At 63.9% G+C, this 57,671-nt stretch carries 41 protein-coding genes, 8 tRNA genes and 1 other RNA gene (1 of these 50 running past the window's edge); 34 read left to right on the top strand and 16 right to left on the bottom strand.

Annotated elements, in window-relative coordinates; all coding sequences use genetic code 11:
- The 10 genes from ftsH to phoR form a co-directional block, all read left to right on the top strand.
- On the top strand, positions 1–617 hold the final stretch of the coding sequence (gene ftsH, locus F7R19_RS14475) for an ATP-dependent zinc metalloprotease FtsH (protein ID WP_150981073.1). 1,285 nt of this gene lie to the left of the window's left edge; 617 of the gene's 1,902 nt are visible here — the last part of the coding sequence; its start codon lies beyond the left edge, outside the window; the stop codon is at positions 615–617.
- A gap of 118 nt (positions 618–735) precedes the next feature.
- Positions 736–1,605: a dihydropteroate synthase gene (gene folP / locus F7R19_RS14470; protein ID WP_150981072.1), complete on the top strand. Its 870-nt coding sequence runs from the start codon at positions 736–738 to the stop codon at positions 1,603–1,605.
- A 1-nt stretch (position 1,606) separates the two neighbouring features.
- Positions 1,607–2,953, top strand: a complete 1,347-nt coding sequence (gene glmM, locus F7R19_RS14465; protein WP_150981071.1) for a phosphoglucosamine mutase — start codon at positions 1,607–1,609, stop codon at positions 2,951–2,953.
- Positions 2,954–3,265: 312 nt separating this feature from the next.
- On the top strand, positions 3,266–4,297 hold the full coding sequence (gene pstS / locus F7R19_RS14460) for a phosphate ABC transporter substrate-binding protein PstS (protein WP_061959256.1): 1,032 nt from the start codon (positions 3,266–3,268) through the stop codon (positions 4,295–4,297).
- 116 nt (positions 4,298–4,413) lie between these two features.
- On the top strand, positions 4,414–5,379 hold the full coding sequence (pstC, locus tag F7R19_RS14455) for a phosphate ABC transporter permease PstC (protein ID WP_061959257.1): 966 nt from the start codon (positions 4,414–4,416) through the stop codon (positions 5,377–5,379).
- Positions 5,376–6,275, top strand: coding sequence for a phosphate ABC transporter permease PstA (gene pstA, locus F7R19_RS14450; RefSeq protein ID WP_061959258.1), 900 nt, complete (start codon positions 5,376–5,378; stop codon positions 6,273–6,275). Before pstC ends, pstA begins: the two co-directional genes overlap by 4 nt.
- A 55-nt stretch (positions 6,276–6,330) precedes the next feature.
- On the top strand, positions 6,331–7,119 hold the full coding sequence (gene pstB, locus F7R19_RS14445; RefSeq protein ID WP_061959259.1) for a phosphate ABC transporter ATP-binding protein PstB: 789 nt from the start codon (positions 6,331–6,333) through the stop codon (positions 7,117–7,119).
- Between the two features lie 65 nt (positions 7,120–7,184).
- Positions 7,185–7,889, top strand: a complete 705-nt coding sequence (phoU, locus tag F7R19_RS14440) for a phosphate signaling complex protein PhoU (RefSeq protein WP_061959260.1) — start codon at positions 7,185–7,187, stop codon at positions 7,887–7,889.
- A 34-nt stretch (positions 7,890–7,923) separates the two neighbouring features.
- Positions 7,924–8,631: a phosphate regulon transcriptional regulator PhoB gene (gene phoB / locus F7R19_RS14435; protein WP_061959261.1), complete on the top strand. Its 708-nt coding sequence runs from the start codon at positions 7,924–7,926 to the stop codon at positions 8,629–8,631.
- Between the two features lie 131 nt (positions 8,632–8,762).
- Positions 8,763–10,118 carry a phosphate regulon sensor histidine kinase PhoR gene (gene phoR, locus F7R19_RS14430; RefSeq protein ID WP_150981070.1) on the top strand — a complete coding sequence of 452 codons (1,356 nt, stop codon included), beginning with the start codon at positions 8,763–8,765 and terminating at the stop codon, positions 10,116–10,118.
- Positions 10,119–10,261: 143 nt separating this feature from the next.
- Here phoR and ppk1 read toward each other — a convergent pair whose 3' ends face one another.
- Positions 10,262–12,382: a polyphosphate kinase 1 gene (ppk1, locus tag F7R19_RS14425; RefSeq protein ID WP_084004201.1), complete on the bottom strand. Its 2,121-nt coding sequence runs from the start codon at positions 12,380–12,382 to the stop codon at positions 10,262–10,264.
- Between the two features lie 112 nt (positions 12,383–12,494).
- On the opposite strand from ppk1, the gene ppx reads away from it, so the two are divergent.
- Positions 12,495–14,027, top strand: coding sequence for an exopolyphosphatase (ppx, locus tag F7R19_RS14420; RefSeq protein ID WP_150981069.1), 1,533 nt, complete (start codon positions 12,495–12,497; stop codon positions 14,025–14,027).
- Positions 14,028–14,114: 87 nt separating this feature from the next.
- Here ppx and F7R19_RS14415 read toward each other — a convergent pair whose 3' ends face one another.
- The 3 genes from F7R19_RS14415 to infA form a co-directional block, all read right to left on the bottom strand.
- Complete coding sequence (locus tag F7R19_RS14415; RefSeq protein ID WP_150981068.1) at positions 14,115–14,957, bottom strand: GNAT family N-acetyltransferase; 843 nt, start codon at positions 14,955–14,957, stop codon at positions 14,115–14,117.
- 241 nt (positions 14,958–15,198) lie between these two features.
- Entirely contained in the window at positions 15,199–15,675 is a 477-nt protein-coding gene (locus F7R19_RS14410) for a SixA phosphatase family protein (protein ID WP_150981067.1), read from the bottom strand.
- A gap of 178 nt (positions 15,676–15,853) precedes the next feature.
- Entirely contained in the window at positions 15,854–16,075 is a 222-nt protein-coding gene (gene infA / locus F7R19_RS14405; protein ID WP_008641674.1) for a translation initiation factor IF-1, read from the bottom strand.
- A gap of 315 nt (positions 16,076–16,390) precedes the next feature.
- Between infA and F7R19_RS14400 the strand changes: the two genes are divergently transcribed.
- Positions 16,391–16,768 carry a hypothetical protein gene (locus F7R19_RS14400; protein WP_150981066.1) on the top strand — a complete coding sequence of 126 codons (378 nt, stop codon included), beginning with the start codon at positions 16,391–16,393 and terminating at the stop codon, positions 16,766–16,768.
- A gap of 106 nt (positions 16,769–16,874) precedes the next feature.
- Here the strand turns inward: F7R19_RS14400 and F7R19_RS14395 are convergent.
- Positions 16,875–16,951: transfer RNA gene (locus F7R19_RS14395), tRNA-Pro, on the bottom strand.
- 425 nt (positions 16,952–17,376) lie between these two features.
- Here F7R19_RS14395 and F7R19_RS14390 point away from each other — a divergent pair.
- Both F7R19_RS14390 and F7R19_RS14385 read left to right on the top strand, forming a co-directional pair.
- Positions 17,377–18,624, top strand: a complete 1,248-nt coding sequence (locus tag F7R19_RS14390) for a GGDEF domain-containing protein (protein WP_150981065.1) — start codon at positions 17,377–17,379, stop codon at positions 18,622–18,624.
- A gap of 79 nt (positions 18,625–18,703) precedes the next feature.
- Positions 18,704–18,780: transfer RNA gene (locus F7R19_RS14385), tRNA-Arg, on the top strand.
- Positions 18,781–18,842: 62 nt separating this feature from the next.
- On the opposite strand, the gene F7R19_RS14380 is transcribed toward F7R19_RS14385, so the two are convergent.
- Both F7R19_RS14380 and F7R19_RS14375 read right to left on the bottom strand, forming a co-directional pair.
- Positions 18,843–20,492 (bottom strand): GMC family oxidoreductase, encoded by a 1,650-nt coding sequence (locus tag F7R19_RS14380; RefSeq protein ID WP_061959266.1) that lies wholly within the window; start codon positions 20,490–20,492, stop codon positions 18,843–18,845.
- Between the two features lie 25 nt (positions 20,493–20,517).
- Positions 20,518–22,491: an alkyl/aryl-sulfatase gene (locus tag F7R19_RS14375; protein ID WP_150981064.1), complete on the bottom strand. Its 1,974-nt coding sequence runs from the start codon at positions 22,489–22,491 to the stop codon at positions 20,518–20,520.
- 101 nt (positions 22,492–22,592) lie between these two features.
- Here F7R19_RS14375 and F7R19_RS14370 point away from each other — a divergent pair, with 101 nt between their 5' ends.
- On the top strand, positions 22,593–23,489 hold the full coding sequence (locus F7R19_RS14370) for a LysR family transcriptional regulator (protein WP_150981063.1): 897 nt from the start codon (positions 22,593–22,595) through the stop codon (positions 23,487–23,489).
- 70 nt (positions 23,490–23,559) lie between these two features.
- On the opposite strand, the gene fabI is transcribed toward F7R19_RS14370, so the two are convergent.
- Positions 23,560–24,342, bottom strand: a complete 783-nt coding sequence (gene fabI / locus F7R19_RS14365; RefSeq protein WP_061959268.1) for an enoyl-ACP reductase FabI — start codon at positions 24,340–24,342, stop codon at positions 23,560–23,562.
- Between the two features lie 211 nt (positions 24,343–24,553).
- Here fabI and F7R19_RS14360 point away from each other — a divergent pair, with 211 nt between their 5' ends.
- The 5 genes from F7R19_RS14360 to F7R19_RS14340 all read left to right on the top strand — a co-directional run bounded on the left by F7R19_RS14360 (position 24,554) and on the right by F7R19_RS14340 (position 31,325).
- On the top strand, positions 24,554–26,440 hold the full coding sequence (locus F7R19_RS14360) for an extracellular solute-binding protein (RefSeq protein ID WP_061959269.1): 1,887 nt from the start codon (positions 24,554–24,556) through the stop codon (positions 26,438–26,440).
- A 27-nt stretch (positions 26,441–26,467) separates the two neighbouring features.
- Positions 26,468–27,517, top strand: coding sequence for a microcin C ABC transporter permease YejB (locus F7R19_RS14355; protein WP_150981062.1), 1,050 nt, complete (start codon positions 26,468–26,470; stop codon positions 27,515–27,517).
- Entirely contained in the window at positions 27,514–28,644 is a 1,131-nt protein-coding gene (locus F7R19_RS14350) for an ABC transporter permease (protein ID WP_150981061.1), read from the top strand. The genes F7R19_RS14355 and F7R19_RS14350 overlap by 4 nt, the downstream gene beginning before the upstream one ends.
- Complete coding sequence (locus F7R19_RS14345; RefSeq protein ID WP_150981060.1) at positions 28,641–30,308, top strand: ABC transporter ATP-binding protein; 1,668 nt, start codon at positions 28,641–28,643, stop codon at positions 30,306–30,308. The genes F7R19_RS14350 and F7R19_RS14345 overlap by 4 nt, the downstream gene beginning before the upstream one ends.
- 336 nt (positions 30,309–30,644) lie before the next feature.
- Positions 30,645–31,325: a C40 family peptidase gene (locus tag F7R19_RS14340; protein ID WP_061959273.1), complete on the top strand. Its 681-nt coding sequence runs from the start codon at positions 30,645–30,647 to the stop codon at positions 31,323–31,325.
- 197 nt (positions 31,326–31,522) lie between these two features.
- On the opposite strand, the gene F7R19_RS14335 is transcribed toward F7R19_RS14340, so the two are convergent.
- A complete protein-coding gene (locus F7R19_RS14335) occupies positions 31,523–32,473 on the bottom strand; it encodes a patatin-like phospholipase family protein (RefSeq protein WP_150981059.1) in 951 nt (316 codons plus the stop codon).
- 210 nt (positions 32,474–32,683) lie between these two features.
- On the opposite strand from F7R19_RS14335, the gene gltX reads away from it, so the two are divergent.
- The 7 genes from gltX to F7R19_RS14300 all read left to right on the top strand — a co-directional run bounded on the left by gltX (position 32,684) and on the right by F7R19_RS14300 (position 35,164).
- Positions 32,684–34,081, top strand: coding sequence for a glutamate--tRNA ligase (gene gltX / locus F7R19_RS14330; RefSeq protein ID WP_061959275.1), 1,398 nt, complete (start codon positions 32,684–32,686; stop codon positions 34,079–34,081).
- Positions 34,082–34,287: 206 nt separating this feature from the next.
- Positions 34,288–34,363 (top strand) — tRNA-Ala (locus tag F7R19_RS14325).
- A gap of 8 nt (positions 34,364–34,371) precedes the next feature.
- A tRNA-Glu gene (locus F7R19_RS14320) sits at positions 34,372–34,447 on the top strand.
- A 66-nt stretch (positions 34,448–34,513) separates the two neighbouring features.
- Positions 34,514–34,590: transfer RNA gene (locus F7R19_RS14315), tRNA-Asp, on the top strand.
- A 168-nt stretch (positions 34,591–34,758) separates the two neighbouring features.
- Positions 34,759–34,834 (top strand) — tRNA-Ala (locus tag F7R19_RS14310).
- A 110-nt stretch (positions 34,835–34,944) separates the two neighbouring features.
- Positions 34,945–35,020, top strand: a tRNA-Glu gene (locus F7R19_RS14305).
- 67 nt (positions 35,021–35,087) lie between these two features.
- Positions 35,088–35,164, top strand: a tRNA-Asp gene (locus tag F7R19_RS14300).
- A 271-nt stretch (positions 35,165–35,435) separates the two neighbouring features.
- Here the strand turns inward: F7R19_RS14300 and F7R19_RS14295 are convergent.
- From F7R19_RS14295 to trxA, 6 genes are all read right to left on the bottom strand, one after another.
- The gene (locus tag F7R19_RS14295) at positions 35,436–36,794 is read right to left on the bottom strand and encodes an MATE family efflux transporter (RefSeq protein WP_150981058.1); all 1,359 of its coding nucleotides are present in this window, start codon (positions 36,792–36,794) and stop codon (positions 35,436–35,438) included.
- An 88-nt stretch (positions 36,795–36,882) separates the two neighbouring features.
- Positions 36,883–38,670, bottom strand: coding sequence for an ArnT family glycosyltransferase (locus tag F7R19_RS14290; protein ID WP_150981057.1), 1,788 nt, complete (start codon positions 38,668–38,670; stop codon positions 36,883–36,885).
- 152 nt (positions 38,671–38,822) lie between these two features.
- Positions 38,823–39,080 (bottom strand): type B 50S ribosomal protein L31, encoded by a 258-nt coding sequence (locus tag F7R19_RS14285; protein ID WP_061959698.1) that lies wholly within the window; start codon positions 39,078–39,080, stop codon positions 38,823–38,825.
- Positions 39,081–39,251: 171 nt separating this feature from the next.
- Entirely contained in the window at positions 39,252–40,118 is an 867-nt protein-coding gene (locus F7R19_RS14280) for a M90 family metallopeptidase (RefSeq protein WP_150981056.1), read from the bottom strand.
- A gap of 77 nt (positions 40,119–40,195) precedes the next feature.
- The gene (gene rho, locus F7R19_RS14275; RefSeq protein WP_061959700.1) at positions 40,196–41,458 is read right to left on the bottom strand and encodes a transcription termination factor Rho; all 1,263 of its coding nucleotides are present in this window, start codon (positions 41,456–41,458) and stop codon (positions 40,196–40,198) included.
- 182 nt (positions 41,459–41,640) lie between these two features.
- Complete coding sequence (gene trxA / locus F7R19_RS14270; RefSeq protein ID WP_061959701.1) at positions 41,641–41,967, bottom strand: thioredoxin TrxA; 327 nt, start codon at positions 41,965–41,967, stop codon at positions 41,641–41,643.
- A 461-nt stretch (positions 41,968–42,428) separates the two neighbouring features.
- Here trxA and F7R19_RS14265 point away from each other — a divergent pair, with 461 nt between their 5' ends.
- From F7R19_RS14265 to F7R19_RS14255, 3 genes are read left to right on the top strand one after another with little or no spacing between them, the layout of a single operon-like run.
- Positions 42,429–42,728 (top strand): hypothetical protein, encoded by a 300-nt coding sequence (locus F7R19_RS14265; protein ID WP_061959702.1) that lies wholly within the window; start codon positions 42,429–42,431, stop codon positions 42,726–42,728.
- A gap of 60 nt (positions 42,729–42,788) precedes the next feature.
- Positions 42,789–45,701, top strand: coding sequence for a PD-(D/E)XK nuclease family protein (locus tag F7R19_RS14260; RefSeq protein WP_150981055.1), 2,913 nt, complete (start codon positions 42,789–42,791; stop codon positions 45,699–45,701).
- Entirely contained in the window at positions 45,698–49,270 is a 3,573-nt protein-coding gene (locus F7R19_RS14255) for a UvrD-helicase domain-containing protein (RefSeq protein WP_150981054.1), read from the top strand. Before F7R19_RS14260 ends, F7R19_RS14255 begins: the two co-directional genes overlap by 4 nt.
- 193 nt (positions 49,271–49,463) lie before the next feature.
- On the opposite strand, the gene ffs is transcribed toward F7R19_RS14255, so the two are convergent.
- Positions 49,464–49,562: signal recognition particle sRNA small type (gene ffs, locus F7R19_RS14250), an RNA gene on the bottom strand.
- A gap of 162 nt (positions 49,563–49,724) precedes the next feature.
- On the opposite strand from ffs, the gene F7R19_RS14245 reads away from it, so the two are divergent.
- From F7R19_RS14245 to F7R19_RS14230, 4 genes are all read left to right on the top strand, one after another.
- Positions 49,725–52,202: an adenosylcobalamin-dependent ribonucleoside-diphosphate reductase gene (locus tag F7R19_RS14245; RefSeq protein ID WP_150981053.1), complete on the top strand. Its 2,478-nt coding sequence runs from the start codon at positions 49,725–49,727 to the stop codon at positions 52,200–52,202.
- 296 nt (positions 52,203–52,498) lie between these two features.
- Positions 52,499–54,175 (top strand): L-lactate permease, encoded by a 1,677-nt coding sequence (locus F7R19_RS14240; RefSeq protein ID WP_061959706.1) that lies wholly within the window; start codon positions 52,499–52,501, stop codon positions 54,173–54,175.
- Between the two features lie 111 nt (positions 54,176–54,286).
- Positions 54,287–56,119 (top strand): ABC transporter ATP-binding protein, encoded by a 1,833-nt coding sequence (locus F7R19_RS14235; protein ID WP_150981052.1) that lies wholly within the window; start codon positions 54,287–54,289, stop codon positions 56,117–56,119.
- Between the two features lie 60 nt (positions 56,120–56,179).
- Positions 56,180–57,671 (top strand): DNA polymerase III subunit gamma/tau (locus F7R19_RS14230; RefSeq protein WP_150981051.1); only part of this gene is annotated, 1,492 nt, incomplete at its 3' end.

The raw sequence follows: 57,671 nt of genomic DNA, 5'->3' as shown, positions 1-57,671 counted from the left end.
AGGCCGATCCGGTCCACAAGGTCACGATCATGCCGCGCGGCTGGGCGCTGGGCGTGACCTGGCAGTTGCCCGAGCATGACAAGTACTCGAAATACAAGGACAACATGCTCGAGGAAATCGCGATCCTGTTCGGTGGCCGCGCTGCGGAAGAGGTGTTCCTCAACGCCATGAGCACCGGCGCGTCGAACGATTTCGAGCGCGCCACCAAGATTGCCCGCGACATGGTCACGCGCTTCGGCATGAGCGATTCGCTGGGCGCGATGGTCTACGTCGATACAGAGCAGGACGGCATGTTCGGCAAGCTCTCGTCGAAGACCGTGTCCGAAGCCACGCAGCAAAAGGTCGACGCCGAGATCCGTCGCATCATCGACGAGCAATACGCGCTGGCCAAGCGCCTGCTCGAAGAGAATCGCGACAAGGTCGAAGCGATGACCAACGCGCTGATGGAATGGGAAACGATCGACGCCGAGCAGATCAACGACATCATGGCCGGCAAGCCGCCGCGCCCGCCGCGTGGCCTGCAGGGCCCGAGCGGTGGCGGCAGCACGCCGTCGGGCGGGTCCCCGGTGGCGCCGACCAACGCGCCGGCCACGGCGCGGATCGACGACACGGTGTAATCGCTCGGGGTCCGCGACGTAACAGACCGTTTGTAACGGTTTCAAGCGCGGCGGATTCTGATAGCCTCCAAAGCCGGTGCCCGAGTGCACCGGCTTTTTGTTTTTCAGGACATCGAACTTGCCAACCGAGTTTTTTCAATGCGGACGTTTCCGGTTCGCCCGCAATCGACGCCCGCTGGTGATGGGCATCCTCAACGTGACGCCCGATTCTTTTTCGGATGGCGGCCAGCATGCTTCGCGCGACGCGGCGTTGCGCCATGCCGAGCAGATGATCGCCGAAGGCGTCGACATCATCGACATCGGCGGCGAGTCGAGCCGGCCGGGTTCCGCGGCGTTGCCGCTCGATCAGGAACTCGATCGCGTGATGCCGATCGTCGAGGCGTTGGCAGGCTGCGGCAGACCGTTGTCGATCGACACCTACAAGCCCGAGGTCATGCGGGCTGCGCTGGCGGGCGGAGCGGATCTGATCAACGATATCTGGGGTTTGCGCATGCCGGGGGCGGTCGAGGCCGTCGCGGCGGGGCAGGCTGGGCTGTGCGTCATGCACATGCAGCGCGACCCGCAAACCATGCAGGAAGACCCCAAATACGCCGACGTCGTGGCCGAAGTCGCGTCATTTCTGGGCGAGCGCGTGTCAACCCTGCGTGCGGCGGGCGTGGACGAATCGCGCATCCTGCTTGATCCGGGCTTTGGGTTTGGCAAGACTCCGGATCATAATCTGCGCCTGCTCGGGCAAATGCCCAGGCTCGCTGTCGATGGGCTGCCGATCCTTGCCGGCCTGTCGCGCAAATCGACGCTTGGCGCCATCGTGGGCGGCAAGCCGCCGCAGGCGCGCGTGGCGGCAAGCGTCGCGGCGGCAGTCTGCGCCGCAGAACGTGGCGCATTTGTCGTGCGCGTGCACGACGTAGAACAAACCGTGGACGCCCTCAAGGTCTGGTGGGCGATTCGCCATGAATCGGTTGCCTCGTCGGGGCAACAGGGAGAATGAAATGACACGCAAGTATTTTGGGACGGACGGCGTGCGAGGTCGGGTTGGCGAAGTACCGATCACGCCGGACTTTGTGATGCGCCTGGGCTATGCCGCGGGCAAGGTGCTCGCGCTGGGACAGAAAACCGCGCAGGGCAAGCCGACCGTGCTGATCGGCAAGGACACGCGAATTTCCGGCTACATGCTGGAAGCGGCGCTGGAAGCCGGCTTCACGGCGGCGGGTGTCAACGTGCGGATGACCGGCCCGTTGCCAACGCCCGCCATCGCCTATCTGACACGCGCGCTGCGCCTGGCGGCCGGCGTGGTGATTTCGGCCAGCCACAATCCGTATTACGACAACGGCATCAAGTTCTTCTCGGCGTCGGGCGACAAGCTGCCCGACGAAGTCGAAGCCCGGATCGAGGCGTTGGTCGAGGAGCCGATGACCTGCGTGCGTTCCGAGGATCTGGGCCGTGCCAAGCGTATGGAGGATGCGGCCGGGCGATATATCGAATTCTGCAAGAGCACGTTCCCGTACGAGCAGGACCTGCATGCCCTGCGCATCGTGGTCGATTGCGCGCATGGCGCGGCGTACCACATCGCGCCGCACGTATTCCACGAGCTGGGCGCCGAGGTGATCCCAATCGGCAACCAGCCGGACGGCCGCAATATTAACGCCGGCTACGGTGCAACGGCGCCGGAAAAACTGGTGGAAGCGGTGCGCGCGCATCGCGCCGATCTGGGCCTGGCGTTCGACGGCGACGCGGATCGCCTGCAGGTGGTGGACGCCAGTGGCCGGCTCTACAACGGTGACGAGCTGCTGTACCTGATCGTGCGCGACCGCCTGGCCGCCGGCCAGAAGGTGGAGGGCGCGGTCGGCACGCTGATGACCAACATGGCCGTGGAGCTGGCGCTCAAGCGCCAAGGCGTGGAATTCGTGCGCGCCAAGGTCGGCGATCGCTACGTGCTTGAAGAACTCAACAAGCGCGGCTGGCAACTGGGCGGCGAGGGTTCGGGCCATCTGCTCTGCCTGGACCGCCACACCACCGGCGACGGCATTGTGTCGGCGCTGCAGGTGCTGGCGGCCTTGCGCCGTAGCGGCAAGACGCTGGCGCAACTGCTTGAAGGCGTCAGCCTGTTCCCGCAAACGCTGATCAACGTGCGCGTGGAGAAGGGGTTTGAGTGGGAAAGCCATGCCGGCCTGAAAGCCGCGCGCGAGAAGATCGAGCCGGAACTGGAAGGCCGTGGCCGCGTGCTGATCCGCGCCTCGGGTACTGAGCCGGTCGTGCGCGTGATGGTAGAAGCCGAGCAGGTGGAAACCGCCGAGCGCGCCGCCCAGACGTTGGCGAACGCCTTGCGCGCAGCCTGACGCAGGCGCCGCGCGCATCAAAGGGCCACGGCAAGGAGCCGTGGCCTTTTTTCTTCGATTTGGCAATTAACCGCCATATTTCACCGTCACGCGAATAGCAATTGGGGCGTGGCGCAACAGTCTCGGCATAGCGCATTGGGGTGGCTAATAAAGCACGGCAGCAAGTCGACTTTGTGACGGGGCCGCGAATAGCGGTGTTTTCAAATCACGCCGGAAGAAGATTTGGCGATGTCATGGAACTGTCATATAGGGAGCATAAAGTTCGCCTTGTCAAAAATTTGTCATTCCCAACCAATGTTCTCTGGAGGACATATGAAGCTGGTCAAGACTGCCGTTGCAGGCATCGTATCGATTGTTGTGGCGAGTACTGCGTTCGCGGCGGAAATTACCGGTGCTGGCGCCTCTTTCCCGGCGCCCGTGTATTCCAAATGGGCGGACGCCTACCAAAAAGCAACGGGTAACAAGGTCAACTATCAATCCATCGGTTCGTCGGGCGGCATCAAGCAGATCGGCGCCAAGACCGTTGATTTCGGTGCGTCCGACGCCCCGCTGAAGGACGACGAACTGGCCAAGGGTAACCTGGTCCAGTTCCCGACCGTGATCGGCGGCGTGGTGCCCGTGATCAACCTGCAAGGTGTCAAGCCGGGCGAGCTGACCATCACTGGCGAAGTGCTGGCCAACATCTACCTCGGCAAGATCAAGAAGTGGGACGACCCCGCGATCAAGGCCCTGAACCCGAAGGCCCACCTGCCGAACCAGGACATCCTGCCGGTGCGTCGCGCCGATGGCTCGGGCACCACGTTCATCTTCACGAACTACCTGTCGAAGGTCAGCCCTGACTGGAAGAGCTCGGTAGGCGAGGGCACCACCGTCAACTGGCCGGGCGGCGGCACGGGCGGCAAGGGCAACGAAGGCGTGGCCGCTTTCGTGCAGCGTCTGAATGGCGCGATCGGCTACGTCGAGTACGCCTACGCCAAGCAGAACAAGATGACGTACCTGACGATGAAGAACGCGGCAGGTGAAGTGGTGCAGCCCAGCGACGACGCCTTCAAGGCCGCCGCAGCCGGCGCCGACTGGAACAAGTCGTTCTACCAGATCCTGACCAACCAGCCGGGCAAGTCGGCATGGCCGATCGCCGGCGCCACCTTCATCCTGCTGCACAAGACGCAGGACAAGGCAGCGCAGGGCCAGGAAGTCATGAAGTTCTTCGACTGGGCCTACAAGAGCGGTGGCGCGATGGCTTCGGACCTGGACTATGTGCCGCTGCCGGAAGCGGTCGTGAACCAGATCCGCGCTACGTGGAAGAGCAGCATCAAGGACGCTTCGGGCAAGGCGCTGTACTGATCCCAGAAGCGTGCTTTGTCACCGCGCCCGGGGGTGTCCCCGGGTGACAGCGTGACAGGCAGCCGCGGCGGCGGGTTTGCCGCCGCGGCATCGATTCACCCACCGGTTGATCCATCATGGCGACTTCGTCCGATCTTCCCGCCGTCCGGCCTCCCAGCCGCCTTGGCGACATCCTGTTCGGCGGCCTGACCCGCGGCGCCGCCATCGTGACGTTGCTGTTGCTGGGCGGCATCATCGTCTCCCTGGCCATCAGCGCGTGGCCATCGATCAAGCAGTTTGGCTTCTCGTTCCTGTGGACTTCGGAATGGGATCCCCCCGCCGACGTGTATGGCGCGCTGGTGCCGATCTACGGCACGCTCGTCACCTCGCTGATTGCGCTCATCATTGCCGTGCCGGTCAGTTTCGGCATCGCCCTGTTTCTTACCGAGCTGTCGCCGGCCTGGCTGCGCCGACCGCTCGGCACCGCCATCGAGCTGCTCGCCGCAGTGCCGTCGATCGTCTACGGCATGTGGGGCCTGCTCGTGTTCTCGCCGATCTTCGGCGAATATTTCCAGAAGCCGCTGGCCAATACGGTCGGACAAGTGCCGGTGATCGGCAAGCTGTTCCAGGGCGCGCCGCTCGGCATCGGCCTGCTGTGCGCAGGCGTGATCCTGGCGATCATGATCATTCCGTACATCGCTTCGGTGATGCGCGACGTATTCGAAGTCACGCCCGTGTTGCTCAAGGAATCGGCCTACGGCATCGGCTGCACGACGTGGGAAGTGATGTGGCGCGTGGTGCTGCCGTACACGCGTGCCGGTGTGATCGGTGGCGTCATGCTCGGCCTGGGTCGCGCGCTCGGCGAAACCATGGCGGTCACGTTCGTGATCGGCAACACCAACCTGCTCGATAACGCGTCGCTGTTTTCGCCGGGCAACAGCATCACCTCCGCGCTGGCCAACGAATTCGCCGAAGCCGGCGCAGGCCTGCACACCGCCGCGCTGATGGAACTGGGCCTGATCCTGTTCTTCATCACCTTCGTCGTGCTGGCGTTGTCCAAGGTGCTGCTGATGCGTCTGGCAAAGAATGAAGGTGGCAAATGAACCAAGCTCAAGCCGTGTCTACCTCGTCGATTCCCGCCGTCCGTCCCGATTCCGATGCAGTGCGCGAGCGCCTGCAGGGTTCGCGGCGCCGCATGAACCTGATCGCGCTGACCGCCTCGCTCGGTGCGATGGCGTTCGGCCTGTTCTGGCTGGCGTGGATTCTCTGGACCACCATTTCGCTGGGCGTGGGCGGGCTGTCCATCGACCTGTTCACGCAGATGACGCCGGCGCCCAACACGGCCGGCGGCGGCCTGGCCAATGCCATCTTCGGCAGCTTCGTGCTGGTGGGCGTGGCCACGCTGGTCGGCACGCCGCTGGGCATCCTCGCCGGCATCTATCTGGCCGAATATGGCAAGACGTCGCCGCTGGCCAGCTTCATCCGCTTCATCAACGACATCCTGCTGTCGGCCCCGTCGATCGTGATCGGCCTGTTCGTCTATGCGCTGGTTGTCACGCGCATGGGCCACTTCTCGGGCTGGGCCGGCGTCTGCGCGCTGGCGCTGCTGCAGATTCCAATCGTGGTGCGTACTACCGAGAACATGCTGAACCTGGTGCCCAACGCACTGCGCGAAGCGGCCGTGGCGCTGGGCACGCCCAAGTGGAAGATGGTGATGTCGATCACGGTGAAGTCGTCGTACGCGGGCATCGTGACCGGCGTGCTGCTGGCCGTGGCGCGTATCGCCGGCGAAACCGCGCCGCTGCTGTTCACCGCGCTGTCGAACCAGTTCTGGAGCGCCGATCTGAACAAGCCGATGGCCAACCTGCCGGTGACGATTTTCCGCTTCGCCATGAGCCCGTTCACGGAGTGGCAGCAATTGGCCTGGGCGGGCGTGTTCCTGATTACTGTCGGTGTGCTTGCGCTGAATATCGTCGCGCGCATGCTGTTCAAGAAATAACCGGCGCCGCGCGCTACGCCTGCAGCCAACCAACGAATTCAAGCGAGACATCAGCATGACCTCTACCGTCATCGATATTCCCGACACCGTGCGCGCCAAGATCGACGTGCGCAACCTGAACTTCTACTACAACCAGTTCCACGCGCTGAAGAACATCAACATGTCGATCCCGGACCGCAAGGTCACGGCGTTCATCGGCCCGTCGGGTTGCGGCAAGTCGACGCTGCTGCGCACCTTCAACAAGATGTTTGCGCTGTACCCGGAGCAACGCGCCGAGGGCGAAATCAACATGGATGGCGAGAACCTGCTGACCAGCAAGCAGGACATTTCTCTGCTGCGCGCGAAGGTTGGCATGGTGTTCCAGAAGCCGACGCCGTTCCCGATGTCGATCTACGACAATATCGCCTTCGGCGTGCGCCTGTTCGAGAAGCTGTCGCGCTCGGAGATGGACGATCGTGTGGAGTGGGCGCTGTCCAAGGCGGCGCTGTGGAACGAAGCCAAGGACAAGCTGCATCAGTCCGGCTACGGCCTGTCCGGCGGACAGCAGCAGCGGCTGTGCATCGCGCGCGGCATCGCCATTCGCCCCGAAGTGCTGCTGCTGGACGAACCCTGCTCGGCGCTGGACCCGATTTCGACGGGCCGCATCGAGGAACTGATCGCCGAACTCAAGGACGAGTACACGGTGGTGATCGTGACGCATAACATGCAGCAGGCGGCGCGCTGCTCGGACTACACCGCCTACATGTACCTGGGCGAGCTGATCGAGTTCGGCGAGACCGAGAAAATCTTCATCAAGCCGCATCGCAAGGAAACCGAAGACTACATCACCGGCCGTTTCGGTTGAGCGCAGTTGTATTGCAGGACTTCACCATCCACGCCTAGCATACGGAAAGCGGCCAGGAGAAACCCATGACTGACAAGCACCTGTCGACCCAGTTCGACGCCGACCTCAACGCGATCAACACCAAGCTGCTGCAGATGGGCGGCCTGGTGGAATCGCAGATCGAACTGGCCATGCGCGCGCTGGCGGACTTCGATGCCGATCTGGCCGATCAGGTCATCACGCGCGAGCAGCAGCTCAACGCGCTGGAAGTGGAGATCGATGCGGACTGCGGCAACATCATCGCGCGCCGCCAGCCCACCGCGCGCGATCTGCGCCTGGTGATGGCGATCTCGAAGACGATCACGAACCTCGAACGCGCCGGCGACGAAGCGGAAAAGGTTGCCAAGCGGACCAAGCACATCATGGAAGACGCGGCCGCCCACAACATCAATTACGCCGAAGTAAAGCTGTCCGGCGAAATGGCCATCACGCTGCTGCGCCAGGCGCTGGACGCGTTCGCACGGCTCGATACCGTGGCCGCGGCGCGCATCGTCAAGGACGACAAGGCGATTGACGATGAATTCCGCGCGTTCGTGCGCAAGCTGATCACGTACATGATGGAAGATCCGCGTACGATCTCGGTCGCGCTGGATTTCCTGTTCATTGCCAAGGCCGTCGAACGGATCGGCGATCACGCGAAGAATATTGCAGAATTCATCATTTACATCGTGAAGGGCACCGACGTCCGTCATGCCTCACGCGAAGACATGGAGCGCGAAGCGTTGAGCTGATAACGCGCCGGACTGAATAGCGGAGAACCAATACATGCCAAGCAGTATTCTCGTTGTCGAAGACGAACCGGCGATTGCCGAACTCATTGCCGTCAATCTACAGCACGCGGGACACTATCCGATTCGCGCCTACAACGCCGAGCAGGCGCTGTCGCTGATGAGCGATGTTTTGCCCGACCTGGTGCTGCTGGACTGGATGCTCCCGGGCAAATCGGGCGCGACCTTCGCCAAGGAACTGCGTACCAACGATCGCACCAAGCAGATCCCGATCATCATGCTGACCGCGCGCAGCGAAGAACAGGACAAGGTGATGGGGCTGGAGGCTGGCGCCGACGATTACGTCACCAAGCCGTTTTCGCCCAAGGAACTGCTCGCGCGTATCAAGGCCGTGCTGCGCCGCCGCGCGCCGCAACTGACCGACGACGTGGTGGCGATCAACGGCCTGCGGCTGGATCCGGCCACGCATCGCGTGACCGGCCAGGACGAGGGCGGGCCGATCAAGCTCGATCTCGGCCCGACCGAGTTCCGTCTGCTGCATTTCCTGATGACCCATCCGGAGCGCGTGCATAGCCGGTCACAATTGCTGGACCAGGTATGGGGCGATCACGTCTTCGTGGAAGAGCGCACGGTCGACGTCCATATCAAGCGCCTGCGCGCCGCACTGACGCCTGGCGGTTATAGCAACATGATCGAAACGGTTCGCGGCAGCGGCTATCGCCTGGCGCGCGCACCGAGCCACTGATCGGCGCGGCCGGCAGCGGTGCCGCGAGGGTCGCGCCGGCCGATGATGGAATCGTGCCGGGGCCGCGTTATGCCCGTTTTCGTGGCAAACTTCGTCGCACTGCGACCGTCGTCTGAACTTTTTCCCCTCGCATGAACGTCATCTGGGCCCGCTCCGCGGCCATCCTTGTCAGTCTGGTGGTGATCGCCGCTGGACTGTACGCCGTTGCCGGCCCGGTCACCGGCCTGCTGTTCCTTTGTATTTCGCTGTTCCTGCTGCTTGGCTATTACCTGTTCCAGATTAACCGGCTGTGGCACGTGCTGGACGCGCCGGCATATGGAGAAATTCCCAGCGCGCTGGGCCTGTGGGGCGAGGTGTATTACCGGCTGCACCGGCTGGTCAAGCGCTGGCGCACCCAGGTGCTGCAGGTGGAGCAGCAGCACACGCGCTTCATCCAGGCGATCCAGGCGTCGCCCTATGGCGTGCTGATGCTCGACGACGCCGACCAGATCGAATGGTGCAACGGCGTGGCCGAGCAGCATTTCGGGCTGAACGCGCGGCGCGATGTGCGCCAGCGCATCACGCATCTGATCCGCCGGCCGGAATTCGTGCACTACCTGACGCGCGAGCGCTACGACGAACCACTGATCATGCGCGACATGGGCGAGCACAAGCGCAACATCACGTCGGTGCAAATCCTGCCCTACGGCGAAAACCGCAAGCTCGTGCTCACGCAGGACATCACCAAGCTCGAGAACACCGAAGCGATGCGCCGCGATTTCGTCGCCAATGTGTCGCACGAATTGAAGACGCCGCTGACCGTGCTGACGGGCTTTCTCGAAACCGTGCGCGACCTGCCGGTCTCGGAGGAAGATCGTCTGCGTTATCTGGACATGATGTTGGTGCAATCGATGCGCATGCAGCATATCGTCGAAGACCTGCTGGCGCTCGCCAAGCTCGAAAGCGATGCGCAACCGCCGTCGCACGAGCGCGTCGACGTGGCCGGGCTGGCCGCGCATCTGGTGCACGACGCGCAGGCGCTGTCGCAAGGCCGTCACGAGATCCAGGCCGAAATCGATACGGCGGTTGTGCTGCGCGGCGCCGAAAACGAACTGCTGGCGGCGCTTGGCAATCTGGTTTCCAACGCGGTGCGCTACACACCCGACGGCGGCCGCATCGCGATTCGCATGACCTTTACCGACGGTCATTCCGTGTTTTCGGTCAGCGATACGGGGTTGGGCATCGCGCCCGAGCATATTCCGCGCCTGACCGAGCGGTTCTATCGCGTCGATCGCAGCCGCTCGCGCGATACCGGCGGCACGGGCCTGGGTCTTGCCATCGTCAAGCACGTGCTGTCGCGCCACCATGCGGAACTGCGCGTCACAAGCGAAGTGGGTCGCGGCAGTACGTTCCGCATCGTCTTCCCTGTGGATCGCAGCGGTTACGATACCGACGGCGCCCAGCCACGCTTGCCTCAACCCGCCGACGCATCGCGCCACGCCGCCTGATGCACGGGCGGCGGCGTGCCAGCGCGCCGCCTGTTTCCCTCATTCCCTGTTTCCCTTTCCCCGTTTATTTTCAGCGCCCGGCCCAAAGTAAAAGAGCCGCGTCACAGGACGCGGCTCGCAGCGGCAGGGTGCGCGGCGCGGCTTCAAGTCCCGAACTTCAGCAGCAGTTCCTGCTGGCTCACGCGCTGCACCTTGGCTCGCGACGGCTTGCGCACGTATTCGCCGTTCGGCTCCATGACCCAGGCCGAGGCGTTGTCACGCAGATGGACCTGAAGACCTTCCTTGATCACGCGCGCCTTGAGATTGCGGTCGAGAATCGGGAACGCGACTTCCACGCGCCGGAAGAGATTGCGGTCCATCCAGTCGGCGCTGGAAAGATAGAGCACGTCGTCGCCATCGGCGCGGAAGTAATACACGCGATGGTGTTCGAGAAAGCGTCCGACGATCGAGCGTACCGAGATGTTTTCCGACAGCCCCGGCACGCCCGCGCGCAGCGCGCAGACGCCGCGCACGATCAGGTCGATCTTCACGCCGGCGCGCGACGCCTTGTACAACTCGTCGATGATCGTCGGTTCCAGCAGCGCGTTCATCTTGGCGATGATGCGTGCACGCTTGCCGGCCCGCGCGTTGCGCGCCTCGGCGCGGATATGCTCGACCAGATTGCTGTGCATCGTGAACGGCGACTGCCACAGATGGTTCAGCCGGATCGTGCCCGCCGTCCCGGTGAGCAGCTGGAACACGTGATGCACGTCCTCGCAAACCTTCTCGTTGGACGTCAGCAGGCCGAAGTCCGTGTACAGGCGCGCGGTGCGCGGATGATAGTTGCCGGTGCCCAGATGCGCGTAGCGGCGCAGGATCGCCTGCTTGACCTTCGGCCCGGCCGCCTCGCGCCGCACGATCAGCAGCATCTTGGCGTGGCACTTGTGGCCGACCACGCCGTACACCACATGCGCGCCCGCCGATTCCAGGCGTTCGGCCCAGTTGATGTTGGTTTCCTCGTCGAAGCGCGCCAACAGCTCCACCACTACCGTCACTTCCTTGCCGTTGCGGGCGGCCGTCATCAGCGCTTCCATCACCGCCGATTCGTTGCCGGTGCGGTACACGGTCTGCTTGATCGCCACCACGTTCGGATCGTTGGCGGCCGCCTGCAGCAGGTCGAGCACCGATGCAAAGCTCTCGTACGGGTGATGCAGCAGCACGTCGCGCTGGCGGATCACGTCGAACATGTTGCTACCCGGCGGGAATGCCTTGACCACGGCTGGCACATGCGGCGGGTACTTGAGGGTGGGGCGGTCCACCAGATCGGGAATCTGCATCAGGCGCACCAGATTCACCGGACCGCTGACGCGGTATAGATCGTGCTCAGTCAAGCCCGATTCCAGCAGCAGCCGGCGCGCCAGAGCCGGCGGCGTGTCGGACGACACCTCGAGTCGCACCATGTCGCCGAAATGCCGCGTCGGCAGCTCGCCCTGCAGCGCTTCGCGCAGATCGGTGATGTCGTCTTCCGAGACGAACAGGTCCGAATTGCGCGTCACGCGGAACTGGTAGCAGCCTTGCACCTGGATGGCGGGGAACAGTTCATGCACGAAGGCCTGCATGAACGACGACAGCATCACGAAGCCGTAGGGATAACCGGACAGTTCCTCGGGCATGCGGACCACCCGCGGCAGCGCGCGCGGCGCCTGCACGATCGCCAGGTCCGCCTCGCGGCCGAATGCATCCTTGCCCGAGAGTTCGATCACAAAATTCAGGCTCTTGTTGAGGACGCGCGGAAACGGATGTGCGGGGTCCAGCGCAATCGGCGTCAGCACCGGGCCGAGCTCGCGCACGAAGAAATCGCGCGCCCATTCGCGCTGGCCGTCGCTCCAGGTGCCGGTCAGGTGAAAGAATACGCCTTCTTTTTCCAACGCCGGGAAAATCACGTTCTGCAGCATGTCATACTGCGAGGCCACGAGCCGCTGCGTGCGCTCTGTGACAAGCTGGTAGGTCTGCTGGAACGAGAGGCCGTCGGGCGTCAGGCCCGATGCGTTGTCGCGCATCTGTTCCTTGAGCCCGGCCATGCGGATTTCGAAGAACTCATCCAGGTTGCTGGATACGATGCAGATGAACTTCAGCCTTTCCAGCAGCGGTACATTCGGGTCGGCGGCTTGCGCGAGTACGCGCGTGTTGAATTCCAGAATGCCCAGTTCGCGATTCAACAGCGTGCCGGGCGGCGTCGTCGACATGTCTATGACCTTGTTTTGGCGATGTGGCGACTTTTTCATAGAATCGTGTCAGTTTGATGACACTTTGATTTTGTCATGAAGCGGACATGACAGAGACATATTCTTTCAAGTTTGGCCCCGCAATGGGCCTATGCCGCGTAACACGAACGCAATGACACAAAATCCCCGCTTGCTGGCCGCCGTCGACATGGGCTCCAACAGCTTCCGCCTGATGATCGGGCGGGTGGATGAAACGCCCACGGCCTCGGGTCCGGCCAGTCAGATCTTCCAGGTGGACGCGCTGCGCGAGCCCGTGCGGCTGGCTGCCGGCCTGACGCCCGACAAATACCTGGATCAGCCGGCGCGCCGCCGCGGCGTCGACGCGCTGCGCCGCTTTGGCGACCGCCTGCGCGACTTTACGCCCGAACAGGTGCGCGCGGTGGCCACCAACACGCTGCGCGTCGCCAAGAATGCTTCGGATTTTCTGATCGAGGCGGAAGCGGCGCTCGGGTTTCCGATCGAAGTCATCGCCGGGCGCGAAGAGGCGCGGTTGATTTATCTCGGTGCGTCACACGATGCGCCCGCGTGCCAGGGCAATCGGCTGGTGGTCGATATCGGCGGCGGTTCCACTGAATTCATCATTGGCAGCGGATATCAGTCGAAGCTGATGGAAAGCCTTTATATCGGCTGCGTATCCCATAGCCGGCATTTTTTCCCGAGCGGGAACGTCGACGAATACGCGATGAAGCAGGCCGAACTGGCCGCGCGCCGCGAGATCCAGGTGCTGGTGCGCCAGTACAAGGCGGCCGGCTGGCAACAGGCGGTGGGATCGTCGGGCACGGCGCGCGCGCTGGCCGAGCTGATCGAGCTTAACGGCATGAACGACAACCCGGGCGAGCACGGCATCACGCGCGAGGGCCTAGAACGGCTCAAACGCGCGCTGATCAAGGCCGAGAACACCAACCGCGTGAAGCTGGCCGGTTTGAAGGCGGACCGTATTCCGGTGCTACCTGGCGGGCTGTCGATCATGCTCGGCGTGTTCGCCGAACTCGATATCGACCGGATGGATGTCACCGATGGCGCGCTGCGGCTGGGCGTGCTCTACGACCTGCTTGGCCGCAGCCATCACGAAGACATGCGCACCGTCACGGTCGACCAGTTCATGCGCCGCTATGGCGTGGATCGGCCCCAGGCGACGCGCGTGGGGCAGGCAGCGCGCGACCTGCTGGCGCAGTTCCCCGAGCCGCGCAACGAACGTCGCGAGGACAACCTGGCGCTGCTGGGCTGGGCCGCCAGCCTGCACGAGATCGGCATGTCGATTTCGCACAGCGGCTACCACAAGCATTCGGCCTACATTGCCACGCACGCGGACATGCCGGGTTTTTCGAAGACCGATCAGGCGCGTCTGGCAACGCTGTTGCTCGGCCATGCCGGCAAGCTCGGCAAACTGTCCGGCAGCGGCAAGTTTGTCGACTGGCGCATGCTGTTCAGCTTGCGGCTGGCGTTTGTGCTGTGCCGTCGGCGCGGCGACATGAAATTGCCCGAGATCCTCGTCCGCCAACGTTCCGATGAGCTCCACGAAGGCTTCGAGGTGCGGCTGCCGAAGAGCTGGATCGACGTCAATCCGTTGGTCGAATACAGCCTGGCGCAGGAAGCCGACGAGTGGGAACGCGTGGGCAAGCGCTACAAGGTGGTTTACGTCTGAGCATGGCGATGGCGCCGTCTTTCGGCGCCAGAAAAGAAAAAGGCGACTTCCGAGCGGAAGCCGCCTTTTTCTTTTGGTCGATGGCGCTTAGCGGTTCAGCCCCAGGAAGTGCCGTGCGTAGCGCGGATTCATGTCGTGCACGCGCAGCAGCGTGAGGAAGTCCGCCACGTTGAAGTCAGGATCCCAGGCCGGCAGGCCGCAGATCTTCGCGCCGAGCCGCAGGTAACCCTTGATCAGCGCCGGCGGTTCGACGTCGAGCGTCTGGTTCAGGTCTTCCACCGGTAACGGCACGCGCGGAAACGCGTGATATTCGATCGGCGCCAGCGATTTTTCCGCAAACTGCCGATACAGGCTCGCCGCATAGTGCCCGCCGTCGCTCATCGGCACGCTGGCGCAGCCCAGCATCGATTCGAGATTGTAGCGTTGCAGATATTCGCCCAGTCCGCCCCACAGCGCCATGATCACGCTGCCCGAGCGGTAGTCGCGGTGGACGCACGAACGGCCCAATTCCAGCATCTTCGGGCGCAGATGCGCCAGGCGCACCAGGTCGAACTCGGACTCGGCATACAGGCAGCCGATGCGCTTGGCCTGATGCGGCGGCAGCACGCGGTAGGTGCCCACCACCTTGAGCGTTTCCTGGTCGCGCACGATCAGGTGGTCGCAGTAGGCGTCGAACATGTCGACGTCGGTGTCGGCCACCGACGATTGCAGGCGAGCGCCCATTTCTTCGGCGAACACCTTGTAGCGCAGACGCTGCGCTTCAGCTACTTCGTCTTGATGACGTGCCCACGCCACGCTGAAAGCAGGCGCCGTAACTTGTGCTTCGGTTTGTCGTTGCTGACGAGGAAGACGCCTCCGCGCCGACTGACCGGAAAGGCCAGTGGGCAAGGAGTCGAAGAGCGGCTGGGTAGGCGTCGGAAGGTCTCGCATCAGTGTGTGTCCTTTCGGTGACGAAACGGCTTCGAAACAATGTAGTGAGGCCGGGTGACAGCGCAGTGAAACGATAGTGACGATTCCGTGACGGTCATATCGGTTTCGCACGCAGGAATTCTTATAATCAGTCCCGTTTGCGTCAATTGCTATCGTTTTTCGTCGAAAGACATTGATGCGTATCGATTGCTCGAAAACCAGCGAACCCGCGAGCGAGGTTGTGGCGGAGCGGAAAATTGAATCAGAACAAATCGGGCTGGATGACGGCGCGCAGCACTACCTGTGCTTCGCTTTCGCGCGTGCGGGCGGCCAGCCACCAGATGCCGCTTTTTTTCACGCTCCAGTTCATTTCATGGCCCGCCATCAGCAGGCTGGCCAACCGGCCGATCCAGGGCTGATGACCGACCACCACGGTGTGTTCGTGGCCCTGCGGCCAGTCGATCGCGGCAAGTACCGCGCCCACGTCGGCGCCTGGCGCGAGGTCGTCGAGTATTTCAGCGTGCCCCGACAAAGCCGCTGCCGTTTCGCGCGTGCGCAGCGCGGGGCTGCAAACCACGCGATAGTCGGCGGGCAGGTGCCCGCGCAACCACGCTGCGGTGGCGTCGGCCTGCTTGCGGCCGCGGCGCGTGAGGGGGCGCTGCAGATCGGCGCTGCGCGAGATGCTGAGGGCGTCGGGCAGGTCTTCGGCTTCGGCATGGCGCCACAGAATCAGATTCATGTCGGGGCAGGGGGCTTCGTCGAGCCTTGAGTATGGTGACGTGTGACGGCCGTCGCAAGGCGAAGCGTCAGAAAACAAAACGGGCTATCCAATGGGTGCAACCCATGGATAGCCCGTCAGTGTCGGCATTGGCAATGTCATCCGCATGACAGCGGTGCATCGCCCAAAAGGCGCTAACTCAGGACTTGTGGCGGAAATTGATGCGGCCCTTGGTCAGGTCGTAGGGCGACATTTCAAGGGTGACGCGATCGCCGGCCAGAATACGGATGCGGTGCTTTTGCATCTTGCCGGAGGCATATGCCCAGATTTCCACGCCGTTTTCCAGCGTGACGCGATAACGGTTGTCGGGAAGGGCTTCCGACACCACGCCGCCAAATTCGATGAGTTCTTCCTTAGCCAATCTGTTTTCCTTTTGACAGCCCCGAAGGCTGCATGAGTTAGTCAATATCCTGTGGGCGCTTCGGTTGACCTTCGGCTGGCCGGGCGGGCACAGGCGTCGCCGCATAAGCGGCAACCGCGCGGGCCATGCCGGAGGCAAGGTGACAGGCGTGGCGGATCGGAACCTGCCAGGCGCATCAAGTAAATCGTGGAGGGGCGCGGATGACCCAGACGATTGCCTTGCCGCTTGCGGTCGCGTGTGAAGCTGCGCGTCCGGTTGCATCACAGGGACGGGCGGGCAAGGTGTTTCCGGGGTTCCGGTGCGCTCGAGACGCCGATGATTCCAGCGCTGAACAATCGGTTTTCAGCAGCCGCAGCGGCGCTTACCCGGTTACAGGGCATGCTCAGACAGCCCCAAACTGACGCGGGATTATATCACGCCCGCCCGGCGCGCGCAGGCGCGCCGCCAGCTTTGCGCCGTTGCGCGCGGCAAAACCACACGACGCCGCAAATGTGCCGATGTCGCCGTCCTGTCATGTCGATGTGCAGCGCTCGGCAGGCCGGCGGCGCCGAATTGGCGGAAAAGCGCCGTGCGAACGTCGCCAAAAATCGAGCAAAGGTGGCGCAAGCGTTGCGTCAGGGGATGTCTCGCCGAGAGATAAATGCCGGCGCCATATTGCACCGGCCAAATCTGAAAATCGGCATGCGGTTTTGACATTTTCCATCCGCATAAATCTGGCCGGCGCAGATTCCAAAAGAAAAAGGGCTCACGTCTTTCAACGTAAGCCCTTGATCCGGCTACCTAAAACTGCTTGCAAATATGGTCGGAGCGATAGGATTCGAACCTACGACCCTCTGATCCCAAATCAGATGCGCTACCAGGCTGCGCTACGCTCCGAAGCCGGCGATTCTATCGCGATGCGGGCGCAAAGGTCAATTGCGAAGTGAAGATAATGTGCGCGACGGCGAAGTGGCGTGGCAGACGCAGTGGCGACCCCCCGCTTCAGGCGGGATAGCAATTGGCTTTACTTGGTACGTCGCGCTGATATAATCCGCACACCGCAAAGGTCCGATCGGCGCTTCGCGCCAAGTTTGCAGTATTCACCCGGACCTGCTCCCGACTATCACAACAATGGCACACCGGCCCCGCTTGCGACGCGGGCAGCCTGAGTCGTGCCTGAGCCCCGCCAGCCGTGCGTGCACGGAGCATTCGGGCAACCGGGATGCGGCAACAAAAAAGGACGGCTGTTCGCAAGCCGCAATCTGAAGGCGGCGCCAGTGCCGTGCGGAGCACTGGCAGCGCCTTTGTGAACGGGAATAAAGATGTTTCAGTCGCAGGTGGTAGTGCTGATCGCAGGCTTGTTCGCGCTGCAGATGGCGATCGTCTGTGCCGTGTTGCGGCGGTCCACGGGAATGGAACGCAGCGGGCTCACATCGTGGGCGCTCGGCGACCTCGTGGTCACCCTCGCAGTGGTGTTGCTAGCCGCGCAGGCGTACCGGCCGCAGTGGCCGCTGGCGTCGTTGCCAGGGGTGGCGCTGACGGCGGGATTGTCGATGATGGCCTACGGCACGCGACACTTCGCTGGCAAGCGCGGGCGCGGCATCGTACTGGCCGCGCTGAATCTGCCTGGCTTGCTGGCGGTGGGGCTGCAGCTGGCCGGCGAAATGGGCGTGCCCGGTGCAACTGCGGCACCGGAACTGACGCAGGCCCTGGCGCTGGCCGCGGCGTTGATCCAGATGATGTTGCTGCTGGACATCATCCGCGCCGCCGTGCCGCGCCTGCCGGCCAAGCGCGGCACCGGGCGACTCGCGGTGCTGTCGCTGATCCTCGTGGCGCTGGCGTGTACCGCGCTGGCCGGGGCGCAGACGTCCGTTGCATGGTCGACGCTGTTCGGTCACCACCCGTGGATGCAGCCCGACGAGCGGGCCGGCATGACGGTCTGGTTCGTATTTGGCGTGGTTGGGTTGTCGGTCAGTTTTGCCTTGATGGCACATGACCGGCTGCGCCGGATCATTGAGCGGCGCGCGCGCCACGACGACCTGACCGACGTGCTTTCGCGCGGCGCGTTCTGGGAGGAACTCGAAGCTGCCTGCAAGGGAGCCGAACGCCAACGCACGGTCTTCAGCGTCGCCTTCATCGACCTGGACCATTTCAAGGCCATCAACGATCTCTACGGTCATCTCGCTGGCGACAGCGTGCTGCGTCATTTTGCCGGACTGCTGCGCAAGGCGGCTCCCGAGCGCGCCGTGATCGGTCGGCTGGGCGGTGAGGAATTCGCCATCGTCATGCCGGGCACGCCGTTGGAAACCGGGCGCGCCATCAGCATGAAACTAAGCGCACTGGTCCGTTCCACGCCATGTCCGTCGGAACCGGACGCGATCGCCTACACCGTCAGTATCGGCATGGCCGAGCGCCGTTTCGGCGAAAACGCCGACGATGTCATGCGCCGGGCCGATCGCGCGCTTTACGATGCCAAATTGATGGGCCGCAACTGCGTATCGTCGGTCGACACAACCGAAGCCGTCGGCATGCCGCGCCGGCCCCGTGTGCGCGAACGCGAATCGTCCTGAAGTCATTCCCTGCGGAGTGCCCCGGCAGGCATGCTGGGGTAGAATGCTGGCCTTGCCGCAACGGCAAGTCCAGCACACGCCGCCCTTAGCTCAGTTGGATAGAGCACTCGCCTTCTAAGCGAGCGGTCAGAGGTTCGAATCCTCTAGGGCGGGCCAGGTCCTTTAGCGCCGTGCGTGCGCACTCCTGTGGCGACAAACCGGTAAGCGCGCAACGCCCGTCAGTTTCGCGCGCGCAGCAGATCGGCCGCGCGTTCGGCGATCATGATCGTCGGCGCATTGGTGTTGCCGCCGATCAGCGTCGGCATGACCGACGCATCGACCACGCGCAACGCTTCCACGCCCCGCACGCGCAGTTGCGGATCCACCACCGCCATGTCGTCGCTTCCCATTTTGCAGGTGCCCACCGGGTGGTAAATCGTATCGGCATGTTCGCGGATGAAGTCGCGGATCGCCGCGTCGTCACCTTCGCCATCGCCCAGCAGCGCCGCCAGCGGATCCGTGCCGCCGGCTTCTGCCAGTGCGGACTGGGCGAAGATCCGGCGCATCAGCTTCACGCCGGCGACCATGCCGTCGAGGTCCGCAGGCGCCGACAGGAAGCGTGGATCGATCAGCGGTGCATCGCGCATGTCGGCCGAGCGCAGTCGCACCGTGCCCCGGCTTTCCGGCCGCAGCACGCACGCGTGGCAAGAATAGCCGTGACCGGGCCGACCCTTGCGCAGCACGTTGGTGTTGCCCAGCAGCGCCGGGGCGAAATGCAGTTGCAAGTCCGGTGCGTCAAGCCCGGGGCGGGTCTTGACGAAGGCGCCCGCTTCGGCCACCGGCGACGCCAGCATGCCGGTCCGGCGCAAGCGGTAGCGCATCACTTCGCCGGCCATGCGCGCCACGCCGCGTAGCGAATAGCCATACAGGTGCCACGAATGCACCGGTTTGCCGATGATGACGTCGAGGTGATCCTGCAGGTTTTCTCCCACGCCGGGCAGATCGTGCACGATGTCGATGCCGAGATCGCGCAGGTGCGCGGCCGGGCCGATCCCGGAAGCCATCAGCAATTGCGGAGAATGGAACGCGCCGCCGCTGACGATGATTTCGCGGCGCGCGCGCAGCGTCACGGTCTGACCGCCGCGCACCGCCTGCACGCCGGTTGCGCGCTTGCCGTCGAACACCACGCGCAGCGCCTGCGTATCGACCATCACGGTGAGGTTCTTGCGCCCGCCGTTGTGGGTCAGATCGCCGCGATTGCCGCGATGCAGATAGGCGCGCGCCGCGTTCCAGCGTTCGCCATTGAACTGGGTGGTCTGGAACAGGCCGACGCCTTCCTGTTCCGCGCCATTGAAGTCATCGTTGAGCGGCACGCCGGCCTGCGCGGCAGCGCGCACGAAGCGCTGCGAGAACGGATTCGGCGTGCGCAGGTCGCTGACATGCAGCGGGCCGCTGCCGCCATGCCAGAGATCATCACGCCCCGCGTTGCGCTGGTTGCATTCGCTGCGGCGGAAGTAGGGCAGTACGTCGTCGTATCCCCAGCCTTCGCACCCGAGCGCGGCCCAGCGGTCGTAATCGCTGCGATGGCCGCGGATGTAGAGCATCGCGTTGATCGACGAACTGCCGCCCAGGCCACGCCCGCGCGGCTGGTACGACTCGCGGCCATTGAGTCCGGCCTGCGGCACCGTGCGAAACCCATAGTTGCGCGGGCCGGGCCGCGGCACGGTGCGGGCGATGGCAAGCGGCGTCCAGACGGTGGGATGGTGATCGTCGGGGCCCGCTTCGAGCAGGGCCACTGTCACGCCGGGCTGGTCGGCCAGCCGTCCCGCCAGCGCGCAGCCAGCCGATCCGGCGCCGATGATGATGTAGTCGAAGCTTGTGTCGCTCATGAATGTTGTCTCCCCCGGCGGCTCGTCAAGGCTGGTAGCCGTGCGGCGTCACCAAATTGAAATTCGAACTGAATGTGTCGAGCATGCCGAACAAGCCTGCCACCGCCTGCGGGTTGCCGTCGACCCGGATCGCACCGGACTGCATGGCTTGCGGCAGCGTCAGCTGCTTCAGGCTGATCTGGTCCAGCGTGGCCTTGGTCAGCGTGACCGTGGCGGTGGGTTGCGCGTGCTGGGCTTCTGAAACATATGTCAGCGCGCTGTTACGCAGCGTCATCGCATAGCGCTGCCCCAGGTCCGTGAACTGCCAGTTCAGCGTCATGGTCTTGCCGGCGGCCTTGTCGGCATTCAGGCGTACGGCCAGAAAGTCGAAGAAGTTCGGCACAGTCAAGGCGCGCACCAGATCGGACGAACTGGTGGCGGCGAACGTGGGCTTCGCCACGCCATCGCGCAATTCCTGCGCGCCGGTCAGATAGATATTGCGCCACGTGGAGTTTTCGCTCTGGTAGCCAAGCTGTTCCAGCGCGTCGGCCTGCAGCGCACGCGCCGCGGCGTTGGATGGATCGGCAAAAACCAGCTCGTTGCCGATCTGGCTGACCCACCGATATTCGCCGCGCGCGTATGCGTCGCGCAGCTTTGCCAGCACGGCATCGGCGCCGCCCATCCATTCGATGGTCTTTTTGGCGGACTGCTCCGGCGGCAGCGGGTTCAGGTGCGCGGGATTGCCGTCATAGAAGCCCAGATAGCGCTGATAGACCGCGCGCACGTTGTGGCTGACCGATCCGTAGTAATCGCGCGCATACCATTTGCTGGCCAGCGGCTGTGGCAGTGTTTTCAACTGATCGGCGATCTCCAGCGGCGTGAAACCCTGGTTCAGCAGCCGCAGCGTCTGGTCGTTCAGATAGGCGTACATGTCGCGCTGGTCGGACAGCATTTCGACGATGCGCGCGCGTCCCCACGTGGGCCAGTGGTGCTGGCCGATCAGCACATCGGTGCGCTCGCCGTAGCGCAGCAGCGATTGCGCGATGAAATACGACCACGCCTTGGCGTCGCGCACCTGCGCACCGCGCAGCGTCAACAGGTTGTGCTGCGTGCGCACGGCATTTTCGGCCATGCACAGCGTGCGGAATTGCGGCAGATAGATGTTCATCTCCGCGGGCGCCTCGGTGCCCGGCGTGAGCTGGAATTCGAAATCGACGCCATCGATGCGGCGCGTCTCGATCGCCTTGGTGATCAGCGAGGTCGGCGCCAGCAACGTCATCGTGCCGCGGGCCGTGGCCTTGCCGAGGCCGGTATCGACCTGGCCCGACGCACTCTTCGGCAACTGCGTGCCATACATGTATTGCGCGCGGCGGCTCATGGCGTTGCCGGCCAGCACGTTTTCGCTGACCGCTTCCTCCATGAAGCCCTGCGGGGCAAGGATATCGACCTTGCCGCTCTTTACGTCCGCTTCGTCGACGATGCCGCGCACGCCGCCGAAGTGATCGGCGTGGCTATGGGTATAGATGACGGCGACCACGGGTTTGCGCGGTCGGTGCGCGTAATAGAGATCGAGCGCGGCGCGCGCGGTTTCGGCGGTCAGCAGCGTATCGATGATGATGAGGCCGCTGTCGCCTTCGATGATGTTCATGTTGGCGAGGTCGGCGCCGCGAATCTGATAGACGCGATCTGTCACCTTGAACAGCCCGGCTTCGTTGTTGAGCTGCGCCAGCCGCCACAGGCTCGGATTCACGGTATTCGGCGCGGAGGCCGCGGACTCGAAGGCATAGGCCTGGAAATCCCATACGACCCTGCCGTCCGCCGTCGTGATCGTCCGTTGCGGGAAGCGCGCCACCAGCCCGCGCCGCGCGTCCTCGAAATCGGCGCGGTCGGCGAACGGCAGCTTGTTCAGCCATGCCGCGTTCGATTGTTCGGTAAGCGGGGACGCTGGTTGGGGGCCGGCCAATGCGGCGGTCATCGTCACGGTGGCGGCGGCCATCAAGGCGGAAGCGGCAATACGCATGGAATTCAGATTTTGGTGATAGACGAGGCGTCTATTGGATGCGCGCCGGATCTATAATTCAATTGCAAAATACGTATCGCAACAATGCAGACGACGCATATATGAATCTGAAGCGGTTGGAACACCTGGTGGCGGTTGCGGAAGAAGGATCGATGGCAGCGGCTGCGCGGCGTGTGCACCTGAGCCAGCCTGCGCTGACGCGCAGCATCCAGGCGCTCGAGGACGAGGCCGGCGTGGCGCTGTTCGACCGTGGTGCGCGCGGCGTGACGCTGACCGCGGTGGGCCGCATGGTGACCGAGCGTGCGCGTCGCGTGCTGTTCGAGTCCGGATGTCTGGAGCGCGACCTGACGCTGGTCCGGCAGCATGAGATCGGCAGCGTGCAGATCGGGCTCGGCGCGTTTCCGGCGGCGATCCTGCTGCCCGAGCTGTTGAGCCAGTTGCACCGCCAATGGCCCAAGCTGCGGATCGGCACCGAGGTCAGCCACCCCGGAGCGTTGCTGCAGGCGCTGTATCGGGAGGCAGTCGACTTCGTGGTGATCGAGCACAGCACGGCGCCGACGGCCGCCGAACTGGAAACCGTGCGCCTGCCGCCCGAACCGGGCGGGGTGTTCGCGCGTGCCGGGCATCCACTGACGCTTGGCTCGGTGGGCCTTGCCGCGCTGCGCGAATCGGCCCTGGTGTCGGTGGTGTTTCCGCCAGAGACGCACGAGCGGGTGCGCAAGCTGTTTCGCTGCAAACCGGGCGAGGACGTGCCGTTTCAGGTCGAAAGCAACGATTTCCGGGCGCTGACGCATCTCGTGCGCCATGCCGACGCGCTGTTGCTGGCGCCGGCGCGGGCGGTGCGCGAAGAACTGCGGGCGGGCACGCTGGTCGCGCTCGACATTCCAGAGCTGCCGGACATCACCATGCAGTTTGCGATCGTGCGGCTGGCGCAGCGCACGCTTTCCCCGGCGGCGGCGCGCGCGGTGGCCGTGATCGAGACCGTGGCGCGGGCATGAAAAAAGCGCCCCGGGCGGGCGCTCTGGCGATCCGTGCTGGCGCGGCCTGCCGGATGGCGGCCGTGCGGCCTTACTCCTCGACCGCCGTGCCGACGATGTTGTAGCCGCCGTCGACGTAGGTAATTTCCCCAGTCACGCCGCTGGCCAGGTCGGACAGCAGGAAAGCGGCCACGTTGCCGACCTCGTCGATCGTCACGTTGCGGCGCATCGGCGCTACGTCTTCGAAGTGCTTGAGCAGCTTGCCGAAGTCCTTGATGCCGGACGCGGCCAGCGTCTTGATCGGACCGGCCGAGATGCCGTTGGCGCGAATGCCCTTCGGGCCGACCGCCGAGGCCAGGTAGCGCACGCTGGCTTCCAGCGACGCCTTGGCCAGGCCCATCGTGTTGTAGTTCGGCACTACGCGTTCCGCGCCCAGGTACGTCAGCGTCAGCAGCGACGCCTTGTCGTTGAGCAGCGGCAGCGCGGCCTTGGCCAGTGCGGGGAAGCTGTAGGCCGAGATGTCGTGCGCGATGCGGAAACCTTCGCGCGACAGGCCTTCCAGGAAATCGCCGGCGATCGCCTCGCGCGGCGCAAAGCCGATCGAATGCACCAAGCCGTCGAATTTTTCCCAGCGTTGCCCCAGAGCGGCGAAGGTGGCGGCGATCTGTTCGTCGCTGCTGACGTCGCATTCAAAAACCATGTCGGAGCCGAATTCCTTGGCGAAGTCCGTGATGCGGTCCTTGAAGCGTTCGCCCACGTACGTGAAGGCCAGTTCCGCGCCTTCGCGCTTGCAGGCCGAGGCAATGCCGTAGGCGATCGAACGGTTCGAAAGCAAGCCCGTGATCAGGATCCGCTTACCTGCCAGAAATCCCATAAGTTCTCCAAGATGATAGTGAGGACGGGCATGTTTCGTGCACAGGCCCGTGTCCGGTGCACGGCGGGGAATGTCACCCGCTGGGAATTGCGCCGCGTAGAGGAATGTCCGGATGGCTGGTCGCCGCCCGAACCCATGTAAAATTGTCGCACAACTTCGCCCGGCCACAAGCCGCCGGGCTGTCTCGGGCATTGTGGAGGTCTGCAACCGGATGCTGATTCATGCACGTTGGCCGCTTTGGGCGGCAGGGCAGTGCTTCTGTCGTCGCGCGGTCGTGCAAAGTGGGTTGGCACTATCGATGGTGCTGGCTGCGGGTTTTCCCGTAGCGGCGCACGCCGCGCATGGTTTCGCGCTGCATGGCGATCTCAAGTATCAGCCGGATTTTGCCCACTTCGATTACGTCAATCCCAACGCACCGCAAGGCGGCACGCTGACGCTGGCCAATCCGGACCGGCGTACCAGCTTCGATAAATTCAATCCGTTTACGCTCAAGGGCACCTCGGCGCCGGGGTTGACGCAACTGATGTTCGAATCGCTGCTGATCGGCAGCGCCGACGAGTCCGCCAGTGCGTATGGGTTGCTGGCCGACGACGTCACGCTGGCGCCCGACGGGTTGTCGGTCACGTTCCATATCCGGCCCGAGGCGCGCTTCGTCAATGGCGATCCCGTACTCGCGTCGGACGTCAAATATTCCTACGACATGCTGATGAGCAAGTCCGCAAGCCCGGGCTATCGCAGCATGTGCACCGACGTCAAAGGCGTGGTGGTGACCGGCGAGCGCACGGTGCGGTTTGATTTCAAGCAACGGAATGCCGAATTGCCGCTGATCGTCGGCTCGCTCCCGGTGTTCTCGAAGAAGTGGACCGCCGAGGTGCCATTCGAGAAGCTGACGTTCGAGGCGCCGATCACCAGCGGTCCGTACAAGATCGAACGCTACGATGCCGGCCGAGGCATCGTGTTCCAGCGCGATCCGAACTACTGGGGCAAGAAGCTCGCGGTGCGGCGTGGCACGTTCAATTTCGGCCGCGTGGTCTACCGTCTGTACAAGGACGAGACCGCCAAGCTCGAGGCCTTCAAGGCCGGCGAATTCGACGCGATTGTCGAATATCGCTCGAAAAACTGGGCCAAGAGCTATGTCGGCACGCGCTTCGGCAATGGCGAACTGATCAAGACCGAGTTTCCCCATCGCAACGGCGCCGGCATGCAGGGTTTTGTGATGAACATGCGCAAGCCGATGTTCCAGGACGTGCGCGTGCGCAAGGCCCTGATCCTCGCGCTCGATTTCGAATGGCTCAACCGGCAGTTGTTCTACGGCGCATACAAGCGGCTCGACAGCTGGTTCTCGAATAGCGAACTGGCCGCCAGTACCACCTTCGACGGCAAGCCTGGTCCGGGCGAACTGCAACTGTTGGAGCCGCTGCGCGCCGATCTGCCGCCGGAGGTGTTCGGCCCCGATGTGGTGCAGCCAACCACCAATGCGCCGCGCTCGCTGCGCGACAACCTGCGCGAGGCGCGCCGTCTGCTGGCGCAGGCGGGGTGGACCTACGAGGACGGTGCGCTGCGCAACGCCAAGCGCGAACCGATGGTGTTCGAGTTCCTCGACGATGGCGGCGCGATGAGCCGGGTTATCACGGCCTATGTGCGCAACCTGGAAAAGCTCGGCATCGAGGTGCATCAGCGCACCACCGATTTCGCGCTGTATCAGAAGCGGCTGGAGGATTTCGATTTCGACATGGTGTCGATACGCTTTCCCGATTCGCAAAGCCCCGGCAATGAACTGCGCGACCGCTTTTCCACGGAGGCGGCCGGCACGCCCGGATCGGACAACCTGTTTGGCCTGAAATCGAAGGCGGTAGACAAACTCGTCGACGACGTGCTGCATGCCGAATCGCGCGAGGAACTGGTGACCGCCGGTCGCGCGCTGGACCGCGTGCTGATGCACGGCTATTACATCGTACCGAACTGGTACAGCGCATTTCACCGTGTGGCGTATCGCAAGGAGCTGTCCTATCCGACGCGCCTGCCGTACTACTACACCGCGGAGGGCTGGATCCTTTCCAACTGGTGGCGCAACGACCTCGCGCCGAAGACCCGGTAATCCAGACATCCATACAACGGACGGCCAATGTTTGCCTATCTGCTCAAGCGAATCCTGCTGATGATCCCGACGCTGATCGGCGTCATCACGCTCACGTTTGTCGTGATCCAGTTTGTGCCGGGCGGCCCGGTCGAGCAGATGATACTTGAAATGAAAGGGCGCGGCGCGAGCGGTGAAGCCAGTGGCGGGGGCGCGGAATATCGCGGCCGGCGGGGCGTCGATCCGGACAAGATCAAGGAGATCCAGGCGCTCTATGGCTTCGACAAACCGCCCATCGAACGTTACTTCATGATGCTCAAGCGCTTTGCGCGATTTGATCTGGGCCAGAGCTATTTCCAGCACCGCAGTGTGTGGGAGCTGGTGAAGTCCAAGATGCCGGTTTCGATCAGCCTGGGGCTCTGGACATTTTTCCTGACCTACCTGATATCGGTGCCGCTCGGCATATCGAAGGCAATCCGCGCCGGCAGCCGGTTTGACGTGATCAGCAGCTTGATCGTGCTGGTGGGCTACGCGATCCCGGGCTTTGTGCTCGGCGTGCTGCTGCTGGTGCTGTTTGGCGGCGGCACGTTCGTGCAGTGGTTTCCGCTGCGCGGGCTGACTTCGGACGACTGGGACCAGCTTTCGCTGATGGGTAAGGTAATGGATTACCTGTGGCACCTTGTGCTGCCGATCACCGCGTCGGTGGTGGGCAGTTTCGCCGTGGTGACGATGTTGACCAAGAACGCGTTTCTGGAGGAAATCCGCAAGCAGTACGTGCTGACCGCGCGCGCCAAGGGCCTGTCGGAACGGCGCGTGCTCTGGAAACACGTGTTTCGCAATGCGCTGATTCCGCTCGTGACCGGATTTCCGGCGGCGTTCATTGGCGCGTTCTTCACGGGGTCGCTGCTGATCGAGACGCTGTTCTCGCTGGATGGCCTGGGCCTGCTTTCGTATGAAGCGGTGCTGCGCCGCGATTATCCCGTGGTACTCGGCACCCTGTACCTGTTCACGCTGATCGGGCTTGTGACGCGGCTCATTTCGGATGTCTGCTACGTAATGGTGGATCCTCGCATCCATTTCGAAGGGATGCACCGATGAAATTGCGTACCGCAAGTATCGCCGGCAGCAAAGCCCTGCCACATTCGCTTTCGCCGCGCCAGCGCGCCTGGCAGCGTTTCCGCCGCAACCGGCTTGGCTATTGGAGCCTGATCCTGTTTGTGGTGATTTTCCTGCTGAGTCTGGCGGCCGAAGTGCTGTCCAGCGATCGCCCGCTGGTGGTGCGCTACAAGGGCGAGTATTACTTCCCGATCGTCAAGGTCTATCCGGAAACCACGTTCGACGGGGATTTCGCCACGCCGGCCGATTATCTCGATCCCTATATTCGCGACCGAATTACCACGCACGGCAACTTCGCGGTGTTCCCGCCGAATCGTTATTCCTACGATTCGATCAACTATTTCGCGAAGGAACCAAATCCCGCGCCGCCGTCCGCCGACAACTGGCTCGGCACCGACGACCGCGGGCGCGACGTCCTGGCGCGGCTGCTGTATGGTTTCCGCGTTTCCGTGCTGTTTGGCATGGCGCTGACGATTATCGGCGTATTGATTGGCACGCTCACCGGCGCGCTGATGGGATTCTTCGGCGGCCGTTTCGATCTGTTCTCGCAGCGCGCCATCGAGATATGGAGTTCGATGCCCGAGCTGTATCTGCTGATCATTTTCGCGTCGATCTTCGAACCGAGCCTGGCGTTGCTGATCATCCTGCTGTCGCTGTTCGGCTGGATGGGACTGTCGGACTACGTGCGTGCCGAGTTCTATCGCAACCGCTCACTCGACTATGTCAAATCGGCGCGCGCGCTGGGTTTGTCTAATGTCCAGATCATGTGGCGCCATATCCTGCCCAACAGCCTGACGCCGGTCATCACCTTCCTGCCGTTCCGCATGAGCGCCGCGATCCTGGCACTGACAAGCCTCGATTTCCTCGGTCTGGGCGTGCCGCCGACCACGCCCAGCCTGGGCGAACTGCTGGCGCAGGGCAAGGGAAACCTCGATGCCTGGTGGATTTCGCTGTCGACCTTTGCGGTGCTGGTGATCACGCTGTTACTACTGACCTTCATGGGCGACGCGCTGCGCGATGCTTTTGACACCCGCCTGGGTCTCGCGCAGTTGCGCGGCCGGGTAGAGCCGAAAGTGCCTGCCGGCAGCGCCGCGGAGGTGACGCCATGAGCGCGGTGACGCCGATTTTCGATCCGCTGCATCCGGTCGCGCCGCCCGCGCCCGGTACGCTGCTGATGTGCGTGGACCATCTGTCCGTGACGTTTGGCGAAGGCGAGAGCGCGACGCGCGCGGTGCGCGACGTGAGTTTCGACCTGCGCGCTGGCGAGCGATATGCGCTGGTGGGTGAATCGGGCTCGGGCAAGACCGTCACGGCGCTGGCCATGCTGCGGCTGGTGGAGGATGCCACCTATCAAGGCGCGATCCGGTTCGAGGGCAAGGACCTGCTACAGGTGAGCGATCGCGAAGTGCGCCGGATCCGCGGATCGGAAATCGCGATGATTTTCCAGGAGCCGATGACGGCGCTCAATCCGCTGTACACGATCGGCAACCAGATTGTGGAAACCCTTGCGCTGCATGAGGGGTTGGATCGGCGCGCGGCTCGGGAGCGTGCCATTGCGCTGCTCGAGCGCACGGGCATCAGCGATGCGGCCAACCGTTTCAACAGTTTTCCCCACCAGTTGTCGGGCGGGCAGCGTCAGCGCGCCATGATCGCCATGGCGCTGGCCTGTCGCCCGAAGCTGTTGCTCGCCGACGAGCCGACCACAGCGCTGGACGTCACCATCCGCGCCCAGATCCTGGATCTGCTGCGCAGCCTCCAGGCGGAATTCGGCATGGCCGTGATGTTGATCACGCACGACCTGAATATGGTTCGTGCGTTTGCGCAGCGCGTGGGCGTGATGGAAAAGGGTGTGCTGGTCGAGACCGGCGAGACCGCCGAGGTTTTCGCCAATCCGCACCACCCGTACACGCGCAAGCTGATCGACAGCCATCCCAGGCGCGAAGTCCTGCCGCTGGTGCCGCTGGCGCCTGTGCTTCTGGAAACCGACGCACTCTGCGTCAACTATCACAAGAAGCGCTCCGGGTTTGCCGGCTGGTTCCTGAAGGAAGCGTTTGCCGCGGTGAAGGATGTCACGCTGCAACTGCGCGAGGGCGAAACGCTGGGCATCGTCGGGGAGTCCGGATCGGGCAAGACCACGCTTGCGCACGCGGTATTGGCGCTGCAACGCAAGAGCAGTGGGGCGATCCAGTTTCTCGGGCGCAGTTTCGATGCGTGCACGCAAAAGGAACGTAGTTCGCTGCGCTCGCGCATGCAGGTGGTGTTCCAGGATCCGTTCGGATCGTTATCGCCGCGCATGACGATCGAGCAGATCGTGGGCGAGGGCTTGGCGCTGCACCAGCCCGGGCTGTCGCCAGAAGCGATGCGGGAGCGTGTCATCGAGGCGCTGCGTGAAGTCGGGCTCGACCGCACGGCGCTGGGACGTTATCCGCACGAGTTTTCCGGCGGGCAGCGCCAGCGGATCGCCATCGCCCGCGTGTTGATCCTCAAGCCGCAGGTGTTGGTGCTCGACGAGCCCACGTCGGCGCTCGATGTATCGATCCAGCAGCAGGTTCTGGCATTGCTGTCGCAACTTCAGCACAAGTACAACCTCAGCTATCTGTTCATCAGCCACGACCTGGCGGTGATTCGGGCGATGGCGCACCGCGTGATCGTGATGAAAAACGGTGAAGTGGTGGAATCGGGCGAAACCGAAACGGTGCTTGGTGCGCCGCAGCATCCGTATACGCGCAAATTGATGGCCGCCGCCCAGCTTGGTGCCGCGCGGATGATGTGATTCCTGCCGCCCGCCGGCAGATGCGCGTAACACATACTCAATATTCGGTTTCCAAGAATCAAGATACGTTTTTGATGCTAATTCTTTGATTTGCTAGCGAATTGAGGAAAATTTGTAACCATCTTTGACACGTCAAAGCCCGGTCCTTTAATATCGCGCGATAAGTTTTCGGGGGTGGTTCGTCCGTCGCATGCTGACCTTGGGGAAGGTCGTTGATGCACGCGGCTGGTGCAGTTCTGCTGGCGTACTTTTTGCGTACGATCCGCCCTGATGTTTTCACGCTGTCCGGCTTTGTCTGATTTGCCGGTCAGATTTGTCCGATCATCAGGAGAACCAATGCAGCAGACGGTACTTCATTCTCTGGCGCGCGCCGCTATCGGAATTGCCATTGCCTGCGGTGCGACTGTGTCGAATGGAGTGCTGGCGGATACGGTATTCAAGGATCCCGACGCCCGGATCGAGGCTCGCGTGGAAAGCGCCGATGCACATCCGGAAGGCAAGCGCGGCTTGCTGTCGTCGGTCATGAATTCCACCAGCAACGTTGCCAGCAAGGCTGGCGATCTGGTCATGAACGCGCTGGGCCTGATTGGCGTGCGTTATCGCTTCGGCGGTAACAGCCCCGAATCGGGTCTGGACTGCAGCGGCTTTGTCCGCTACGTGTTCAACGACACCTTCGGCTTCATGTTGCCGCGCCGGTCCGTCGAAATGAGCCAGGTGGGCACCACCGTGGCCGTCAACGAACTGCGTCCGGGCGATCTCGTGTTCTTCAACACGATGCGCCACACGTTCTCGCACGTCGGTATCTATATTGGCGACAACAAGTTCGTGCATGCGCCGTCTACCGGCAGCAAGATCCGTGTCGACGACATGCGTGCGTCGTATTGGGTGACGCGCTACAACGGCGCCCGCCGTATCGACGATTCCGCGCGCGTCTCGACCGAGAACACGGGCAGCATCATCGAAACGCTCAAGCGTTACGATCCCAACGCGCAGGGCAGGTCGATGCTCGGCGGCTGAGTTGGCGCCTGGGACATCGCCAGATATGAAAAGGACTGCTCGGGCAGTCCTTTTTTATTGCTTCGCGCCAGTCAGATGCCGTGCCGCAATGGACGTCCACGGCTGACATGCCGTGTCACATGACTGACGATTTCCGTCAGTTTTCGTCAATCTCCGTCAGGCGGTGGTCGAATATGACAACGGTTGCCATTTGGCGATCACTGCGTGGCGACCGTTCCCGGCGTGGCGGGGCGCGCCCGTGCCGCCGCGAGCTTTTCCCGCAGGGCCGGCAAGGCCGCGGCGGTGGCCTGCTCCCCGGCCAGGATCGCGCGGTTGCGCGACGCGAAATCGCTGCCGCCCATATCGGGCAGATCCGGGCGGATGACCACGTCGGCGCGCGCCAGGGCCATCTTGTTGATCGACTGGCCCATGATCGCGGTGGTCTGCAGCAGCACGCCGCCTTGCCCGCTGTTCTTCTGGCTGGAGGGATCTGCCGAAATATTCACGGCAATCACAAATTCCGCGCCCATCTCGCGCGCCGCGTCGACCGGCACCGGCTCGACGAGGCCGCCGTCGACATAATCGTGGCCGCCGATCGATACCGGCTGGAACACGCCCGGCACGCTGCTCGATGCGCGCACGGCCTGCCCGGTGTTGCCACGCCGGAATACGATGCGGTCGCCGGTTTTCAGGTCCGTTGCGACGATGCCGAGCGGCAGCTTCATGGCCTCGATCGGGCGATTCTTCACCAGCCGATTGACGTAGTTCTGCAGCGCTTCGCCTTTGACCCAGCCGCCAAACTTTGTGCCGAATGGCAGTGCCCAGTCGGCGATCGCCGCTTCATCCATGGTCAGGGCCAGCTTGTTCAACTGAAACCCGTCCATGCCCGTTGCATACAGCGCCGCGACCACCGATCCTGCGCTGGTGCCGGTCACGATATCGGCATGAATGCCCTGGGCTTCGAGCGCTTTGATCACGCCGATATGCGCGAAGCCGCGTGCTGCGCCGCCGCCGAGCGCCAGGCCGATGCGGACCGGCCGTGCAGGCACGGGGGTTGGCGGCCCGCTGGTAGTCGTGCCCGTTGCCGGCGGCACAGTTGGCTTCGGGCCGAATGAACAGGCCGCCAGCAGCATTGCCGCCGAAGCGCCCAGGAAATTTCGTCGTTGCATCGAAAGGGATGAGAGGCTTGCCGAAAGTGATGCCGAAGGGATTTGTTGGTCGCGCGGCCTTAAAATTTGGCATGCGGACCCGTCTGAGACTGGCCGCAGCTTAAATGATTCCGTGGCCCGGGTGCAGTGCGGGCAGGGCGTATAATGCGGCATTCAATGAAATCCGGCCTGCGCGCACCTGTGCGCGGGCCTTTTTGTTTCTCCCCGACCATGACACAACGCGTCCGTACTCGTTTCGCGCCGAGCCCGACCGGCTTCATCCATCTGGGCAACATCCGTTCTGCGCTTTATCCCTGGGCGTTTGCGCGCCGCATGAAGGGTGATTTCATCCTGCGTATCGAGGATACGGATGTCGAGCGTTCGTCGGAAGAGGCCGTCAATGTGATCCTGGAAAGCATGGCCTGGCTCGATCTGGATATCGACGAAGGCCCGTTCTATCAGATGCAGCGCATGGACCGCTATCGCGCCGTCGTCCAGCAGATGATGGATAGCGGCCTGGCCTATCACTGCTATATGAGCACCGAGGAACTCGACGCGCTGCGCGAAGCCCAGCGCGCTGCCGGCGAAAAACCGCGTTACAACGGCTTCTGGCGGCCGGAGCCGGGCAAGGTGCTGCCCGAACCGCCCGCTGGTGTGAAGCCCGTGGTGCGTTTCAAGAATCCGATTGGCGGTAGCGTGGTCTGGGACGATGCGGTCAAGGGGCGCATCGAGATTTCGAACGACGAACTCGACGATCTCGTGATCGCGCGGCCGGACGGCACGCCGACGTACAACTTCTGCGTGGTCGTCGACGATCTGGACATGAAGATCACCCACGTCATCCGTGGCGACGATCACGTCAACAATACGCCGCGCCAGATCAATATCATCCGTGCGCTGGGCGGCGACGTGCCCGTCTACGCGCATCTGCCCACCGTGCTGAACGAGCAGGGCGAGAAGATGAGCAAGCGACATGGCGCCATGGCGGTGACCGGCTATCGGGACGAAGGTTATCTGCCCGAGGCGGTGCTGAACTATCTGGCCCGCCTTGGCTGGGCGCACGGCGACGCGGAGATTTTTTCGCGCGAACAGTTTGTCGAATGGTTCGATCTGGATCATCTCGGCAAGTCGCCGGCGCAGTACAACCCAGAGAAGCTTGCCTGGCTGAACAACCATTACATCAAGACCGGCGACAACGCGCGCCTGGCCGATCTGACCCGTCCCTTCATCGAGGCGCTCGGCGGCAAGGTGGAAGGCGCCGATCTGGTCGGGGTGATCGCGCTGGTCAAGGACCGTGCGAATACGCTCAAGGAAGTCGCGCAAACCGCGATGCTGTTCTATCGCGGCGAGCCCCAGCCCGATGCGGCGCTCAAGGCCGAGCACCTGACCGACGAGATCCGTCCGGCGCTACAGGCGCTGACCGCGCAACTGACTTCGCTGCCTGAGTGGAAGCGTGAAGCGATCAACGCGACGTTCAAGGCCGTGCTGGCGGAATTCGGCCTGAAGATGCCGAAGCTGGCGATGCCGGTGCGGCTGCTGGTGGCGGGGCAGTTGCAGACGCCGAGTATCGACGCGGTGCTGGAATTGTTCGGGCGCGAAACGGTTCTGCGCCGTCTGGCTGCCATCTAAAAATGTGCGGAAAAGTCTTGGCGGGGGCTTGCGCTCAAGCCGAGACTTCAGCATAATCTCGTTCTCCCTGCTGCGCGACGCAAGTCAAGCAGATCGGTTGAAAAATCGAAAAGGGGCTTGCAAATCGGCGTGATTGCTTTATAATCGCCGCTTCGCCGGAAATGCAGTAAATCTGGCGGCAAGATGCAGTAAATGGCAGTAACTTCGGGGCTATAGCTCAGCTGGGAGAGCGCTTGCATGGCATGCAAGAGGTCAGCGGTTCGATCCCGCTTAGCTCCACCAAAGTTTCTGTCCCCTTCGTCTAGAGGCCTAGGACATCACCCTTTCACGGTGAGTACAGGGGTTCGAATCCCCTAGGGGACGCCAAATATTGGACGTAATCAGACGTCCAGTTGGCTGTCCGGAGCGAAGCTTCGGGTGGCAACCGACAAAGGAGCGGTAGTTCAGTCGGTTAGAATACCGGCCTGTCACGCCGGGGGTCGCGGGTTCGAGTCCCGTCCGCTCCGCCAGACTGAGCCCGCTTGGGTGAAACCAAGCGGGTTTTTATTTGGGTAGGAAGCGATTATTGAATAATCGCTTTTTCGATTACCCGAAGCAAATGTTGTCAGCTTCGAAAAATCGAAATATAATCGCGGCTTCGCAAGAAAATGCGATCAGGAAATACTCGGAAGTATTATGGGGCTATAGCTCAGCTGGGAGAGCGCTTGCATGGCATGCAAGAGGTCAGCGGTTCGATCCCGCTTAGCTCCACCAGAATTCCGAGGCGCTTGAGCGGTAAAAAAGCGCTTCAGGTTGCGAAAAAGTTCTGTTAAAATGCCGGACTTCGTAGCAATAGACGGAAACGTTGCTTGCAACAGATTTCTGTCCCCTTCGTCTAGAGGCCTAGGACATCACCCTTTCACGGTGAGTACAGGGGTTCGAATCCCCTAGGGGACGCCAAAATATTGGACGTAATCAAACGTCCAGTTGGCTGTCCGGAGCGAAGCTTCGGGTAGCAACGAAACAAGGAGCGGTAGTTCAGTTGGTTAGAATACCGGCCTGTCACGCCGGGGGTCGCGGGTTCGAGCCCCGTCCGCTCCGCCAACTTTTAAAAAAGCCTGCTATGCAGGCTTTTTTTTCGTCCTGCGGAAGTGTGATTCCTGCGGAAGTGTGATCGGCGAACGTATGTCGATCACATGGCGCCTCGGGGCTGCCACACCGGCGCAAGTCCGGCCGCCGCCATCGCAACCGCCTGCGCAAGTTCATGCGCGCCGTGTCGGATCCATCCCACCACGTCCCGGCAACGCCCGTTCCACCCGTACTTCCGATCGAGAGCGCCACGGTCGCGTGCGCCCGATCTGGCGCATCAGCTCGTCTAGCGAACCTCGGGCACCCGGCTGACCTTGCGGAAATACCGCACGAGCAGTGTGCCGGCAATGGCGAGACTGACGCTGTTGGCGAGCCAGAAACCCGAGGCGCCACGCGTGAATGCCGGCATCGACTCGATCAGTCCGAAGCCGAGCACATAACCGCCGCCCAATCCCACTCCCCACAGCGACCCGGCATAGATCAGGGTCGGAATCAACGCGATCTTGTAGGCGCGCAGAATAAATGCGCTCATGACCTGCACGGCGTCGAACGCCTGATAGAACGCGACAAACAGCATCAACGGCAACGCTTTTGCCACGACGGTGGGATCCTTCGCATAGGCGTTCAGAAGCGGCTCGCGCAATAGCCAGAGCAGGGTGCCCGTGACCAGGGCGATGCTCGCGCCAAACCGGATGCCGCGCCAGCCGATACGCCGCGCACCGGCGAGATCGCGCGCGCCGATCGCTTGCGCTACAAGCGTCGACGTGGCGATCGAAAGCGACAGCGGCATCATGTACGCCACTGCGCTCAGGTTGGCGATGATCTGATGGCCGGCGAGCGTGTCCGTGCCCAGCCGTGTGATGAAGATCGACATCAGCGTGAACGACGTGATTTCGATCAGGTAAGTCAGTCCCATTGGCACGCCGAGGCGCAGCAGCGGCGAAATCCGTTGCCAGCGCGGCCATTCCCATCGCGCAAAAATGCCGAGCGGACGATAAGCACTGCCCAGGCGCAGGATCGCCAGGCCGGACGCGCACCACGTCCAGCTGATGATCGTCGATGCCAGTGCGCAACCGGGGCCGCCCATCGCATCGACGCCAAGTCCACCGTGGATAAACCAGGCATTGAGCGGCACCTTCAGCATCAGCCCGGCAATCTGCAGGACCGTCACCATGATCGGGCGCGACAAGGCATTGTTCAGCGCCATGTAGATGCGGAACGCGAGCGCCGCCGGGAGCCCGAAGGCCACGATATGCAAATACCGCGACGCCTTTTCCACCAGCTCGGGAGGCGCCTTTGCGAACGCCAGCAACGGTCCCGGAAACAACAGGAGCAGCATGCCCGGGATGGCCAGCGCCAAGCCCAGCCACGCGGCCTGGCGGACTTCGACGCCGATTTCCTCGATGCGCCCCGCGCCATACAGTTGGCCTGCCGTTGGGGCCAGGGCCTGCAACACGCCCATCAGGCTGATATAGACCGTCACGTAGATCGATCCGCCCAGCCCCACCGCGGCGAGGTCAGTGGCCGACGCGCGCCCTGCCATGATGGTGTCGATGACGCCGAACGCAATTACGGCAAGTTGCCCCACCAGTACCGGTGTGGCCAGATGGACGATGCGGCGAAGATCTTGCAGCGCGCTGCTCATGGGGAGGTCGGATCGGCGGCTGGCCGATTCTGGCCAGCAGGGTCAAGGCGCCTTGACAGGCCGGCGCCGTGGCGGCGCGCGACGGCCGTCATTCCTGCCGCGGCAGGCGGCGTTGCGCGGCTGACGGGCGCGGTGGCGCAGCATGCGAGGTGTCCACCAGGCGATACAGGCGGAAACGCTCGTCGCGGTCGGCCGGGCGGCGGCCTTCCCAGATCAGCCGCCATTCGAAATGGGAAATATTGCTCGGCGCGCCGTAGTCCACCGCATCGTGACGCAGCAGCACATCGCATGCGTCGGCTGGACCGCCGAAGCGAATTTGTCCGAAGTACGCAAAGGACGCGAGTTGCGCATCGCCCATGCGGATCGGCTGTACGCACCGATAGGTCGACGGCAGGGCCAGTGCGGCGGCCTGCGCGACATCGCGATAGGTCTTGCCGTAGTTGATGGACGGCAGCCAGAGGGTCATGGCGATGACCCACATCAACGTCGTGCCGGCCGCCGAAATCACCACCGGGCGCCAGATCTGCTTTGGCGCGCGCGACAGCCGCCAGCGCACGATCAGGATCCACGCCAGTGTCACCGCGATCGCTATCGCGACGGCGCTCAGGGTAAAGGTGTGCTGGAAGCCCGGAATCTGGCGAAACACGTTGTTGGCGATCTTGGGAGGCCAGCCGGTTGTCTTGGCGATCCACATGAACCAGATGAAGCCGCCAAAAATCGTGAAGAACAGCAGGGCAAACCAGTCGATCGCATTGATCGCCGCGCGCGGCAGCGTGGGCAGCGCAAACGCCGCCAGGATGGCCATCGGCGGCAGCAGCAGGATGAATTGCACGTCGCCGGGGCTGCGCTGCAACACCAGCAGTACGAATAGCATGGCCAGGATCGCCAGCGGTAACGCCACGTGTGCGGCGCGGCGCATCCCGCGCCACGACAGCCAGGCAAACGCCGCGATCGGCCAAACCGGCCAGCTGAACAGGAAGAAGTTGCGCGCGATAAAGCCTGCCGTGAGCAGCGAAGGCGCCCCGTAGGTGTGGCGGTCGTAGCGCGACCACTCGCGGATATAGGCCACGGCATCGTCGGGAACCGTCGCGCCAAAATAAGCGGCAGCCATCCAGGCGCCCACGATCGCGAGTGCAATCGGCAAGCCGATCGCGACGAGCCGCTTCAGCGGTAATGGCCTGCATGCGATACCTGCGACCAACGACGCGCCCAACAGCGCCGCGGCCAGGATCGGTCCGCTGGCCAGGCACAGCGCACCCAGGCCGACGCCGAACCAGAGGCTGCCCTGGACGGGTTTATCCAGGCTGCGCACCATGCCATAGAGGATGAACGCGATGAAACAGACCTGACCGACTTGCGCCGTGGTCTCGTGGCCACGCATGGCCAGGCCAACGCAGGCCAGGAAAATCAGTAAGGCCCCGTCGGCCAGCGCACGGCCGTACGAGCGCGCGTCGGGCTGTCCGCCGAAAGCAAAGGCAAACGGCTGCACCTCGTCACGTCGGCCAAGCAGATACGTCGAATACCAGATGAATGCGCAGGTGCCGAAGTAAAACAGCGCCGGGGCGAGGCGCGAGGCGTCCGGCGCGCCCAGCCATCCGCCGAACAGCCGGATCATCAGCCCGCCCACCCAGAAGACCAGCGGGCCGTCCTCGCTGACGGGCCGGCCCACGATGTTGGGCATCAGCCAGTCTTGCACGTTGCCGTCGCCAAGCTGCCACATGACGCCAAACCCGGCCGCGTCCTCGTTCTTCCATGGATCCCGCCCAAACAAACCTGCCAGGCCATAGATGATGCAGATCGCCAGCAAAAGATAGCGCGGCAGCGCGCCGGTCGCGGCGGCGGTCAGGTGGACGGGAGAGGTCTTGGCTTGGGACATCGGGACAGAGGCGGGACAGCGACCATAAGCGAACACAAGCCGCTATTGTGGGCCACAAATGCAAAGAGGCAGCCGATGCTGCCTCTCTGTCAGGTCGCGCAGGGCAGGAGCATCTGTTCCTGCGCGCGCGTTCGCTCGGTAGAGCTGGGCGATTACTTCTTGGCGGCCAGCTTGCTGCCGAACTTCTGGCGGAACTTCTCGACGCGGCCGGCCGTGTCCATGATCTTCTGTTGGCCGGTATAGAAAGGATGCGATTCCGACGACACTTCGATCTTGGCCAGCGGGTAGGTCTTGCCTTCGTGTTCGATCGTGTCCTTGGTCTGGATCGTCGAGCGGGTCACGAACTTGAAGTCGTTCGACACGTCGTGGAACAGGACTTCGCGGTAATTGGGGTGAATGCCTTCTTTCATGGTGCTTCCTTTCAGGTTGGGTAGCCAGTCCGCTCGGTCGTCGAATGTCGCAGGCAAACGCTTGCGACGAGCGAACCACTTGCCGATTACGGGCAAACCAGAATTATGGCAGATAAACAAGGACTTGGGCAATAAGTCCGTAGCTTTCGCGATAGCGGCGGTAAAAACGCTTTACGTGGCTGATACGTCATGTTTTGCCGGATCCTGGCGATAAAACTGGCACAGCATGGCGTACGTCGTGGGCCAGTGCTCGCGTAGGGCGCGCGGATCGACGAAAAAGGCCTCGGAAGCCACCGCGAAGAATTCGCTCGGCGCCTCGCATCCATACGGGTCGATCACGTGCAGCCGGGGCGGCAGGCGGTGCGGGTGGTCCCAGTCGGCGTCGGCGACCGCTTCACATGCGTCGGCGAACGTATCGTATTCCCCCAGGAAGGTTTCGGCCCACTGCTCTGCATCGATGCCCGGATGCAGGACGCGCGAAAACGGCGGCACGCCATCCGGTTCGCCGTTCAGCATGTCGAGTTTGTGGGCGAATTCATGGATTACCACGTTGTAGGTGTCGACCGGCAGCTCGCGGGCGCTGACGATGCCCGCGCCGGGCAAGCTCACGTCCTGCCATGAGAGGATCACCGGGCCGTTCTCCCATGCCTCGCCGCTGGCTTCTTCCTCGACGCCATGGACGAGGCCGATCTCGTCTTCCACGGTCTTGCGGATCAGGAATTCGCCCGGATACAGCACGATGCCGCGCCAGCCCCGATACCACTCGATGCCCAGTTTCAGGATCGGCACGCAAGCCTGCACGGCCACGCTGACCACCATGTCGTCGGTCAGTTCGAGGTCGTGCGCGGTCGAATATTCCTTGTTGGCGATAAACAGCGTTGCCAGTTCGCGCAGCGCGTGCAGGTCGTCGGCGTCGTAGCGTTGCACGAAGGGCAGCGCGGCGACGGTGCGCGTCCACAGTTCGTCGGGAATCGCGTACTGGGCAAGCTTGCGCTCGCGCGAGCGCGCACGCAGGAAGCTGGAAAGTTTGCCGAACATAATGGGTCGGGTCGGAAATGAAAAAGGCGCACCCAGAGGGTACGCCTTTCCGCTTGCGTGGCAACTGCCAGGTGGCGTTAGCCGCCGCGGCGCATCATGTCGAAGAACTCCGCATTGTTCTTCGTCGGCTTCATCTTGTCGAGGATGAATTCCATCGCCTGGACTTCGTCCATGTCGGAGATGAACTTGCGCAGGATCCAGATCTTCTGGAGGATTTCCGGCTTGATCAGCAGTTCCTCGCGGCGCGTACCGGATTTGTTCAGGTTGATGGCCGGGTAGACGCGCTTTTCCGCCAGACGGCGTTCCAGGTGCACTTCCATGTTGCCGGTGCCCTTGAACTCTTCGTAGATCACGTCGTCCATACGGCTGCCGGTTTCGATCAGCGCCGTGGCGATGATCGTCAGCGAACCGCCTTCTTCCAGGTTACGCGCGGCGCCGAAGAAACGCTTCGGGCGCTGCAGCGCGTTGGCGTCGACACCGCCGGTCAGCACCTTGCCCGAGGCCGGCACCACCGTGTTGTAGGCGCGCGCCAGACGGGTAATGGAGTCCAGCAGGATCACCACGTCGCGCTTCAGCTCGACCAGTCGCTTGGCTTTCTCGATGACCATTTCGGCCACCTGTACGTGGCGGATCGCGGGTTCGTCGAACGTCGACGCCACCACTTCACCACGAACCGAGCGCTGCATTTCGGTCACTTCTTCGGGGCGTTCGTCGATCAGCAGCACGAACAGATCCGCTTCCGGATGATTGTTGGCGATCGCGTGGGCGATGTGCTGCAGCATCACGGTCTTGCCGGACTTCGGCGACGCCACCAGCAGTGCGCGCTGTCCGCGGCCAATCGGCGCGATCATGTCGACGATGCGGCCAGTGATGTTCTCTTCGGCGCGGATATCGCGTTCGAGCGTGAGCGGCCGGTTCGGGTGCAGCGGCGTCAGGTTCTCGAACATGATGCGGTTCTTCACCGCTTCGGGCGGCTGCCCGTTGACCTTGTCCACCTTGACCAGCGCAAAGTAGCGCTCGCCGTCCTTGGGCGTGCGGACCTCGCCCTCGATCGAATCGCCGGTGTGCAGGTTGAAGCGGCGGATCTGCGAGGGGCTGATGTAGATGTCGTCCGTGCTGGCGAGGTACGAAGTTTCCGGCGAGCGCAGGAAACCGAAGCCGTCGGGGAGGACTTCCAGCGTGCCGTCTCCGTAGATGGTTTCGCCCATCTTGGCGCGCTTCTTCAGGATCGCAAACATCAGTTCCTGTTTGCGCATCCGTTGTGCGTTGTCGATCTCGAGCGTAGCCGCCATTTCGAGAAGCGCAGACACGTGAAGCGATTTTAGTTCTGTCAGGTGCATAGACAAGGGGTACAGAGGCGCCCGAACGGGCAAGACCTAAGGAAGGGGGAAAAGAATGAGCGAACGCTCGGGGAAGTTGTTGGGTGGCATCTTAGCACAAACCGGCCGGTACGCCAGAGCTGGCGCACGCACGGCCGGATTCGGTGCCTTGCCGGGGCGCGCGGGCCCCGGCGCAAGGTCGCTTAGACCTGCGTGTCCAGGAACTCGGTCAGCTGCTTCTTCGACAGGGCGCCAACCTTCTGGGCGGCCACTTCGCCGTTCTTGAAAAGGATCAGCGTGGGAATGCCACGGATGCCGAACTTCGCGGGCACCTGCTGGTTTTCGTCGACGTTGATCTTGGCGATCTGCACGCGGTCGCCGTAGTCCTTGGCCACTTCATCCAGAATCGGCGCAATCATCTTGCACGGGCCGCACCATTCTGCCCAGAAATCGAGCAGCACGGGCTTGTCGGACTTGAGGACGTCGGTATCGAACGACGCGTCGCTCACATATTTGATTTGATCGCTCATGGCGGAAAACCTCTGGTTTCGCTCAGTTTATGATGAAGGCGGAAATCTGCCGTGGGGCTGAACCGCTACCTTACACGAGATCGTGCAGGTCCGCCGGACGGCAACACGCGGCAAACACGCGCCGCCAATGACGCCAATATCTTACCAGTTTGCCGAAATTCAAGCCGTTGGCGATGGCGGCCCGAAAACCGTTTTGCTGCGGGTAGACAGTGACTATTCTGCCGTGCCCGCGACGAGGCTGCTGATAATAGTGTTAATCGCGCCAAGAGATTCACTCAATCGCCCGCACGTATCGGAGGTAATTGGTGCGGCGCCGTGATCGCGCCCACCCGGCCGATTTTCTGCTGCGACCGCGCACGCGCATGCTCTAGAATCCACTTCAAGAGAAACGCATCCGAACCCGCGTAGAATGGCTCGCGCGGATGCGCCAACCCTGCATCTTTCGATAAAAGGCCCAGATCATGACGTCCGATCCCCGCAAGCCCGGCATGCCCGAAACGCCCGCCGTCCCCAACTCGCCTGAAAACAGCGCGCCCGAAGCGGACCATCTCAGCGATGCGCTGGCGCACCTGAGCAGCGCTGTCGAATCGGACAGCATCGCCACGGGCGCCGCCAAGGGCCTCGTCTACAGCGTGATGGAAACGCTCGGCGCGCTGATCGGCGACCCAGACCTGCCCGAGCACGCTCGCTCGGGCTACCAGGGCCTGCTCGAAACCGCGCGCGAACTGCGCGCGCGCCTGGAGCGCGGTGGCGACGACTGATATCGCGCGTCCCACGGTGGCACCGGGTGATCCCGGGGATCGCGACGGCTCCAATCATCCATGACCCGGCTCACTTTCGTTCCTGGCCCGTCGTTCCTCGAACAGGCGGCCACGGCGACCTGGTATTTTCTCGATCACTGCGGCCCTGTTGCATCGGCCGCGCATGTCGTCGTGCCTACCGCCGCGCAGATTCCCGGCGTGCGGCTGGCGCTCGATGCCGCCGCGCGCGCGGCCGGGCAGCCGCGGCTGCTGCCGCGTGTGCTGACGCTTGGCCACTGGCTGCTTGACCTGCCTCCCGATCTCGAAATCGAGCCACAGCCCGTACGCAGCCATGCGGCGCGGCTGCTGGCGGTGCAGCAGGCCATCCGCGCGCAGGACTGGCTGCGTCGTGCCTTCGGCGCGCAGACCGAAGGCGCAGCGTGGGGGCTGGCCCAGACGCTGGTGTCGATCAGCGACGAACTGAGCGCGCGCTGGCTCGAGGACGCGGCGATCCGTGAAGACGACGATGTCGACGGCGACGATCGGGCCGCCTTGCTGCAGGGCGCCTTGCAGCGGACCTATGCGCATTTGTCAGAACGCTTCCTGGGACAGGAGGCGCAGATCGTGTTGGCCTTCTGGCAGATGTTGTCGGGACCGGACGATCCGTTGCCCGCGCGCCGGCGTGCGTTGCAGCGTCTCGCACAGCGCCTGGCCGGCCCGGTGATCTGGATCGGCCCGACGCCGCCGGAACCGATCGAGGCAATGTTTTTGCAGCAGGCCGCCGAACTCGTGCCGACGCTCGAAGTCGGGTACGACTGGACTGGCGGCGCGTCCGCACCCGAAGGCGATGAAGACGCCGATGCCGAGCCCGCTGACTGGTATCGCACGTTGCTGGCGCTGTGGCCCGAAGCGCGCCGTGGCGAAAGCACCGATGCCGCGCCGGCGCCCGCACTGCCGCGGGCCTTGCCCGCGCAACGCCCGCAAGTGCGCGTGATCGGCAGTGCGCGCTTCGAGGACGAGGCGATGGCCGCCGCCGACCAGCTCGTGCGGTGGCTGAACGATGGACGCAAGCACGTGGCGCTGGTGGCGCACGATCGCGTGGTGGCGCGCCGCACCCGGGCGCTGCTGGCGCGCGCGGGCGCGCCGGTGCGCGACGAGACCGGCTGGAAATTGTCGACTACGCGCGCGGCCGCCGCCCTGATGCGTTGGTTTGACGTGCTGGCGCGCGATGGCGATACCGCAGCGTTGCTCGACCTGTTGAAAAGCCCGTTCTGTCTGCCCGAGGCCGCGCGTCGCGGCGAGGCCATCGCGCTGTTGGAGCGACGGATCCGTCGCGACGCGATCACGGGCGGCTGGGCGCGCCTGCGCCACCTGTTTGCCGAACGCGATAGCGCGGCGACCGTCGATGCAGAATCGACCGACGGCGGCGACACCGAGCTGGAAGTGCGGGCCGCCGCCCGCGCGTTGATCGCCTCGCTGGCCGACGAAGCCGCGCAATGGCCGCGCGGTCTGGCCCAGCATGCGCTGCCCGTCTGGCTCGGCCGGCTGGACGCCACGCTCGACGTGCTGGGCATGCGTGGCGCGCTGGCTGGCGACGATGCCGGGCAGCAACTGCTCGACGCGCTGGCGCGGCTCGGCGAGGTCTGCGATGACGAAGCCGGCAGCCAGGCCACGCTCGATCAGCAGGAATTCCGGGCCATGCTGTCGGCATTGCTCGAATCGGTGGCGTACAAGGAGCCGTCGGCGCCAAGCCAGTCGCGCATTACGATCCTGCCGCTCAACGGCGCGCGCATGCGCCGCTTCGATGGCGTAGTGGTGGTGGGGTGCGATGATGCACAACTGCCGTCCAGCGCCGCCGAGCTGATGTTTTTCTCGAACCAGATGCGGCGCGAACTCGGACTCGAAGACCGCGAGGCGCGCTTTGCGCAGCAGGCGCGCGATCTGGCCGAAGTGCTGCTCAACAATGACGACGTGGTGCTGACGTGGCAGCGCTTCGGCAGTCGGGGCGAACCCCATCACGTATCGGGCTGGATCGAACGGCTGTCTGCATGCTGCGCGCGCGCGGGTGCGCCGATCGAGTCGAACAGCGCACCACAATGGTTCGACACGTCCGCGCAACCGGTGTTCATGCCCGCGCCTTCAGCGCCCGAGCGCGTGCCGGCGCGCTGGAGCGCGGCGGCATACAACACGCTGCGCCGTTGTCCGTATCAGTTCTTTGCAGGGCGCATGCTGGGCCTGGCCGGGTTGGAGGAGCTCAACGACGACCTTGAGAAACGCGATATCGGCAATCTGTTGCATCGTGTGCTGCTGCAATATCACGAGGAAATCCACGCCTCGGGCGAACGCGATGAGCAGCGCCGGCTTGCACGCCTGCGACAGATTTCCGACACCGTCTTCGGCAAGCAGATCGCCGAGGACGGCAACGCGATCAGCTACTACCGCCGCTGGCGCGAGGTGCTGCCGTCCTATGTCGCCTGGCAATCGGCGCGAGAGGAGATGGGCTGGCACTGGCGCGGCGGCGAAATCGACGCCAGCGTCGATGTGGCGATGCCCGACGGCACGCCGCTGCATTTGTCCGGCCGCATCGACCGGCTCGACAAGGGACCCGATGGAGCCCACGCGGTGATCGACTACAAGACCCAACCGGCCAGTCGGCTGCGCCGCAAGGCCGGCGACGCCGAAGAGGATTGCCAGCTGGCGTTCTACGGGTTGCTGCGCGCCGATGCGGTGGCCGGCAGTTGGGTTGCCCTTGAAGGCGTGAAGCAGGGCGGCAAGGACAGTGCGCCCGGCGCGCAACGCGAAGTCGACCTGCCCGAATTCCAGGCCGCCGTGACCTGGTTGGAACGGCAATTGCGCGACGATGTTGGCCGTTTGCGCCAGGGCGCGAAGCTGCCCGCATTCGGCGACGCCGCGGCCTGTACCTATTGCGATGCCCGTGGCCTGTGCCGCAAGGGCTTCTGGGAATCCACCGCCTTGCCCGATCTGCAGTCATGAGCGCCAGTCACGATATCCACGCCTACCTGCGCGATGGTCAACCCGTTGGCGAGTCCGATTTCACGCGCGCGGCCTGCGATCCCACCCGGTCGGTGGTGGTCGAGGCCTGCGCCGGCAGCGGCAAGACATGGTTGCTGGTGGCCCGCCTGGTGCGGCTGCTGCTTGCCGGTGCGGCGCCGCACGAGGTGCTGGCGATCACGTTCACGCGCAAGGCCGCCGAGGAAATGCGCGAGCGTCTGCTGGAGGTGCTGGCGCAGCTTGCCAGCGGCAGCGACGATGCGGTGCTGGCGCAGCTGGAGATGCGCGGACTGACGCCGGAAGCCGCGCGCGCCGCGCTGCCGCGCGCGCGCCTGCTGCACGCGCAGGTGCTGGCTTCGCCGGGCCGCATGGCGATCGACACGTTCCACGGCTGGTTCGGCACGCTGCTGCGCGGCGCGCCGCTGTCTTCGGGCATCGTGCCCGGCGCATCGCTGCGGGAAGATGCGCTGCGCATGAAGCGCGAAGCATGGGCGCCATTCTGGCGCGCGCTGGCGCAACCACAGCACGCCGAATTGCGCGAGACGTACGAACAGCTTGTCGATGCGATCGGCGATTTTCAGGTGCGCAGCCTGCTCGATCGCATGTTCCACGCTCGCAACGAATGGCAGGCGTTTCGCGAAGCGGGCGATCCGGCGCAACTGTTGGCCGCCGATCTCGGCGACGACGCCACGCACGATGTGCTGGTCACTGCGCTGGCCGACGACGACTGGCTCGAGGAATGCGCGCAGATTGTGCTGATGTTGGGGCGCGGCGGCAAGACGGAGCAGACCAACGCTTCGCGCTTGATCGAGGGATTGCGCGCGATCCGGGTCTGGCGCGATGCGGGCGCCGAAGCGGGCGAGGCGGCCACGCGAGCGTTCCATCTGCTGCGCGCGGCTTTCTTTACCGATGCGGGCAAGCCGCGCGCGATGAAGCGCACCGCCGCGCTGGTGAAGGTCTGCGGTACCGAAGGCGCGGCCGACGAACTGCTGGCGGAGATGGCGGGTCATTGCAAGCGCCTCGAGGAAATCGCCGCGCGCCGTTGCGAAGCCGCGGTGCTGGCCATCAATCTGGCGCTGTACCGCCTTGGCGACGCGCTGCTGGCGCGCTATCACCGCTACAAGGGCGAACAGCGCGCGATGGATTTTGCCGATCTCGAATGGCTCGCGGCAAAGCTGATGGCCGACGAGGACGCGGCCGCATACCTGCAGGTGCGGCTTGATGCGCGGTATCGCCATTTGCTGCTGGACGAGTTCCAGGACACCAATCCGCTGCAGTGGCGCATCCTGCAGGGCTGGCTCGCGGGTTATCAGGGGCTTGCCGACAAGCCAACGATCTTCCTGGTGGGCGATCCCAAGCAATCGATCTACCGGTTCCGCCGCGCCGATGCGCGCCTGTTCGACGCGGCGCGTGACATGCTGCAAGCCGATTTTGGCGCCACCGTGCTGCGCACGAACCGCACGCGCCGCAATCGTCCCGAAGTGCTGGACTGGGTCAATGCAGTATTCGACCACGCGCGCGCCGAAGGCCGCTATCCGCTCTACGAGACCCAGAGCACGGCGCTGACCGATCCGGGCGGCCCGGTCTGGCTGCTGCCGCTGGTGGAACCCGATGACACCGCCGAAGAAGAAGCGCCGTCCGGCGACGGTCACCGCGATACCCTGACGCAGCCGCGCATCCAGCTGGGCGATTCGCTGCGCTTCGAAGAGGGTCGTCGCGTGGCGGCGTGGCTGCACTATCTGCGCGACCACGTGCCGGTGCGCGAAGGGGACAAGACGCGGCGCGCTTGCTGGCGCGACATGCATTTGCTGGTGCGCCGCAAGACTTATCTAGCCGACTATGAACGCGCGCTGCGCGAAGCGGGCATCCCTTGCCTGAGCCCGCGCCGCGGCGGGCTGTTGCGCACGCTCGAAGCGCTTGACGTGTCGGCGCTGCTGGCGTTCCTGATGACGCCCGAATCCGATCTAGACCTCGCGCACGTGTTCAAGAGTCCAATCGTCGGCGCCACCGACGACGACCTGATCGCGCTGGCCTCGATGGAAGGCGAGGGCGGCTGGTGGGCGCGCATCGAGGCGGGTGGGCTGCCCGCAGACGTCAGCTTGCCCTTGCGCGCTGGCGTGCAGCGGTTGCGTGAATGGCTGGCGCTGGCGCCCCACAAGCCTGTCCACGACCTGATCGACCATATCTATTACCAGGGCGAGGTGCGCCGCAGATATGCGCAGGCCGCGCCGTCCGCGATTCGCGAGCAGGTGTTGGCCAATCTCGATGCGTTCCTGAAGCTGTCGCTCGATCTCGATGGCGGCCGTTACCCGAGCCTGCCGAAGTTTATCGACGAACTGCAGGAAATCCGGCGCGGCGACGAGGACGAGAGTCCTGACGAAGGCGGCATGGGCGAGGGCGTCGAAGACACCGAAGCCGAACCGGACGACGGCGCCGACAATCAGCTCGACGCCGTGCACATCCTGACCGTGCATGCGGCCAAGGGGCTGGAGGCGCCTTTCGTGGTGCTGCTCGACGCCAACCACAGCGAGCCCACTGCCGATCGCGGCGGCATCCTGGTCGACTGGCCGCCCGCATCGCCGGTGCCGCGCCATTTTTCGGCCTATGGCAAGCGCAGCGAACGCGGGCTGGCGCGGGCGCCGATGTTTGACGCCGAGGCCGCGCTGGCCGAGCGGGAAAACTGGAATTTGCTGTATGTGGCGATGACGCGCGCGCAGCAGGGGCTGCTGGTGAGCGGCGTGAAAGGCCGCAGCTCGAGGGCGGAGAAGGACGATGCGCCGGGCGCCGAGATTGCGGGAAGCTGGTACGTGAGGCTGGCGGCCGCTGGCGTCGGCGACGAAATCGCCGCGTATCCCGAGCTGGGAATCACCTCGGGGCAGGCGGCGTCACATGTCGGCGAGACCGTGCGTTACACCGATTTTCGACAACGCTATCGACATGCGGATGAGGCCGGCGATGTCGGCACTGCGCTGGACGACAGCGACGAATCGACCGTGTTCGATGCCCAGGCGGCCGCGCATGGTGAGCTGGTGCACGCCTTGCTGGAACGGATCACGCGCTATCCGGACGCCTACGCCGGGTCGCCCGACGTGCCGACAGTGCTGCGCTGGTTTCCGCTTACCGGCGCAGGTACGCCGGAGGCGCGGCAGCGCTGGCAGCAGTTGGCCGAGGCTGCGGTGCAGGATCTGCGCACGATGTTGGCCGCGCCGGCGCTGCGGCCGCTGCTATTTCCCGACCACGCCTTGTCGGCGCGCAACGAGGTGGAACTCTACGACGGCTGGGGGCGCCTGCTGCGTATCGACCGGCTGGTGGAGTTTGCCGACCGCGTCGTCATCATCGACTACAAGCAACGTCTGCTGCCCCAGGAGCACGCGGCGTACGGCGCGCAGTTGGCACGCTATGTAGCCGCGGTGAAACCGATGTTCCCGGACAGGCGCATCGAAGCGGGCGTGGCCACTGCCGCGGGCGAATGGATCGATGCTGAACAGTTGCGCGCAACGCCAGCGCCCGTGGTCCCGATCGCCACGTCGCAACAAGGGTCGTTGTTCTGAGATGTGCCGGCATCGCAAAACGGGCGCAAAATAGTTCGCCGCCCTTTGTGATGCCTGGATGCCTATACTGCGAACAGCCAGCGAATCTGGTTTGCGGGACGCGACGTTGCGCCGGAGCGGAGTTGCGCCGGAGGAATTTTGCAGCGGGGAATTGCGAAGAAAAGGCGAAGGAAAAACGAAGAAAAACAGGAAGGGGGACGAGCCTGACCCTCGGCACTGGTGGAAAACGGCTGTGGCTGCTTCGTTCCCGACCTGACCAGGTTGACCGCGCCACCATGCGAGGAGGCCCGTCCGACCGGCATTGTAACGCAACCTGAGGCGGCAGTCCGATTTTTCGTAGTTGTACGAAGGTTGTTCGACGGCGGTTTGATCTGATACCGGGTTGATGTGTGGCCATGCTGGCAGCATGGCGGACGGCAATTTCAGCCATCGTACTCATCTAGGCAGGTTGGGCATGAACGCAAACGAACAGATTCTCCAGGGCGCCCTGGCGCCGCAAGACATCTCCGTCGAGGTCCTTCAGGAAAAGTACGCCAAGGGCGAGGAGCGGACCGTCGACGACGTGCGGCGCCGGGTGGCTCGCGCGCTGGCCGAGGCCGAACCGGCGGACCGGCGCGATGCCTGGGCGGCGCGCTTTCTCTGGACGCTCGAGAACGGATTCGTGCCGGCGGGGCGCATCAACTCTGCGGCGGGCACCGGCATCCAGGCCACGCTGATCAATTGCTTCGTGCAGCCTGTCGGCGATTCCGTGTCGGAGGCGAAGGACGGCAAGCCCAGCATCTATACGGCGGTGGCGCAGGCGGCCGAGACCATGCGTCGCGGCGGCGGCGTGGGCTATGATTTTTCGTCGATCCGGCCCGGCGGCGCGCTGGTGCGTGCCACGCATTCGCGGGCGTCGGGCCCCGTATCGTTCATGAAGGTGTTCGATGCATCGTGCGCCACGGTGGAATCGGCCGGCGCGCGGCGCGGCGCCCAGATGGGCGTGCTGCGCTGCGACCATCCCGATATCGAAAGCTTCATTCACGCCAAGGACCGGGGCGAACTGACAAATTTCAACATCTCGATCGGCGTGACCGACGCCTTCATGCGCGCGGTGGAGGCCGACGAAGAAGTCGAGCTGGTGCACGTCGCCGAGCCAGGACCGGACATGATCGAGGCGGGCGCCTATCGACGTGACGACGGCCTGTGGGTGTATCGCCGTGTGCCGGCCCGCCAACTGTGGGATCAGGTCATGCAGGCCACCTATGACCACGCCGAGCCCGGCATCCTGTTCCTGTCGCGCATCAACGCCGACAACAATCTCTATTACTGCGAAACCATCGAGGCGACCAACCCGTGCGCGGAGCAGCCGCTGCCTTCGTATGGCTGCTGCTGTCTCGGCTCGATCAACCTCACGCGTTTTGTGCGGCAGCCGTTCACCGAACACGCCAGCTTCGACTTCGACGCATTTGCGCAGGTCGTGCGCGTGTCGACGCGCATGCTCGACAACGTGCTCGACGTCACGTTCTGGCCGCTGCCCGAGCAACAGGCCGAAGCGCAGGCCAAGCGTCGCATCGGGCTTGGATTCCTTGGTCTGGGCAGCGCGCTGGTGATGCTGGGCCTGCGTTATGACGGTGATGCCGGGCGCGAGTTGGCCGCGCGTATTGCCGAAACGATGCGCGATCAAGCCTATCTGGCATCGGTCGAACTCGCCGACGAGAAAGGCGCGTTCCCGCTGTTCGACGCCGATGCGTATCTGCGTGGCGGGTTTGTCGGCCGTCTGCCCGCGGCGGTGCGGGACGCGATCCGCCAGCACGGCGTGCGCAATTCCCATCTACTGTCGATCGCGCCCACTGGCACCATCACGCTGGCCTTTGCGGACAATGCCTCGAATGGCATCGAACCGGCGTTTTCATGGACCTACAACCGGCGCAAGCGCATGCCGGACAACAGCTATCGCACCTTCGAGGTGGCCGATCGCGCCTGGCGACTGTATCGGCATATAGGTCGCGACATGGATCAGTTGCCCGAGGCCTTCGTGACGGCGCTGCAGATGTCGGCGCTCGACCATATGCGCATGCTGGAAGCTGTACAGCCATACATCGACACCAGCATCAGCAAGACCGTCAACGTGCCGGAAGACTATCCGTACGAGGCGTTCCGCAATCTCTATCTGGAAGCGTGGAAGGCCGGGCTCAAGGGGCTGGCCACGTATCGGCCCAACCAGGTGCTGGGCGCGGTGCTGTCGGTCGCGCCTGCGCCGACGGCCGCGGCTAGCGACGACGATCCGCTGACGCGGCCATTCGGAAGCCGACCGCTTGGCGACCTGGAAGGCGTCACGTCGAAGGTGGAATACCTCACCTATGAAGGCCACAAGACGGTTTATCTGACGGTCAACTTCATGCGCGTGTCCGGCACAATCGACGGCCAGCCGGTCACGATCGAACGGCCGATCGAGTTCTTCATGCCGGCCGGACAGCGCAGCGAGGGGCAGCAGTGGATCACCTCGACCATGCGGCTGCTGTCGATGGTGGCGCGCTCGGGCGGCCCGATCGCCAAGGCGCTGGCCGACATGCGCAATGTCGTGTGGGACAAGGGCACCGTGCGCTACGGGTCGCTGGTGCGCCAGGATGGCACCGAAGTGCCTCGCTTCCACGATTCGGAAGTGGCGGCGCTGAGCTATGCGATCCAGCGCATTCTGATCAAGCGCGGATTCCTCGACGAAGATGGCGCTCAGGTGCCGGCGCGCGCGCTGGCGGACCGCCTGGCGCGCCAGAGCGGCACAGCCGCGGCGGATTCCCAAGCCGCGCTGTCTCAACCCGCCGCGCCGCGCCAGCTTGCCGTGGGCATTGGCACCGGCAAGCCGTGTCCCGAGTGCGGCGCGCATGCGCTGCACAAGGTGGACGGCTGCGCCAAGTGCGCCAATTGCGGTTATGTCGGCGAATGTGGCTGACCACGCGGTCGCGCACCCGTTCCCCATCACATTCCCTATTTCGAACGTTCGTTTAAAGGAGTACGCTGCGCGCCAGGATGTGAGGTGCGCCAGTCTGCCCCCGAACAAACCCTGATCCGTGAATCCGGTTCATCACATCGATGACCGGATTTTGAGCGGCGAGTCCGGAACCCGTCCTTACAATCCCCTTTCTGTCTTGTCAGGCGACGCATGCATCGCCTGTCTGGACAACAGCAGCCCGGCTTCCCAGGCCCGTCAGAGGAAGGCAGCCGTATAACCAGAGGAGGATTCAAATAATGTGGAGTCAAGTCTATGACCCGCTAGGCAGCATGGCGCTTTCGACCATCGCTGCAGGGGTTCCAGTCGCGGTGCTGCTGGCGGCGCTGGCGTTCTTTCACATGCAGGCCCACCTGGCCGCTGGCCTGGCGCTGATCGTCGGCGTGGCCGTCGCGTCGCTGGTGTTCGGCATGCCGGCGGCCATGGCCGGCAAGGCGGCCGGGCTCGGTATCGTGTCGGGCCTGTTCCCGATCGGGTGGATCGTCCTCAATATCATCTTCCTGCACCGGCTGACGACCTTGAACGGGTCATTCAAGGTGTTACAGAACTCGATCTCCGGGGTAACTGAGGATCGTCGCCTGCAACTGCTGCTGGTGGCGTTCAGCTTCGGCGCATTCTTCGAGGGCGCAGCCGGGTTTGGCACGCCGGTGGCGGTAACCGGCGCCATCCTGATCGGCCTGGGATTCTCGCCGCTGGCCGCCTCGGGCCTGGCGCTGATCGCCAACACCGCGCCGGTTGCTTTCGGTGCGCTGGGCGCGCCGATCATCGGGCTGTCGTCCGTGACGGGGATCGATCAGGTGCAGCTGTCGGCAATGATCGGACGCCAATTGCCGTTCTTCTCGGTGCTGGTGCCGTTCTGGCTGATCTGGGCGTTCGCGGGCTTCCGCGGCATGCTGGCCATCTGGCCGGCGATTCTGGTGGCCGGTGTCAGCTTCGCGGTGCCGCAGTTCCTGGTCTCGAACTTCCACGGCCCGTGGCTGGTGGACGTGATTTCGGCGCTGATCTCGATGGGCTGCCTGACCGCGTTCCTGAAGATCTGGCGCCCGAAGGAAGTCTGGACATCCACGCGCATTCTCGGCCGCAAGGACGATTCGAAGATCGACAACCCGGAAGCCATCGCCGCCGACGCACAGGCGCATGCGGCTTCGGCCAATATTTCGGTCATCAAGGCCTGGCTGCCGTGGGTGATCCTCACGGTGTTCGTGTTTATCTGGGGCATTCCCGAGTTCAAGAAAGCGGCTGACGCGATCTGGCAGTGGCGCTTCCCGATCCCTGGCCTGGACAAGGCAGTGATCAAGGGCCCGCCCGTAGTGCCCAAGGAAATCGCCGAACCCGCCGTCTTTGCCTTCAACGTGCTGTCGATGGCCGGCACCGGCATTCTGGTGTCGGCGATCATCGGCGGCCTGCTGATGGGCTACTCGATCCCGCGCCTGTTCAAGGAGTATTTCGAGACCATCAAGCTCGTGCGCTATTCACTGCTGACGATCTGCGCAATGTTCGGCATCGGCTATCTGACGCGCTACTCGGGACTCGACGCCACGCTGGGACTGGCCTTCGCGCAGACCGGCGTGCTGTATCCGCTGTTCGGCACCATGCTGGGCTGGCTGGGCGTGGCGCTGACCGGCTCTGACACCGCGTCCAATGTGCTGTTCGGCGGTCTGCAGAAAACCACTGCGGAGCAGTTGGGTCTGTCGCCGACGCTGATGGCCGCGGCCAACAGCTCGGGCGGCGTGATGGGCAAGATGATCGATGCGCAGTCGATCGTGGTTGCTTCCACGGCCACGAAATGGTACGGGCACGAGGGCGAAATCCTGCGCTACGTGTTCTTCCATTCGATCGCGCTGGCCATTATGGTCGGCCTGTTCGTGACGCTGCAAGCCTATGTCCATCCGTTCACGCTGATGGTGATCCACTGACGCACCGGCGGTGCGCAGCGACACAAGCCCCGCTCCCGCAGCGGGGCTTTTTCATGGGCGTATCATGTGCGGTTCCCGTCAAGCCAAGTCGATCGACGAAGGACAGCCGCAATGCCCATCCGCCGCCTGGAAAGACTGATCGATCCGTTTCGCCGGCTTCCGGACACGCAGCCGCCCGACAGCGTGTGGCGTTTCTACGCCTACTTCCTGCGCGAGGTGTGGGGCGTTTTCGTGCTCCTGCTGATCGTCGGGTTGATCGGCGCGCTGGTCGAAGTTGCGCTGTTCACGTTCCTTGGCCGTCTGGTCGATCTGGCGCGCGAAGCGCCAGACGGCAATTTCTTCGCCCGCCATCGCAACGAACTGCTGTGGATGGCGTTCGTCGCGCTGGTGTTGCGGCCCGTGATGATCTGGCTGCACGACGTGCTGGTGCACCAGAGCATCAACCCGAATCTGGCCAACATGGTGCGTTGGCAGAATCACCGCTATGTGCTCAAGCAGAGTCTGTCGTTCTTCCAGAACGATTTTGCGGGCCGGATCGCCCAGCGGATCATGCAGACCGGCTTCTCCTTGCGCGATTCGGCGGTGCAGGCCGTCGATGCGCTGTGGCATGTGGTCGTCTATGCGGTCAGCGCGCTGGTGCTGTTTGCCGAAGCCGACTGGCGGCTGATGATCCCGCTGATCCTGTGGATCGTCTGCTATATCTTCGCGCTGATCTGGTTCACGCCGCGCGTCAAGCAGCGCGCGCTGATGGCGACGGAGGCGCGCTCCCGGCTGATGGGCCGGATCGTCGACGGCTACACCAACATCACGACACTGAAGCTCTTCGCCCATACGCGCAGCGAAGAGAACTACGCACGCGACGCCATGGCGGAGCAGACAGACCGCGCGCGGATGGCCGGGCGCATGGTCAGTGCGATGGACGTCACCGTTACCGTCATGAACGGCGCGCTGATCGCCGGCACCACGGGCATCGCGCTCTGGCTCTGGAACCAGGGCATCGTCAGCACGGGCGCGATTGCGCTGGCCACCGGTCTCGTTATCCGTATCAACAACATGTCCGGCTGGATCATGTGGGTAGTCAACGGCATTTTCGAGAACGTGGGACAGGTGCAGGACGGCATGAAGACGGTTGCCATGCCCAGGCACGTGCTGGACCGGCCCGACGCGAAGCCGCTGGTGATCCGGCAAGGCGAAGTGCGCTTCGAAAACGTCGGCTTCCACTATGGCAAGGGCAGCGGCGTGATCGAGAACGTCAATCTTGTGGTGCGGCCGGGTGAGAAGATTGGGCTGGTCGGCCCCTCGGGAGCCGGTAAGTCGACACTGGTCAACCTGCTGTTGCGGCTCTACGATCTTGAAACCGGCCGTATCCTGATCGATGGCCAAGACGTGGCCGGCGTCACGCAGGAAAGCCTGCGCGCCCAGATCGGCATGGTCACGCAGGACACGTCGCTGCTGCACCGCTCGATCGGCGACAACTTGCGCTACGGCAAACCCGACAGTACCGACGATGAGCTGCACGGCGCGCTGCGGCGCGCGCGCGCCGACGATTTCATCGACGAACTGGTGGACGCGCACGGCAACCGGGGCCTGGATGCCCTGGTGGGAGAGCGCGGCGTAAAGCTGTCGGGCGGCCAGCGCCAGCGCATCGCCATTGCCCGCGTGCTGCTCAAGGACGCGCCCATCCTGATCCTCGACGAGGCGACTTCGGCGCTCGATTCCGAAGTCGAGGCCGCCATCCAGGAAAGCCTGGAGGTACTCATGCAGGGCAAGACCGTGATCGCCATCGCGCACCGCCTGTCGACGATTGCGCGGATGGACCGCCTGGTGGTGCTCGACGGCGGCCATATCGCGGAATCCGGCACCCATGCGGAGCTGCTCGCACATGGCGGTCTCTATGCCCGGTTGTGGGCCCATCAGACGGGTGGCTTCGTCGGTGTGGATTGAGGCCGCCTTGTCCCGTCGCTTCCCATTGTTCAGGTCCGCCTTTTGCTACAATCGCCGCCTATGAGTTATCAAGTTCTAGCGCGCAAATGGCGCCCACGGGATTTCACCACGCTGGTGGGCCAGGAGCACGTGGTCCGCGCGCTCACGCATGCGCTGGAACAGCAGCGGCTGCATCACGCCTACCTGTTCACCGGTACGCGCGGCGTGGGCAAGACCACCTTATCCCGGATCCTCGCGAAGGCACTGAACTGCACTGGCCCTGACGGCAACGGCGGCATCACCGCCCAGCCCTGCGGCCAGTGCAAGGCCTGCCTGGAAATCGATAGCGGGCGATTCGTCGACTACATCGAGATGGACGCGGCGTCCAACCGTGGCGTCGACGAAATGGCGCAGCTGCTGGATAAGGCGGTCTACGCGCCGACCATCGGGCGCTTCAAGGTCTACATGATCGACGAAGTCCACATGCTGACCAACCACGCCTTCAACGCGATGCTGAAGACGCTGGAAGAACCGCCCGGACACGTCAAGTTCATCTTGGCGACCACCGATCCGCAGAAGATTCCGGTCACGGTGCTGTCGCGCTGCCTGCAGTTCAACCTGAAGCAGATGCCGCCGGGACATATCGTCTCGCACCTCGACCATATCCTGGCCGAAGAGGGCATCGGTCACGACGGCAGTGCGCTGCGCCTGCTGGCGCAGGCCGCGCATGGATCGATGCGCGATGCGTTGTCGCTGACCGACCAGGCCATTGCCTACAGCGCGGGCCAGGTATCGGAAGAAGCGGTGCGCGGCATGCTCGGGGCCATCGATCAGAGCTATCTGGTGCAACTGCTGGACGCGCTGGCCGCCGAAGACGGCGCGACGATGCTGGGCATCGCCGACTCGATGGCTGACCGCAGCCTGTCGTTCGCCGGGGCGCTGCAGGATCTCGGCTCGCTGCTGCATAAAGTTGCGCTGGCGCAGGCGGTGCCCGCTTCCGTGCAGGACGAGTGGCCCGAGGCCGAGGAAGTCCGGCGTCTGGCAGGCCTGTTCGACGCGCAGGAAATCCAGTTGTTCTACCAGATCGCCAATCTTGGCCGCAGCGAGCTGGCGCTGGCGCCGGACGAATACGCCGGTTTTACGATGACGCTGCTGCGCATGCTGGCCTTCCGTCCGTCGTCGACGCCGTCTACGCCAGCGAGCGGGCAGGGCGGCGGCCAGCAGGCTGTGCGCGCGCGTCCGGCCAGTCCGTCGCCTGCGCCCGCAGCCCGTTCGATGGTGTCCGCCGCGCGCGCGGAACCAGGGCCGGCGCCGATGCCCGCAGCGGTGACGTCACGACCCGTGGCAGACAGCGTGGGCGTCCCGACGACCGCTGAACCGGCGGCTCCGGCCGTGACGGCAACGTCCGCCACACCCGCTGCCACGCCCGTTGCTGCTGAGTCCGCAGCCACCGCCGCGCCGGCCAGCCGGTCGCCGATGTCGCCGGCCCGCGCCGCACTGGAAGCGGCGCGCCAGGCTTCGGCAGGCAAGGGCGCCGCGCGGCCACTCGGGGCTGGCGCGTCTCCGGCTGCTG

This window comes from Cupriavidus pauculus, from assembly GCF_008801835.1.
GTDB lineage: Bacteria > Pseudomonadota > Gammaproteobacteria > Burkholderiales > Burkholderiaceae > Cupriavidus > Cupriavidus pauculus.
This window is presented reverse-complemented; position numbering and strand designations above follow the sequence as displayed.

Excerpts from the sequence above, each read along its gene's own strand:
- glmM (WP_150981071.1), top strand. The coding sequence starts at position 1,607 with ATGACACGCAAGTATTTTGGGACGGACGGCGTGCGAGGTCGGGTTGGC.
- pstS (WP_061959256.1), top strand. The coding sequence starts at position 3,266 with ATGAAGCTGGTCAAGACTGCCGTTGCAGGCATCGTATCGATTGTTGTG.
- pstC (WP_061959257.1), top strand. The coding sequence starts at position 4,414 with ATGGCGACTTCGTCCGATCTTCCCGCCGTCCGGCCTCCCAGCCGCCTT.
- pstA (WP_061959258.1), top strand. The coding sequence starts at position 5,376 with ATGAACCAAGCTCAAGCCGTGTCTACCTCGTCGATTCCCGCCGTCCGT.
- pstB (WP_061959259.1), top strand. The coding sequence starts at position 6,331 with ATGACCTCTACCGTCATCGATATTCCCGACACCGTGCGCGCCAAGATC.
- phoU (WP_061959260.1), top strand. The coding sequence starts at position 7,185 with ATGACTGACAAGCACCTGTCGACCCAGTTCGACGCCGACCTCAACGCG.
- phoB (WP_061959261.1), top strand. The coding sequence starts at position 7,924 with ATGCCAAGCAGTATTCTCGTTGTCGAAGACGAACCGGCGATTGCCGAA.
- phoR (WP_150981070.1), top strand. The coding sequence starts at position 8,763 with ATGAACGTCATCTGGGCCCGCTCCGCGGCCATCCTTGTCAGTCTGGTG.
- ppk1 (WP_084004201.1), bottom strand. The coding sequence starts at position 12,382 with ATGAAAAAGTCGCCACATCGCCAAAACAAGGTCATAGACATGTCGACG.
- ppx (WP_150981069.1), top strand. The coding sequence starts at position 12,495 with ATGACACAAAATCCCCGCTTGCTGGCCGCCGTCGACATGGGCTCCAAC.
- F7R19_RS14415 (WP_150981068.1), bottom strand. The coding sequence starts at position 14,957 with ATGCGAGACCTTCCGACGCCTACCCAGCCGCTCTTCGACTCCTTGCCC.
- F7R19_RS14410 (WP_150981067.1), bottom strand. The coding sequence starts at position 15,675 with ATGAATCTGATTCTGTGGCGCCATGCCGAAGCCGAAGACCTGCCCGAC.
- F7R19_RS14400 (WP_150981066.1), top strand. The coding sequence starts at position 16,391 with ATGATTCCAGCGCTGAACAATCGGTTTTCAGCAGCCGCAGCGGCGCTT.
- F7R19_RS14390 (WP_150981065.1), top strand. The coding sequence starts at position 17,377 with ATGTTTCAGTCGCAGGTGGTAGTGCTGATCGCAGGCTTGTTCGCGCTG.
- F7R19_RS14380 (WP_061959266.1), bottom strand. The coding sequence starts at position 20,492 with ATGAGCGACACAAGCTTCGACTACATCATCATCGGCGCCGGATCGGCT.
- F7R19_RS14375 (WP_150981064.1), bottom strand. The coding sequence starts at position 22,491 with ATGCGTATTGCCGCTTCCGCCTTGATGGCCGCCGCCACCGTGACGATG.
- F7R19_RS14370 (WP_150981063.1), top strand. The coding sequence starts at position 22,593 with ATGAATCTGAAGCGGTTGGAACACCTGGTGGCGGTTGCGGAAGAAGGA.
- fabI (WP_061959268.1), bottom strand. The coding sequence starts at position 24,342 with ATGGGATTTCTGGCAGGTAAGCGGATCCTGATCACGGGCTTGCTTTCG.
- F7R19_RS14360 (WP_061959269.1), top strand. The coding sequence starts at position 24,554 with ATGCTGATTCATGCACGTTGGCCGCTTTGGGCGGCAGGGCAGTGCTTC.
- F7R19_RS14355 (WP_150981062.1), top strand. The coding sequence starts at position 26,468 with ATGTTTGCCTATCTGCTCAAGCGAATCCTGCTGATGATCCCGACGCTG.
- F7R19_RS14350 (WP_150981061.1), top strand. The coding sequence starts at position 27,514 with ATGAAATTGCGTACCGCAAGTATCGCCGGCAGCAAAGCCCTGCCACAT.
- F7R19_RS14345 (WP_150981060.1), top strand. The coding sequence starts at position 28,641 with ATGAGCGCGGTGACGCCGATTTTCGATCCGCTGCATCCGGTCGCGCCG.
- F7R19_RS14340 (WP_061959273.1), top strand. The coding sequence starts at position 30,645 with ATGCAGCAGACGGTACTTCATTCTCTGGCGCGCGCCGCTATCGGAATT.
- F7R19_RS14335 (WP_150981059.1), bottom strand. The coding sequence starts at position 32,473 with ATGCAACGACGAAATTTCCTGGGCGCTTCGGCGGCAATGCTGCTGGCG.
- gltX (WP_061959275.1), top strand. The coding sequence starts at position 32,684 with ATGACACAACGCGTCCGTACTCGTTTCGCGCCGAGCCCGACCGGCTTC.
- F7R19_RS14295 (WP_150981058.1), bottom strand. The coding sequence starts at position 36,794 with ATGAGCAGCGCGCTGCAAGATCTTCGCCGCATCGTCCATCTGGCCACA.
- F7R19_RS14290 (WP_150981057.1), bottom strand. The coding sequence starts at position 38,670 with ATGTCCCAAGCCAAGACCTCTCCCGTCCACCTGACCGCCGCCGCGACC.
- F7R19_RS14285 (WP_061959698.1), bottom strand. The coding sequence starts at position 39,080 with ATGAAAGAAGGCATTCACCCCAATTACCGCGAAGTCCTGTTCCACGAC.
- F7R19_RS14280 (WP_150981056.1), bottom strand. The coding sequence starts at position 40,118 with ATGTTCGGCAAACTTTCCAGCTTCCTGCGTGCGCGCTCGCGCGAGCGC.
- rho (WP_061959700.1), bottom strand. The coding sequence starts at position 41,458 with ATGCACCTGACAGAACTAAAATCGCTTCACGTGTCTGCGCTTCTCGAA.
- trxA (WP_061959701.1), bottom strand. The coding sequence starts at position 41,967 with ATGAGCGATCAAATCAAATATGTGAGCGACGCGTCGTTCGATACCGAC.
- F7R19_RS14265 (WP_061959702.1), top strand. The coding sequence starts at position 42,429 with ATGACGTCCGATCCCCGCAAGCCCGGCATGCCCGAAACGCCCGCCGTC.
- F7R19_RS14260 (WP_150981055.1), top strand. The coding sequence starts at position 42,789 with ATGACCCGGCTCACTTTCGTTCCTGGCCCGTCGTTCCTCGAACAGGCG.
- F7R19_RS14255 (WP_150981054.1), top strand. The coding sequence starts at position 45,698 with ATGAGCGCCAGTCACGATATCCACGCCTACCTGCGCGATGGTCAACCC.
- F7R19_RS14245 (WP_150981053.1), top strand. The coding sequence starts at position 49,725 with ATGAACGCAAACGAACAGATTCTCCAGGGCGCCCTGGCGCCGCAAGAC.
- F7R19_RS14240 (WP_061959706.1), top strand. The coding sequence starts at position 52,499 with ATGTGGAGTCAAGTCTATGACCCGCTAGGCAGCATGGCGCTTTCGACC.
- F7R19_RS14235 (WP_150981052.1), top strand. The coding sequence starts at position 54,287 with ATGCCCATCCGCCGCCTGGAAAGACTGATCGATCCGTTTCGCCGGCTT.